Here is a 55821-nt window from a genome sequence, read left to right as displayed (position 1 = left end):
CAGCTCAGGGTCCCCTGCGGGGGGCTCGTCCTCGACGAACACCGCCACGTTGTCCATGAGCCGCGTCAGCTCCGGCGGAATCCGGTCCAGGGCTTCGGCGACCAGTTCCTCGAACTCCTCGCGCGTCATCTCCAGCACACGGTCATTGTCGGCCACCGGCCCGCAGATCGGCCTGTCCGTACGGGCATACGGCACCATCCGCATGGGCATACGGGACCAATGGCCCGCGCCCTCGCTGTCGCCGCCCTGTCCGCCCTGCGGAACATCCCCTCCGCGGTCGGCCGCCGCCATCGCGCCCGCCGCCCCCGCCCCAGCGGCGATCTCACCCTCCAGCCCCACCCGTACCTCCGCGCCCTGGGCCTCGCCGCCGTCGTCCTCATGGGCGCCTGGCTCGGCCTGCTCGTGGTGGGGAACGTCCGCGTCCCGGTGGGCCCGATGGACACCCGGATGACGCTGCGCCCGTCCCTGACCGGCGGCACGAAGATCAACGTCTCGCCGCTCGGCTCCCTGGAGCTGAAGTCCCACACGGCCCCCATCCGGCTCGACGTGGACGTCGACCGCCTCGACCCGGTCCGCTCCCAGGCCCTGGTCGACCACCCCGAACGCATCTCCGGCCTCCAGGACGAGATCACCCACGACATCGAGCACGGCACCCTCGACCTCGCCCTGCGCTCCTGCGTCGCCGTCGTCTCCGGCGCCACCGCGCTCGGCCTCGCCGTCTACCGACGCCCCAGCCGCGCCCTCGGCGCCGGCGGCCTCGCGCTCGCCCTTCTGGCGGCCTCGGGAGGGGCGGCGTACGCGACCTGGAACCCCAAGTCGGTCCTGGAGCCGAAGTTCTCCGGCCTGCTCTCCTCGGCCCCCTCGGTCGTCGGCAGCGCACGCTCGATCGTGACCGAATTCGACGTCTACCAGAAGGAGTTGGCGCGCCTGGTGACCAATGTGACGAAGCTCTACGACGTGACGTCGACGCTCCCCGCGTACCGGCCGGACCCGTCCACGATCCGCGTCCTGCACGTCTCGGACATCCATCTGAACCCGGCCAGCTGGAAGATCATCTCCTCGCTCGTCAAGCAGTACGACATCTCGGTCATCGTCGACTCGGGCGACACGATGGACCACGGCTCGGCGGCCGAGAACCCGTTCCTCGACCCGATCAAGGACCTGGGCGCCCCGTACGTCTGGGTCCGCGGCAACCACGACTCGGCCACCACCCAGCGCTACCTCGCGCACATGAAGAACGTCCGCGTACTCGACAACGGCAAGGCGGTCACCGTCGCCGGGCTGCGCTTCGCCGGCACCGGCGACCCGCAGTACACGCCCGACCGGGCGGTCAAGGCGCAGGGCGACCCGGCCGAGCGCATGGCGGGCATCCGGCTCGCCTCCGCGCTGCGCGACCAGCGGGCGGCGGGCACGCCGGTCGACATCGCGATCGCCCACAACCCGGTGGCCGCCCGAGAGACGGACGGCACGGTCCCACTGGTCCTCGCGGGCCACATCCATCACGAGCGGACCGAGGTGATGAAGCTGGGCACGCGGCTGCGCATCGAGGGCTCGACCGGCGGCAGCGGTCTGCGCGCCGTCGACGACGCGTCCCCCGACCCGGTGCAGGCGTCGGTGCTCTACCTGGACCGCGACACCCGCCGCCTGCAGGCCTGGGACGAGATCGAACTGGGCGGCCTCGGCCTGACGACGGCACAGGTCAGCCGCCATCTGCCCAAGGAGAACCAGCCGGGAGCGACCCTCTCGCCGACGGCGCCCACGGGCTCGTCCGCGCCCTCTCCCTAAACCGTTTTGGCGATCCCTCCCCGCATCCCATATGCTTCTCACGTCCCCGACGCGCTGCGAAGCGCCCAGGCGGGCCAATTAGCCCTCATCGTCTAGTGGCCCAGGACGCCGCCCTTTCAAGGCGGTAGCACGGGTTCGAATCCCGTTGGGGGCACGCAACACCCTGTGCGACACTTGTCGCACAACAGCTTGGTCCTGTGGAGCAGTTTGGAGTGCTCGCCACCCTGTCAAGGTGGAGGCCGCGGGTTCAAATCCCGTCAGGACCGCTGCGATTCGTTCGCGAACCGCGTGGCTGGGTAGCTCAGTTGGTACGAGCGATCGCCTGAAAAGCGATAGGTCGCCGGTTCGATCCCGGCCCCAGCCACAAGATTCAGGCCCCGTCTTCGGACGGGGCCTGTTGCGTTTCCCGGTGGACCACGTCCGAGTCGTCTCCCGCCGCCGCAGGCCGCGCCCCGGCCACCTCCCGAAGGCCCCGTCTCCGACGGGGCCTTCGGCGTACCCAGGGTGCGGTCACCCGACAAGGTCACGCTCCCGGCGCCACCGCGTGGGCCGGTTCCGTGGTGCGGCCACCTGGATGGCGGTGGCGCCAGACCCAGAAGACCGTGCTCGACAGCAGGGCCCACGCCGTGAGGACCACGAACGGGAACGCGTGCTGGTGCCCGCCGAAGTAGACCGCCGTGTGCTGCGCGTTCACGGACGCGCCCGGCGGGAGCCACCGGCCGATGCGGCCGAGCACCGACGGCAGCAGCGGCCACGACACCGCGCCGCCCGACGACGGGTTGCCGAGGAGCACCATCAGCCCCCACGTCGGGATCATCGCCCAGCGTCCGACCAGCGTGTTGAACATCGTGAAGACCATCCCCGACGTGAACATCGTCAGCGCGAGGATCGCCCAGGACTCGGCGAACGGCAGGTCGAGCGCACCCAGCCACCAGTCCACGACCGCCGCGATCACGAAGGCCCCGAGCAGCGCGTACGCCACCGTGTACGCGATGCGCTCCAGCGGGTCGAGGGCGCGCGCGTGCACGCTCAGCTGGATCGCGCCGACGAAGCCGATGATGACCGCGGCCAGCGAGATGTAGAAGATCGCGAGGCCGCGCGGGTCACCCTTCTGGAGCGGATTGATGTCGGTGACGGTGACGGGGACCCCGAGCCCGGCCCCGACCTCCGGGGCGGCCTCGGCCAGGACCTGCGCGACCGAGGCGCCGGAGGCACTCGAGACCTGGAGCGCGACGCGGTCGCCCTGCCGCACGTCGAGGATCGCGAAGACCTTCTGCTGGTCCACGCCCTCCACGGCCGCCGCGATGCTGCCGTAGGGATGCACTTCGAGGGACGCGTTCAGCGCCTTCTCCATGCCGGCCAGGAACGCTCCGCCGTGCGTCGCGTCCGCCGCGCCCACCACCGCCGCGGGAATCCGGTGCGGCGTCGGGTTCGCCATCGTGTACGTGTACGAGCCCGCGAAGAGGCCCGCGGCGGCGGCCAGGATGAACACGAGGACGGTCGCGGGCAGGAACGGCGACTTCTTGAAGTCCTCCCAGCGCTCCCCACGCGTGGGCGCCCGTCCGTGGGCGCCGTGCTCGTGATCGTCGTCGCTCGGCTCCGGCATACGGACACGTTAAAACACCCATAACGGACCTTCAGTGCCAATCAGACTTGTCTCCGCCGAAACCGGCCCACCTCAAAACCATTCGCCACCCGTTTCTCCGAGGTGAGATCCTGGAGGACGTATGTCTACGCAGCCTGCCCCCGTCCTCGGCACCCTCGCCCAGCGCCTGTCCGAGCTTTCCCTGCGCGATGCGCACCGGCTCGGCCGCAGGCTCGAAGGCGCGCGCCGCATCCGCAAGCCCGAAGCCCGGGCCGCCGTACTCGCCGAGATCGAGGCGGAGGCCGAGAAGGCCGAGACTCGTACGGCTCAGCGCCGCGGCCGGTACGAGGCGCTCGAAGTCACGTATCCCGAGCAGCTTCCCGTCAGCCAGAAGAAGGACGAGATCGCCGACGCGATCCGCGACCACCAGGTCGTGATCGTCGCGGGCGAGACCGGCTCCGGCAAGACGACCCAGATCCCCAAGATCTGTCTCGAACTCGGCCGCGGCGTGCGCGGCATGATCGGCCACACCCAGCCCCGCCGGCTCGCGGCCCGCACGGTCGCCGAGCGGATCGCGGACGAGATGGACACCCCGCTGGGCGAGGCCGTCGGCTGGAAGGTCCGCTTCACGGACCAGGTCAACCCGGACGCGACGTTCGTGAAGCTGATGACGGACGGCATCCTGCTCGCCGAGATCCAGACGGACCGCGAGCTGCGCGCGTACGACACGATCATCATCGACGAGGCCCACGAGCGGTCCCTGAACATCGACTTCCTGCTGGGTTATCTGGCGCAGCTGCTGCCCAGGCGCCCGGACCTGAAGGTCGTCATCACCTCCGCGACGATCGATCCCGAGCGCTTCTCGCGCCACTTCGGGGACGCCCCGATCGTCGAGGTCAGCGGCCGTACGTATCCCGTCGAGGTGCGCTACAGACCCCTGCTCGAAGAGGAGTCCGACGAGGCCGACCGGGACCAGATCACCGCGATCACGGACGCCGTCGAGGAGCTCCAGGGCGAGGGCAAGGGCGACATCCTCGTCTTCCTGTCCGGGGAGCGCGAGATCCGCGACACGGCGGACGCGCTGGAGAAGAAGAAGTTCCGGTTCACCGAGGTCCTGCCGCTCTACGCGCGCCTGTCGCACGCGGAGCAGCACCGCGTCTTCCAGCGCCCCTCGGGTTCGGTCCGCCGCATCGTCCTCGCGACGAACGTCGCGGAGACGTCCCTGACCGTCCCCGGCATCAAGTACGTGATCGACCCGGGCACCGCCCGCATCTCGCGCTACTCGCACCGCACGAAGGTGCAGCGCCTGCCCATCGAGGCGATCAGCCAGGCCAGCGCCAACCAGCGCAAGGGCCGCTGCGGCCGTACGTCGGACGGCATCTGCATCCGCCTGTACTCGGAGGACGACTTCCTCGCCCGCCCCGAGTTCACGGACGCGGAGATCCTGCGGACGAATCTCGCCTCCGTCATCCTCCAGATGACCGCGGCCGGGCTCGGCGACATCGAGAAGTTCCCCTTCATCGACCCGCCGGACCACCGCAACATCCGCGACGGCGTGCAGCTCCTCCAGGAGCTGGGCGCGCTGAACCCGGCGGAGAAGGACGTCCGCAAGCGCCTCACCGAGCAGGGCCGCAAGCTCGCCCAGCTGCCGGTGGACCCGCGCCTGGCCCGGATGGTCCTGGAGGCCGACAGGAACGGCTGTGTGCGCGAGGTCATGGTGATCGCGGCCGCGCTGTCCATCCAGGACCCGCGCGAGCGCCCCGGTGAGAAGCAGGCGCAGGCGGACCAGCAGCACGCCCGCTTCAAGGACGAGACGTCCGACTTCCTGGCGTTCCTCAACCTCTGGCGCTATGTGCGCGAGCAGCAGAAGACGCTCGGCTCGTCCGCGTTCCGCCGCATGTGCAAGTCGGAGTACCTGAACTTCCTGCGCATCCGCGAGTGGCAGGACATCTACACGCAGCTGCGCACGGTCGCCAAACAGATGGGGATCCATCTGAACGAGGACGACGCCCCGGAGCAGCAGGTCCACATCTCGCTGCTCGCCGGCCTGCTGTCCCACATCGGGATGAAGGACGTGAAGGAGTCCACGGACAAGGACCCCAAGCAGCGCGGCGGTCGGAACGAGTACCTGGGCGCGCGGAACGCCAAGTTCGCGGTCTTCCCCGGCTCCGCCCTCTTCAAGAAGCCCCCGCGCTTCATCATGTCCGCCGAGCTCGTCGAGACGTCGCGGCTGTGGGCCCGCGTCAACGCGAGGATCGAGCCGGAGTGGGTCGAGCCCCTCGCCGAGCACCTCCTGAAGCGCACGTACAGCGAGCCGCACTGGGAGAAGGACCAGGCGGCCGTGATGGCGTACGAGAAGGTGACGCTGTACGGCGTCCCGCTCGTCGCCCAGCGCAAGGTGAACTACGGGCGCATCGACCCCGAGGTGAGCCGCGAGCTGTTCATCAGGAACGCGCTCGTCGAGGGCGACTGGCGTACCCACCACAAGTTCTTCTCGGACAACCGCAAGCTGCTCACCGAGGTCGAGGAGCTGGAGCACCGCGCCCGCCGCCGCGACATCGTCGTCGACGACGAGACGCTCTTCGACTTCTACGACCAGCGGGTCCCGGAGCATGTCGTCTCGGGCGCCCACTTCGACAGCTGGTGGAAGCACAAGAAGCGGGACGAGCCCGAACTCCTGGACTTCGAGCGCTCGATGCTCATCCGCGAGTCCGCGGAGGCCATCACCAAGGACGACTATCCGGACTCCTGGCGCCAGGGCCCGCTGAAGTTCCGGGTGACGTACCAGTTCGAGCCGGGCGCGGACGCGGACGGCGTGACCGTCCACATCCCGCTCCAGGTCCTCAACCAGGTCACCGACGAGGGCTTCGACTGGCAGATCCCCGGCCTGCGCGAGGAGGTCGTGATCGAGCTGATCCGCTCCCTGCCGAAGCCGGTCCGCCGGCACTACGTCCCGGCGCCGAACTACGCGAAGGCGTTCCTGGAGCGGGCCGTACCCCTCCAGGAGCCGCTGCCCACCACGCTCGCCCGTGAGCTCCAGCGCATGGTCGGCGTCCCCGTCACGGCGGACGACTTCGACCTGTCCCGCGTACCCGACCACCTGAAGATCACGTTCAGGATCGTCGACGAGCGACGCAGGACCCTTGCCGAGGACAAGGACCTGGAGGCGCTCAAGCTGCGCCTCAAGCCCAAGGCCCGCAAGGCGATCTCGAAGGCGGCCGCGGCCACGGCCGAGCGCTCGGGCGGCGAGTCCGTGGAGCGCTCGGGCCTCACGGACTGGACGATCGGCACGCTGAGCCGCGTCTTCGAGACCCGCCGCGCCGGCCAGCCCGTCAAGGCGTATCCGGCGCTGGTCGACGACGGAAACACGGTCTCGGTCCGGCTCTTCGACACGGAGGCCGAACAGCAGCAGGCCATGTGGAGGGGCACGCGTCGGCTCATCCTGCGCAACATCCCGGTCAACCCGGGCAAGTTCGCCTCGGACAAGCTGACCAACCCCCAGAAGCTCGCCCTGTCCGCGAACCCGCACGGCTCGGTCCAGGCGCTCTTCGACGACTGCGCCATGGCCTCCTGCGACCGGCTCATCGCGGACTTCGGCGGCCCCGCGTGGGACGAGGAGTCGTACCGCAAGCTCTACGACAAGGTGCGCGCCGAGATCGTCGACACGACCGTACGGACGGTGGGGCAGGTACAGCAGGTGCTCGCCGCCTGGCAGGCCTGCGAGCGCCGCCTGAAGTCGACGAAGAGCCCGACGCTGCTCGCCAACCTCACGGACGTACGAGCGCAGTTGACGGCCCTGATCCGCCCCGGCTTCGTCACGGACACGGGTCTGCGGCGGCTGCCCGACCTGGTGCGCTACCTGGTCGCCGCCGACCGGCGCCTGACCCAGATGCCGACGAACGTCCAGCGGGACACGTCGCGCATGGAGAAGGTCCACGAGATGCAGGACGAGTACGCGTGGCTGCTCGAACAGATGCCGCAGGGGCGGCCCGTGCCGCAGGAAGTCCTGGACATCCGCTGGATGCTGGAGGAGCTGCGGGTCAGCTATTTCGCCCACGCGCTCGGCACCGCGTACCCGGTCTCGGACAAGCGGATCGTGAAGGCGATCGACGCGGCAGCGCCGTGACGGACCCGGCACGTTAAGTGAGTTCGACCGCCGGGCCTGCGCTGCTGTACAGTCTCATCTCGCAGCACAGAGCAACACCAAGTGCCGCGAGCAAGGTCCTGTGGAGCAGTTTGGAGTGCTCGCCACCCTGTCAAGGTGGAGGCCGCGGGTTCAAATCCCGTCAGGACCGCACGTAAGACTGAGGCCCGCATCCCGCAAGGGGTGCGGGCCTCAGTCGTGTGCCCCCGACCCGCGGGCCACGCCCGCGTGGCCACGCCCGCGTCGCCGCCGCCGGCGAACACAGCGCATCCCGTCAGGACCTCACGGAGAACCGAGGCCCCGCACCCCGCCGAGGGGGCGGGGCCTCAGCCGTGTGCGCACGAACAGGGCCCCCGCCCCGCGCGTCCGTGCCTCCACGCCCCGTTCCACGCCGTCTTGACGGCATCCCGCTCCCCCGGTACTCAGACAGGAAGGGATCCCCGACCCGGAGGTGGCGCATGGCGGCATCCACCCGGCACGCGACGCGCGCCCTGCTGCGCGCCCACCTCTCCGCCGCCTCCGGCTACCGCCATCTGACCCGGCACTGCCCCGTCTGCCATCAACTCCTGCGCCTCGCCCTGGAGCCCGGCAGGGAGCCCGCAGGAGGCCCCGAGAAGGACTACGGAGCCCCGGAGGGCGAAAGTCCCCCCACCCCCTGACCGAAGGCGCCCAACGGCGGCCCCAACTGGCGGGAACCTGAAGGGAACACGGCGGACACCGCGACGCGAATCCCCTCTAACCCAAGGGTCGCGCCGACAACAAGTGCACAAGCGTGTGACGGGTGTCACGGGACCAGTTTTGGAAACAGCGTTTCTTACACCCGCCCTACAACGCCTCAATTTAATATGTGCAATTGCACTACCCCCAGGGCCTTCCCGGGCACTCCCGAAGACCCGCCCCGGGGCCCCTCGGACGAACCTCCTCGGCGAGCCGTCGAACACCCGCCCGCGCCCCCGGCAGGACTCCCGCCGGCACTCGATCAGGGACCCACAGGGCCGCCCACAAAGCCACGTACCGGCCCCGGCGGACCGCCCCACCCGCACGCGTCCGCGCATAAAAAAATCGCGCTGGACCCGGCGGAGTCCAGCGCGATCGACGACGCACCCTTGAAGCATGAGCAGGCGTGGGCCTGTTGGGGCAGGACCCGCGTCGTATGGAGCTATAGGTTGGGCGCGAAAAGGGCTGGGGGGCCCGGAACGCCCGATTTATTCAGTTGTTCAGGCCTCGCTGCGCTGCTGCGGAATGCCCGCGAGCAGAGCACGGACCTCCGCCTCGCGGTAGCGGCGGTGCCCGCCGAGCGTGCGAATCGACGTGAGCTTGCCAGCCTTTGCCCAGCGCGTCACCGTCTTCGGGTCGACGCGGAACATCGTGGCGACCTCAGCCGGGGTCAGCAGCGGCTCGGCATCAGGGGTGCGAGCGGTCATGAGCGGCCTCCTCGGGAGAACCGAACCTTCTCGGTTCATTCCTCTAAATTCTGCACCTTGACCCGCGTTGCCCGAAATGGCGGACGCGGGTCGAGTCGGTTATAGGACGAACGGCTTGTCCTCGGCACTACAACTACACCATCCGTCCAGCCGCGTCGGCCAAACCGATGGAATTGCCCTCCCAGGCGTTCATCAGCGACGGAAGCCGATGGACCATGCCATAGCGGACAGTCACGCCACTGTGACGATCAGTCACAGTGGCGCCAGGAGTCACGAGACCCCCCATAGCGTGCAATGCTGAGATTCCGGCTGAACGCGGACGAAAGCAGCCGGGCGGAGTCCTCCCCGGACTCCTTGTCCTATTTTGGCATGGGGAGGGGTGATGGACGCAAGGGCCCAGTAAGTGCGGTCCATCACGCTTGGGGCAAACGCCCGGATCGGGACCTACGTCCCCGCAGAGCCCGTACGGTCAGTTCGCGAACTGCCGGTCCCGCACGGCACGCCAGCGTTCCGTCAGCCGCACGTACGCCGCCTCGGCCCCGTCACCGTCACCGCGCCGCAGCGCCGCGATCCCCTCCGCCACGTCCGCAGCGGAATGATCACCGTCGAGATCCTCCGCCGACAAGGCGTGCACCAGGCCGCCGTAGTCGAGTTCGACGAATGAACGCGGATGGAACTCTTCGAGCCAGCGCCCCACATCCACCAGACCGTCGATCAGCGGACCCTCGTCCATCGTGTCCCGCAGCGTGCGGAGCCCTCGCGCCACCCGGCGCCGCGCCTGCACCATCGGCGTCCGGTAGCGCAGCACCGGTGCCGCGCCGTCATCGCGGTCCTCGGCCCCTTTGTCGTACTCGCGCTCCTCGTCCGAGACGAGCACGAACCAGTTCAGCGGGATCTGCCACGTGGACGTGCGGATCCAGGGGCGGGCGTCCGGGTTGCGGGCGAGCCAGCGCTCGTAGTCCGCGGCGGACTGCCGGCGCACCACCGGCGGGAGCACCGCGTCCAGCACCTGGGTCGGCAGGCGGCCCGGCAGCTCGTCCAGCGCCTGCCAGCCGCGCAGCCGCGTGCGCCACGGACACACGCACACCACCCCGTCGGCTTCGATGACGAACGCGTCGTCGCTCTCGTGCACCGGCACGGGGACCGGCGGCGTCGGCAGCAAGTCGGCCAGTGAGCGGCGCAGTTCGTCCTGGTAGGAAGGGCGTTCGCGGCGCTGCGCGTAGCGCTCCCAGTGGCTCCGCTCGGGCTCGGGGAACGCCGCGAGGGGTTCGTACACGCGTAGATACGACGCGTAGGGCACGGTCACCGAAGACACCTTGGGCACGGCTGCTCCCTCCCCCGGACTGCGCCTGGAAAACACTGCAAATCGTCCCATGACCGAAGGTGAACGCACCTGGCCGGACACGCGCGTACTCCAGGAGAGGGTGATCCTCGGCACTGCGCGTCTGGCGGCTCGGCGCAGGCTCTAGTCTCTTGCCCAACGGGACCCGCCACCCGTACGGGCACCGTCTCCAACCGCCGCTACTTACCCGGGAGTCACCACAGTGACCGACGTAACCGGCGCCCCTGCCGATGTTCTGCACACCCTGTTCCACTCCGAACAGGGCGGCCACGAGCAAGTCGTGCTCTGCCAGGACCGCGCCAGTGGCCTCAAGGCCGTCATCGCCCTCCACAGCACCGCCCTGGGCCCCGCCCTCGGCGGCACCCGCTTCTACCCGTACGCGAACGAGGCGGAGGCCGTCGCCGACGCCCTGAACCTCGCACGCGGGATGTCGTACAAGAACGCCATGGCCGGCCTCGACCACGGCGGCGGCAAGGCCGTGATCATCGGTGACCCCGAGACGATCAAGAGCGAGGAACTGCTGCTCGCCTACGGCCGCTTCGTCGCCTCGCTCGGCGGGCGCTACGTGACGGCGTGCGACGTCGGCACCTACGTCGCCGACATGGACGTCGTCGCGCGCGAGTGCCGCTGGACGACCGGGCGCTCCCCGGAGAACGGCGGCGCCGGCGACTCGTCCGTGCTCACCGCCTTCGGTGTCTTCCAGGGCATGCGGGCCTCCGCCCAGCACCTGTGGGGCGACCCGACGCTGCGCGGCCGCAAGGTCGGCATCGCGGGCGTGGGCAAGGTCGGCCACCACCTCGTGGAGCACCTCCTCAAGGACGGCGCCGAGGTCGTGATCACGGATGTGCGCGAGGAGTCCGTACAGCGGATTCAGGACAAGCACCCGTCCGTGCAGGCGGTGGCGGACACCGAGGCGCTCATCAGGACCGAGGGCCTCGACATCTACGCACCGTGCGCTCTGGGCGGCGCGCTCGACGACGACTCCGTCCCGGTCCTCACGGCGAAGATCGTCTGCGGCGCGGCCAACAACCAGCTCGCCCACCCGGGTGTGGAGAAGGACCTCGCCGACCGCGGGATCCTCTACGCGCCCGACTACGTCGTGAACGCCGGCGGAGTGATCCAGGTCGCCGACGAGTTGCACGGCTTCGACTTCGACCGCTGCAAGGCCAAGGCGTCGAAGATCTTCGACACGACGCTGGCCATATTCGCGCGTGCGAAGACGGACGGGATTCCGCCGGCCGCCGCGGCCGACCGGATCGCCGAGCAGCGCATGGCGGAGGCCCGCCGCCGCTGACGTTCGGGGTGCCCGGGAGCGGCCCGTGGGGGGATGCGGGAGACAAGACTCACGCCCGTCGGCGGGTCGCTCGCCAAGAAGAGGTTAAAATCGCAGCTGACCAGCGAGGACAGGGCACCTTGCTGGTCCTGCGCCCAGGCGCGTCCTGCGGGCGACGTACCGTATGGCCGCGGGAGCAGGTACCGTGGAAGCCCTAAGGACGGGTCTCTCTGCGGAGAGCCCGTTCGAGATCATGAACGCGTGTCAAGACTCTGGGGCCGTCGAGCCCCGTCACCGAGGGGGTCGAGCCATGGGGCGCGGCCGGGCAAAGGCCAAGCAGACGAAGGTCGCCCGCCAGCTGAAGTACAGCAGCGGCGGGACTGACCTCTCGCGTCTGGCCAATGAGCTGGGCGCTTCGACCTCGAATCAGCCGCCGAATGGCGAGCCGTTCGAGGACGACGACGAGGAAGACGACCCGTACGCCCAGTACGCGGATCTGTATAACGACGACGAGGATGACGAGGACTCTGACGAGTCCGGTCCCTCGTCGCAGCGCCGCGGCGCTTGACCTCGCAGTCCTGCAGTCTGCAGTCCAGCAGTAGTTTTTCGCAGTTCTCGTTTTCGTAGCAACTGCACTTCACCCGGTCCGGGGTGGTCACACCGCCGGACCGGGTTTTGTGCTGCCCTGCGGGCCTTACTTGCTGTAGTCACCCGTGAGCGCCGCACCCGTGGTGTGCTCGCCGCGCTCGGTGATCTCACCGGCGACCCACGAGTCCACACCGCGGTCGGCGAGCGTCGCGAGCGCGGAGTCCACCGCGTCCTGGGGGACGATCGCCATCATGCCGACGCCCATGTTCAGCGTCTTCTCGAGCTCCAGGCGCTCCACCGCGCCGGCCTTGCCGACCAGGTCGAAGATCGCGCCGGGCGCCCACGTGGAGCGGTCCACGGTGGCGTGCAGGCCGTCCGGGATGACCCGGGCCAGGTTGGCCGCGAGGCCGCCGCCCGTGATGTGGCTGTACGCGTGGACGTCCGTGGTGCGGGTCAGCGCCAGGCAGTCCAGCGAGTAAATCTTGGTGGGCTCCAGAAGCTCTTCGCCGAGCGTGCGGCCGAGCTCCTCGATGTGCTGGTCGAGCGTGAGGTTCGCGCGGTCGAAGAGGACGTGGCGGACCAGCGAGTACCCGTTCGAGTGAAGGCCGGAGGACGCCATGGCGATCACCGCGTCACCCGTACGGATACGATCCGGGCCGAGCAGCCGGTCGGCCTCCACGACGCCGGTGCCGGCGCCCGCGACGTCGAAGTCGTCCGGGCCGAGCAGGCCCGGGTGCTCCGCCGTCTCGCCGCCGACGAGGGAGCAGCCGGCGAGGACACAGCCCTCGGCGATGCCCTTCACGATGGCCGCGACACGCTCGGGGTGCACCTTGCCGACGCAGATGTAGTCGGTCATGAACAGCGGCTCGGCGCCACACACGACGATGTCGTCCATGACCATCGCGACGAGGTCGTGACCGATGGTGTCGTACACACCGAGGCGGCGGGCGATGTCGACCTTCGTGCCGACTCCGTCCGTGGCGGAGGCGAGCAGCGGACGCTCGTAACGCTTGAAGGCGGAGGCGTCGAAGAGGCCGGCGAATCCGCCGAGACCGCCGAGGCCGGCGACCTCGGGGCGCTGCGTCTTCTTCACCCACTCCTTCATCAGTTCGACGGCGCGGTCGCCCGCTTCGATGTCGACGCCCGCGGACGCATAGCTGGCACCAGGTGTCTCAGACATGGCTTGAGAACTTTCGTGTCGTACGACGGGGGTCTTACGGGCGACGGAGGGCGTCGGCGGCGGCGGTGTTCGCCGGTCCTGCCGCGAGCTCGGTCTCCAGGAGCTGCTTGCCGAGCAGCTCGGGGTCGGGAAGATCCATCGGGTACTCGCCGTCGAAGCAGGCGCGGCAGAGGTTCGGCTTGTCGATGGTCGTGGCCTCGATCATGCCGTCGATGGAGATGTAGGAGAGGGAGTCGGCGCCCAGGGACTTGCCGATCTCGTCGATCGACATGCCGTTGGCGATCAGCTCGGCGCGCGTCGCGAAGTCGATGCCGAAGAAGCAGGGCCACTTCACGGGGGGAGAGGAGATCCGGATGTGGATCTCGGCCGCGCCCGCTTCGCGGAGCATGCGGACCAGGGCGCGCTGGGTGTTGCCGCGCACGATCGAGTCGTCGACGACGACCAGCCGCTTGCCCTTGATGACTTCCTTGAGCGGGTTGAGCTTCAGCCGGATACCGAGCTGCCGGATGGTCTGCGAGGGCTGGATGAAGGTCCGGCCGACGTACGCGTTCTTGACCAGACCCGCGCCGAACGGAATGCCGGAGGCCTCCGCGTAACCGATCGCGGCGGGGGTGCCCGATTCCGGCGTCGCTATGACCAGGTCGGCCTCGACCGGTGCTTCCTCGGCGAGTTTGCGACCCATCTCCACGCGGGAGAGGTACACGTTCCGCCCGGCGATGTCGGTGTCGGGGCGGGCCAGGTACACGTACTCGAAGACACAGCCCTTGGGCTTCGCTTCTGCGAATCGGGAGGTGCGCAGGCCGTTCTCGTCGATGGCGACGAACTCGCCCGGCTCGATCTCGCGCACGTAGCTGGCGCCACAGATGTCGAGGGCGGCGGACTCGGAGGCGACGACCCAGCCGCGCTCGAGCCGGCCGAGGACCAGCGGGCGGATGCCCTGCGGGTCACGGGCCGCGTAGAGGGTGTGCTCGTCCATGAAGACGAGGGAGAAGGCGCCCCGCACATCCGGAAGGATCTTGGCGGCGGCGTCCTCGATGGTCAGCGGCTTGCCGTCGTCGTCGACCTGGCCCGCGAGGAGCGCGGTGACGAGGTCGGTGTCGTTGGTCGCGGCGAGCTGGGTGTTGCGGCCGTTCTCCTTGGGGAGGGCGGCGACCATCTCGGCGAGCTGCGCCGTGTTGACCAGGTTGCCGTTGTGGCCGAGCGCGATCGAGCCGTGCGCGGTGGCACGGAACGTCGGCTGGGCGTTCTCCCACACAGAGGCGCCGGTGGTCGAGTAGCGGGCGTGACCGACCGCGATATGACCTTGGAGCGAACTGAGGGAGGTCTCGTCGAAGACCTGGGACACGAGGCCCATGTCCTTGAAGACGAGAATCTGGGAGCCGTTGCTCACCGCGATTCCCGCGGATTCCTGACCTCGATGCTGGAGGGCGTAGAGCCCGAAGTAAGTGAGCTTGGCGACCTCTTCACCGGGAGCCCAGACACCGAAGACGCCGCAAGCGTCCTGGGGGCCTTTCTCGCCGGGGAGCAGATCATGATTGAGTCGACCGTCACCACGTGGCACGCCTCCGAGTGTAGGCGAGATCGACCACTGGTCCGAATTGGCTAACGTGATCCCGCGCCTGGTCGAGCCGGTGGCGCCCGCCCCTGAGGCCGTGTCCCGGGGGCGCTTCGCCGCTCACCGACCCCTTTGCGCCCGCCCCGCTCCTTCGGCGCGATCATGCCGTTGACCTGGCTCTTCGTGTGCTACGGGCGCGGCTGGGCGGCCTCGGGGGCCGCGTCGGCGACGGGTGCGGGGCGGTGAGCGCCGCAGGGGGCGGCGCCGGGCGCGACGGCGGGTGCGAGTGTGACGGAATTCGCTGCGGGGACGGCGGGCGGAGGCCGGGGACGGGGCCGGGGGAGCCAGAGGTCGGGGCCGGGGGCAGGGACAGGGGAGCGAGAGGCCGGGGGCCGGGGGTGCCCGTCCGGTCAGCCGCGGTCTGCCCGCGCCACGGCGCCGGTTCCGTCGGGGGCCGTCAGCGTGAGGGTGCGGCCGTGGATCTCGTACGACAGCTTCTGGGCGAAGAGCTTCAGGAGGGCGCGCTCGGTGGCCATGGGCGGGCCCTGGCAGAGCACGCGGGTCGTGACGGGCCTGCCGAGCGTGAGACGGCCGTCGCGGAACTCGGCATTCGCCCGGAAGCGGTTGCAGCCGAGGCTGCCGGTGGCGATGTCGCCCTTGCCCGCCCCGCCCGCCTTTTCGAAGGTCATCCTGGCCCGGCCCGCCACCTCCTTCGGCAGCGAGGTCGCGACGTCGTCGGAGAGCAGACTCGTGACGGTCCACTCGGTGCCGGTCAGCGGGGCCGGACGGTCCCTGACCAGGGCGATCGTGTCGCCGTCGTCGGTGGTGAGGGTGAGGTGGTCACCGTCGGTCCTGGCCTTGTTGCTGCCGCCGATGGCACGGCTGAAGGTCTTCTCGAAGTCCCGCTGCTTCTTGTCCATGCACATCGACATCGTCACGGTGCTCGTGCCGATACGGATCGTGTCGCCGTCGATCTCGGCCTGGGCGTCGAAGCTGTTGCAGCCGTTGTTGCCGCGCGCCCGGTCGGCCGAGGGGAACTCCACGTACGCGCTCTCGGGGGCCTGCGCCGTGGCGCCGTCGACGGTGACGCTCTCGACCTTCCAGCGGACGCCGGTGACGGGCGTGTCTGCGACGGACACGGTCTGTGATCCGCACGCTGCGACGGCCGCGAGGGGCAGGAGCGCGGCCAGGACGGTGAGGTTCCGGGATTGCGTGTGCATGGCGCTTGGACGGGTCGGACGGGCGGATCGGTTCCACCCGCTCACGAGGCCCTCGGGCCTTTCGTCCGGGTCAGGCCGGACCAGGGAGCCGGTGCTGGTGCCGGTGCTGGTGCTGGTGCTGGTGCTGGTGCCGGTGCCGGTGCCGGCGCCCGCGAGCCCGGCGTGATCCACACGACAGGCCCTAGCCCATGAGCGGCAGCAGGCTGCCGAGATCGGCCCGTTCGCCGCTCGCGCTGACCTTCGCGTCGTCCAGGGCGGCGCGCCACCCGACGCGTCCGGTGGCGAGGCGGATCCAGGTGAGCGGGTCCGTCTCGACGACGTTCGGCGGGGTGCCGCGGGTGTGGCGGGGGCCCTCGACGCACTGGACGACGGCGAACGGCGGGATCCGCACCTCGGTCGACGCGCCGGGCGCCTTCACCGCGAGGGCGTCGGCGAGCAACCGGGTGCAGGCGGCGAGCGCCTGACGGTCGTACGGGACATCGAGGCCGGGCAGCGCGTCGTTCAGGTCGTCGGTGTGGACGACGAGTTCGACGGTGCGGGTGACGAGGAAGTCGGCGAGGGTCATGGCGCCGAAGCGGGTGGGGATCAGGCGGGTGTCGGGGGCCTCGGCCAGGGCCCGCTCGATACGGGCCGTGGCGCGCGCGAAGAGCTCCGACGGTTGTGCGCCCGCGGCGAGTTCACGGGTGCCGTCGGCGATGGCGTCGGACTCGGTCGCGGTCCCCGACGGCCAGTCCAGAAGCGGGAGTTCGCGCTTGGCCGGCTCCGGCATCTCCAGCCCCCTGGCCACCGCGCCGACCGCCATCGTGAAGTGCGCCGCCAACTCCCGCACGGTCCAGTCACCGAGCCGGGTCGGGGCGCCGAGCTGCTCCGGGGTGAGCGCGAGCACCGCGTCCCGCACCTGCCCGAACTGCGCGAGAACGGCCGCCCGCGTCTTGGCGGAGTCATAGGAACGCGCGCGCTTCTTGGCCGGAGGCATGGGGCGAGCCTATGCCTTGACCGCGCGACCGGGGTGCCCCTTTGCGACCGGGGTGACCCTTTGCGACCGGCGTCGCCCGCGGAAGGGCCGACGAGCGCGGGTCGCCGCGGCGATCAGCCGTGGTGCGGCAGACCGGACTCCTCTGTCCCGCTGGATCGACGCGAAGGCCCCGCCCGGCAGTTCACAGCCGGGCGGGGCCTCGCGTTCGTACGGGAACGACCGTCAGGCGAGCAGTGCCGGGATCGTCGCCTCGTGGGCCTCACGGAGGTCCGTGAGGGGGAGGGTGAACTCGCCCTGCAGTTCCACCGCGTCGCCGTCGACCACGCCGATGCGGGTGGCCGGGAGGCCGCGTGCGCCGCACATGTCGGTGAAACGCAGCTCCTCGCTCCGCGGGACGGCGACGACCGCGCGGCCCGCCGACTCGGAGAACAGGAACGTGAACGCGTCCAGGCCGTCGGGCACGATGAGCCGCGCGCCCTTGTCGCCGAGCATCGCCGACTCGACCACGGCCTGGATCAGGCCGCCGTCGGACAGGTCGTGCGCGGCGTCGACCATGCCGTCGCGGGACGCCGAGATCAGGATGTCGGCGAGCAGCCGCTCCCGCTCCAGGTCGACCTGCGGGGGCAGACCGCCGAGGTGGTCGTGGACGACCTGGGACCAGGCCGAGCCGCCGAACTCCTCGCGGGTGTCGCCGAGCAGGTAGAGGAGCTGGCCCTCTTCCCCGAAGCCGACCGGCGTGCGGCGGGCGACATCGTCGATGACGCCGAGCACGGCCACGACGGGCGTCGGGTGGATCGCCGCCTCACCCGTCTGGTTGTACAGCGAGACGTTGCCGCCGGTCACCGGGGTGCCGAGGATCTGGCAGGCGTCGGCGAGACCACGGATGGCCTCGACGAACTGCCACATGACGTCCGGGTCCTCGGGCGAACCGAAGTTCAGGCAGTCGGAGATCGCGAGCGGCTTGGCGCCGGTCGTCGCGACGTTCCGGTACGCCTCGGCGAGGGCGAGCTGCGCGCCGTGGTACGGGTCGAGCTTCGCGTAACGGCCGTTGCCGTCGGTCGCGATGGCGACGCCGAGCCCCGACTCCTCGTCGATGCGGATCATGCCCGAGTCCTCGGGCTGCGCGAGGACGGTGTTGCCCTGCACGAAGTGGTCGTACTGCGAGGTGATCCACTTCTTCGACGCCTGGTTCGGCGACGCGACCAGCTTCAGGACCTGGGCCTTCAGCTCCTCCTTGGAGGTGGGCCGCGGCAGCTTGTTCGCGTCGTCGGCCTGGAGCGCGTCCTGCCACGCGGGGCGGGCGTACGGGCGCTCGTAGGTCGGGCCCTCGTGGGCGACCGTGCGCGGGTCGACGTCGACGATCTTCTCGCCGTGCCAGAAGATCTCCAGGCGGTCGCCGTCGGTGACCTCACCGATGACGGTGGCGATGACGTCCCACTTCTCGCAGATCTCGAGGAAGCGGGCGACCTTCTCCGGCTCGACGACCGCGCACATGCGCTCCTGCGACTCGCTCATGAGGATTTCCTCGGGCGAGAGCGTGGAGTCGCGCAGCGGTACGTCGTCCAGCTCGACGCGCATGCCGCCCGAGCCGTTGGACGCCAGCTCGCTGGTGGCGCAGGAGATTCCGGCGGCTCCGAGGTCCTGGATGCCGACGACGAGCTTCTCGGCGAACGCCTCCAGGGTGCACTCGATGAGGAGCTTCTCCTGGAAGGGGTCACCGACCTGGACGGCGGGACGCTTCGAGGGCTTTGCATCGTCGAAGGTCTCGGAGGCCAGGATCGAGGCGCCGCCGATGCCGTCACCGCCCGTCCGGGCGCCGTACATGATGACCTTGTTGCCCGGGCCCGACGCCTTCGCGAGGTGGATGTCCTCGTGCCGCATGACACCGATGGCGCCCGCGTTGACCAGCGGGTTGCCCTGGTAGCACGCGTCGAAGACGACCTCGCCGCCGATGTTCGGCAGGCCCAGGCAGTTGCCGTAGCCGCCGATGCCGGCGACGACGCCCGGCAGGACACGCTTGGTGTCGGGGTGGTCGGCCGCGCCGAAGCGCAGCGGGTCGACGACCGCGACCGGGCGGGCGCCCATCGCGATGATGTCGCGCACGATGCCGCCGACGCCGGTGGCCGCGCCCTGGTAGGGCTCGACGTACGACGGGTGGTTGTGCGACTCGACCTTGAAGGTGACGGCGTAGCCCTGGCCGACGTCCACGACACCGGCGTTCTCGCCGATGCCGACGAGCAGGGCGTCGGACTGCGGCGCCTTCTCGCCGAACTGGCGCAGGTGGATCTTGGACGACTTGTACGAGCAGTGCTCGGACCACATCACGGAGTACATGGCGAGCTCGGCGCCGGTCGGGCGGCGGCCGAGGATCTCCACGACGCGCTCGTACTCGTCCTTCTTCAGACCGAGCTCGGCCCAGGGGAGTTCGACGTCGGGGGTCTTTGCGGCGTTCTCAACGGTGTCGAGGCTCATGAGGCGGCGACCAGCTTCTTGAGGATCGAGGTGAAGAAGGGGAGGCCGTCGGTGCGACCGGAGCCGACGAGCGGCTCGACGGCGTGCTCCGGGTGCGGCATCAGACCGACGACGTTGCCCGCCTCGTTCGTGATGCCGGCGATGTCGCGGAGCGAACCGTTCGGGTTGAAGCCGACGTAACGGAAGGCGACGCGGCCCTCCGCCTCCAGCATGTCCAGCGTGCGCTCGTCGGCGACGTAGCGGCCGTCCATGTTCTTCAGCGGGATGTGGATCTCCTGGCCCGCCGTGTAGTCGGCGGTCCAGTCGGTGTCCGTGTTCTCCACGCGCAGCTTCTGGTCACGGCAGATGAAGTGCAGATGGTCATTGCCGAGCATCGCGCCGGGGAGCAGGTGCGCCTCGGTGAGGACCTGGAAGCCATTGCAGATACCGAGAACGGGAAGACCCGCCTTGGCCTGGTCGACGACGCTCTCCATCACCGGCGAGAACCGGGAGATGGCACCCGCCCGCAGATAGTCGCCGTAGGAGAATCCACCGGGCAGGACGACGGCGTCGACCTGCTTCAGATCCTTGTCCTTGTGCCAGAGGGCTACGGGTTCCGCGCCGGCGAGTCGGATCGCGCGCTGCGTGTCCCGGTCGTCGAGGGATCCAGGAAAGGTGACGACTCCAATACGAGCGGTCACTTTTCTGCCCCCACCGCAGGTTCTTCCACCTTCACGGTGAAGTTCTCGATCACGGTGTTGGCGAGGAACGTGTCGGCCAACTCGTGGATACGGGCGAGGACGGCATCGTCGACCGGCCCGTCAACCTCGAGTTCGAATCGCTTTCCCTGACGTACGTCGGAGATGCCCTCGAAACCGAGGCGCGGCAGTGCACGCTGCACCGCCTGGCCCTGGGGGTCGAGGATCTCCGGCTTGAGCATGACGTCGACTACGACGCGTGCCACTGGCACTCCCGGTGTGTGGTGCTGAGCAGGTTCCTTCAGACTACCCGGACAAAATTTCTACTCGCGTAGACCGTAGGAAGCTACGAGAGCCGGATCACGTTACTGCAACGGCACGGTGACCCCGCGGAAAATCAAGGGAAAGATTTCGGAGACCCATTGCCTCCGGACACGCGGGGGGATTTAGTCGGTCTTCACAATGCAATGCCAGGCAAGGTAAAAAGGAAATGGCGAAAGTGGGCAGTTCGCCTCTGCTTTGCCCCATAACAGCCGGACAGTCGACATCGGCGCACGTCAAGGTGCGGATGTCGCACGAAGGGACCGATATTCGTGGCGCAGCGTGTCGTGGTCACTCTCTCCGACGACATCGACGGCGGAGATGCCGCAGAAACGGTCGTGTTCGGTCTCGACGGCAAGTCGTACGAGATCGACCTCAATCCAGCCAATGCCAAGAAACTGCGCACGGCCCTGGCCCCCTTCCTCCAGGCCGGCCGCAAGCAGACCGGCTCGGGCAAGGGCGCCTCGGGGAAGACCGTGAGGAGCTTCAAGCACACCGCGGTGTCCGCCGACCCGGCGGCCGTCCGCGCCTGGGCGCGCTCGCACAAGATGGACGTCCCGCCGCGCGGCCGCATCCCCAAGCGGGTCTACGAGGCGTTCGAGGCGGCCAACTGACCCCCTCCGACAGCCCGCAGAGCAGCCGACTTGCGCTCCACCCCTGTTGATCAGCTAAAGTCTGGAGCACGCCGAGGGGCGAGGCCGAAAGGCCGGACCTCACGGAGTCTTGCGGGTGTAGTTCAGTAGTAGAACATCCCCCTTCCAGGGGGAAGGCGCAGTGTGCGATTCCTGTCACCCGCTCTGCATGGCGTACCAATCACTCTTCGGAGTGCGGTAAGCTGGTGCTCGCGCCGATCGATGAGAGTCGATCGGAGGCAGTGCGAACGTAGCTCAGTTGGTAGAGCGCAACCTTGCCAAGGTTGAGGTCGCGAGTTCGAACCTCGTCGTTCGCTCCAGTTGAAGGCCCCGGTCCATCGGACCGGGGCCTTCTGCATGTCCGTGGGCCTCTCGTCTCCGTGTCCCTCCGAGGATCATGTCCTCGACCCGCTCTGACATTTGTCATGCGGTCCGGTGACAGCGCGCACTGCTCCCCGCCCCGGAGCCGGGAGAGGCTCGGGACATGGAAACGAACGAGCGCGTGATCGACGTCACCGATCTGCGACGCGTGTACGGGGGCTCGTACGAGGCGGTGCGCGGAGTGACCTTCTCCGTCGCCCGCGGAGAACTCTTCGCCCTCCTCGGCACCAACGGCGCGGGCAAGACCTCCACCGTCGAACTCCTCGAAGGACTCGCCGCCCCGGCCGGCGGCCGTGTACGGGTCCTCGGGCACGACCCGTACACGGAACGCGACCTGGTCAGGCCGCGCGTCGGGGTCATGCTCCAAGAAGGCGGCTTTCCGTCCGAGCTGACCGTCGCCGAGGCCGTCCGGATGTGGGGCGGATGCACGAGCGGCGCCCGGCCCTCCGGTGAGGCCCTCGAGCTCGTCGGGCTCGAACGGCGGTCCCGGGTCCGTGTGAAGCAGCTGTCCGGCGGCGAGAAGCGGCGCCTCGACCTGGCGCTCGCGCTGCTCGGCCGGCCCGAGGTCCTCTTCCTCGACGAACCGACCACCGGCCTCGACGCCGAAGGGCGCCGCGCGACCTGGAACCTGGTGCGCGAGCTGCGCGCCGAGGGCACCACCGTGCTGCTGACCACCCACTACCTCGAAGAGGCCGAGGAGCTCGCCGACCGGCTCGCCATCCTCCACGAGGGGCGGATCGCCGCCGAGGGCCGCGTCGACGAGGTCGTCGCCGCCCAGCCCTCGCGCATCTCCTTCGAACTGCCCGACGGCTACTTCCCCGGCGACCTCCCGCCGCTCGCCGAGCTCGGCGTGAGCGGCCACGAAACGGACGGTCGCACCGTCCTGCTGCGGACGGACGAGCTCCAACGGGCCGCCACCGGGCTCCTGTTGTGGGCCAGGGACGCCCGGGTCGAGCTGCGGGGGCTCGACGTGCGCAGCGCGTCCCTCGAGGAGGCGTTCCTGCGGATCGCACAGGACGCACGGACGGACACCATGGCCGGCACCGAGAACAGGGACGAGGTGGCGGCGCGATGAGCGCGGTCGTGACGGACAGGACGGAGCCCGCGGCCATGGCCCGCACGACGGCCGCCGGACGGATGCGGGCGCTCGCCCGCGCGGAGCTGACGCTGATCGGCCGCAGCAAGGGCACACTGTTCACCGCGGTGTGCGTACCGCTGGTGCTGCCGTTCAGCGTGCGCTCGTCGGTCGACAGCATGGACCTGAAGGGCGCGGGGCTCACCGTCGGCTCGGTGCTGCTGCCGTCCGCGATCGGCTTCTCCCTCCTCTTCGCCGTCTACAGCGCCCTGGTCGGCATCTACGCGGCCCGGCGCGAGGAACTCGTCCTCAAGCGGCTGCGCACCGGAGAACTGCGGGACGCGGAGATCCTCGCCGGTGCCGCCGTGCCCTCCGTCGCCATCGGCCTCGCGCAGAGCCTCGTGCTCGTCGCCGCCTGCACGGCGTTCCTCGACGTGGGGGCTCCCCGGGCGTCCTATTACGCCGTACTCGGGCTGCTGCTGGGCCTGGTGATGTGGCCCGCGCTCGCCGCCGTCACCGCGAGTCTCAGCAAGAGCGTCGAGAGCGCGCAGGTCGCGGCCATGCCGCTGCTGCTTGTCTCGATGCTCGGCTCCGGCACCGTCGTGCCCCTCGAGGTCATGCCGGACCGCCTCGCGTCGGTGTGCGAACTGCTGCCCCTCACACCGGTGATCACCCTCGTACGGGGCGGCTGGACCGGGGACCTCTCCGCGTACGACGCCCTGGGCGCCGTGGCCACCGCTGTGGCCTGGACCGTCCTCGCCGTGTTTGCTGTACGCCGGTGGTTCCGCTGGGAACCACGGCGTTGATCCGACGGAGCGGGGACATGAGGCGGCCTGACGCGTGGTGGCGGGGGAAGAGCACCCCGGCGAAGGTGGAGACGTACACACGGTGGTCTCTGCATTCCTTCGGGCTCGTCGAGATCTTCTGGCTCGGCCCGCTCGCCTTCGGTGAGGTACCGGCCGCGCTCGCCTGGACCCTGCTCCTCGCGCTCTGCGCGCACGCCGCGCTCGGCGCGGTGACCACGTCCAAGGCGCTCGACTGGACGCGCGGCCGGCGCGAGCAGCCGGTCCGTCTGGTCGTCGCGTACGGGGTCGCCACCGCCGTGATCTCGGTGGGGACGCTCGGCGTGATGCTGCGGGTGCCCTCGGACGAGGAGGCCGGCACCCGCACGGCGCTCGTCCTCTTCGTCGGCATCCTCATGGTCGGCGCCGGCTGTGCCACGCCGGGGCTGCGCACCCGCAGGCGGGTGATCGGCGCGGCGCTCGGCGCGTCCCTCGGTGCCGGGGCGGCGTCCGTGCCGTCCGGGCTTCCCGCGCCGGCCGCCCTCATCACGGCGGCCACCGTGCTGTTCACCACCGCGATCTTCGCCCTGACCGCCGGATTCTCCGTCTGGCTGCTGAACGCCGTCCACGAACTCGACGAGGCCCGCGAGACCCGGGCGCGGCTCGCCGTCGCCGAGGAACGGCTGCGGTTCGGGCGTGATCTCCACGACGTGATGGGCAGGAATCTCGCCGTGATCGCGCTCAAGAGCGAGCTCGCCGTGCAGCTCGCGCGACGCGGGCGGCCCGAGGCCGTGGACCAGATGACCGAGGTCCAGCGCATCGCCCAGGAGTCGCAGAAGGAGGTACGGGAGGTCGTACGCGGCTACCGCGAGGCCGATCTGTCGGCCGAACTCGCGGGCGCACAGGGCGTGTTGACCGCGGCGGGGATCTCCTGCGACGTGGTGGGCACGGCCGCCGGGCTGCCCGGCCCCGTGCAGTCCGCCCTCGGCTGGGTCGTGCGCGAGGCCACGACGAACGTCCTGCGGCACGGGGACGCCCGGCGCTGCGACATCGGCGTGCGGGTGGGGCCGGACGCGGTGGTCCTGAGCGTGGAGAACGACGGGGCCGGGACCCCGGGGGCCCTGAGGGGCGGGTCCGGGCTCGCGGGGCTGAGGGAGCGCCTCGCCGAGGTCGACGGGACGCTCGAGGCGGGTGCGGTGACAGGTGCGGACGGTGTGTTCCGGGTGGTGGCCGAGGTGCCGCTGGCCGCGCGCGCCGTGGGACCGCGGCGCGACGCCGCGTACGAAAGGAGCGCCGGGTGACCGTGCGCGTGCTGCTCGCCGATGACGAGCACCTCATCCGCGGGGCGCTCGCCGCGCTCCTCGGGCTGGAGGACGATCTGGTCGTCGTCGCCGAGGCCGCCACCGGGCCCGAGGCACTCGCCATGGCGCGGGCGCACCGGCCCGATGTGGCCGTGCTCGATCTGGAGATGCCGGGCGCCGACGGTGTGAAGGTCGCCACAGCGCTGCGGAGTGAACTGCCCGACTGCCGGGTCATGATCGTGACCAGCCACGGGCGCCCGGGGCATCTGAAGCGGGCCCTGTCCGCCGGAGTGCGCGGGTTCGTGCCGAAGACCGTGAGCGCCCAGCGGCTCGCCGAGATCATTCGGACCGTGTACGCGGGAAACCGTTATGTGGACCCGGAGTTGGCGGCCGACGCGATCGCCACGGGCGACTCCCCGCTGACCGCCCGCGAGGCCGAGGTGCTCGAATTCGCCGCCGACGGAGCGCCCGTCGCGGAGATCGCCGAGCGCGCCGCGCTGTCGCAGGGGACCGTGCGGAACTATCTGTCGTCCGCCGTCTCGAAGCTCGGCGCCGAGAACCGGCACTCGGCAGTGCGGCTCGCACGGGAGCGAGGTTGGGTATAGTTGCTCTCGCGCCACGGCGCAGTGCGAACGTAGCTCAGTTGGTAGAGCGCAACCTTGCCAAGGTTGAGGTCGCGAGTTCGAACCTCGTCGTTCGCTCCACAGAAAGCCCCCGGCACCTCAGGTGCCGGGGGCTTTCGCGTGTCTGGCGCGCGTCGCTACCAGCTGACGCCGGTCAGACGCTCGTACGCCTCGATGTACTTGGCGCGCGTCGCGTCCACGACCTGCTGGGGCAGCGCGGGCGGCGGCTGCTCGCTCTTGCGGTCCCAGCCGGAGTCGGGGCCCGTCAGCCAGTCCCGCACGTACTGCTTGTCGAACGACGGCTGCGCGCGGCCCGGCTCCCACTCGGCCGCCGGCCAGAAGCGGGAGGAGTCCGGGGTGAGGACCTCGTCGCCGAGGATCAGCGTCTCGCCGTCGAAGCCGAACTCGAACTTGGTGTCCGCGAGGATCACGCCGCGCTCACGCGCGATGTCCCGGGCCCGGGCGTAGACGTCGAGCGTCGCACGGCGCAGCTGGGCGGCGGTCTCCGCGCCGACCTGGCGGGCCACCTCCTCGTACGACACGTTCTCGTCGTGCTCGCCGACCTCGGCCTTCGTGGCGGGCGTGAAGATCGGGGCGGGCAGCTCCGATCCGTCGGTCAGGCCCTCGGGCAGGGCGAGGCCGCAGACCGTGCGCGAGTCGTTGTACTCGACGAGGCCGGAGCCCGTGAGATAGCCGCGGGCCACGCACTCGACGGGGACCATGCGCAGCGACTTGCAGATGAGGGTGCGGCCCTGCCAGTCGGCGGGGGCGCCGGCCGGCAGCTCCGTCGACAGGACGTGGTTGGGGACCAGGTCGGAGAGCTGGTCGAACCACCACAGCGACAGCTGCGTGAGCACGCGGCCCTTGTCGGGGATGGGGGTGGGCAGCACCCAGTCATAGGCGGACATGCGGTCGGAGGCGACCATCACGAGGTCGCCCGCCTCGTTCCGGTACAGGTCCCGCACCTTGCCGGTGTGGAGGTGTACCAGGCCCGGCACCTGCTGGGGTTCGGGCTTTTCGACGAATCCGGACACGGTTCCTCCCCGTGGATATGTACGAGTGCACCTGATTCTCGCTCATACGGGGACGAGTTTTGGCCACGGGTCCGGCGGGTGCGGCAGCGGTGGGGCGGGACGGGACGGGTCAGTCGCGTTTGCAGATCCGGTCGAGGAGGTTGGCCGTCGCGCGCTGGATCCGCGGGTCGACGTGGCCGGGGCGGTCGAGTGCCGGGGACCAGGCGAACGTGCCGGACGCGAAGACCAGTGATCCGGACGGCGCCCGGTAGAGGGAAGTCTCCTGGTGGCGCGGCGCCCGCTCGCTGTCGCGGTAGGGCGAGTGGGCGAGCAGGATGCGGTCCTCGTGCTCGGGCAGCGCGGTGCGCGGGAAGTAGCGGTCGGCCTCGCCGGCGACCAGACCGTCGATCTCGTCGCCCTCGTGCGCCCCGGTGGCCTCCCACAGCCAGTGGCCCGCGTTCCGCACGACGAGAGGATGCGGCTCGGGGACCCGGCCCGCGTACTGGATGCCCATGAGTTGCTGCTCGGGGCGGTCGATCTCGCGCCACAGGGCTGCTTTCCCGGGCGCCCTGCGCTTGTGGCAGGTGAGCAGCCGGTCCGGCACTCCGGACGGGGACGGGCCCAACTCCACCTGCCAGTACATGGTGTTGGCGGAGAGGAACACGAGCGACGTGCCGTGCTCGCGGGCCATTTCGGTGGTGCGGCGCATCGGCGTCGACCAGTACTCGTCGTGGCCGGGGAAGACGAGACCCCGGTAGCGGGTCGGGTCGACGCGCCCCGCGTGCAGGTCGCGGGCGTCGGCGTACGCGAGGTCGTAGCCGTACCGCTCGGCCCAGCGGATGAAGTCGTAGGCGTGGCCGACGTGCAGGGGGAGACCCGCGCCGGCGTACGGGCGGTCGAAGGAGACCGTCGTCGCGGCGTCGCCCTCGCCGAGCAGCCGCCCCTCCTCGTCCCACGCGTGGTAGAGACTCGCCCCCGTGTGCCCGTCCTCCGGGTAGAGGTTGTACGCCTGCCAGGTCACGTCCGGCAGGAGCAGGAGCAGGTCGGCGGGGCGGCTGTCGCGGACCGTGAAGGGGACGTGCGAGCGGTAGCCGTCGACGGTGGTGAGGACGGCCACGTACGCCCCCACGTTCCAGAACGACGGGATCTGCAGGCGCCAGGACAGCCACCAGTGGTGGCAGGAGACCGTGCGGTCCGCGGCGAGCGGGGGCGGCTGGACGATGCCGGAGAGCCGCGGACTGGTGATGATCTTGCTGGCGCCGTCGCCGCCGTAGTGGCCGATGCGGTAGATGTCGACGCTGAACTGCTGGGGCGGGTCCACCGTGATGTGGAAGTCGATCGCCTCGCCGGGCGCGGCCGCTCCGGTCGACGTGAAGCCCTTGATCTGGCGGTGCACGTCGTCGGCCATGCGGGGGCCGCCGGTGCGGGGGCTCGGGATGCCGGCCGCGGCGATGGTGCTCGCGCCGGGCTGGGGGACGTGATCGACGTACCAGGGGACCACCTGGCCCGTGTCGTCGAAGTAGTGCTCACTGCCGCGCAGCCACGGCAGGGGGCCCTGGCCGAAGGGGTCGCTCACGGCGTGGGCGAGCGCGCCCGACTCCCAGCGGCGGATGGTGCGGGGTGACCGCGCGTGTTCCGGCCGTCCGGCCTTCTGCCCCTCCCGTTCCGGCCCCATGCCCGCTTCCCTCCCTCGCTCCCCCGAGCCCTTGTGCACTCCGTCTGTCAGCGACCGGCCCCAGCACATCACATTACGCACGCACTCCGTCACCGTTCGTCGCGAATTGACGGGAACGGAACGTGGACCTCCGGAGGTTGGGGGTTGGGCGGTGCGGGTGCGAGGGGCGCGAGGTGCGGGTGTGCCGCGATCGCCGCCGCGGGCTACACCAGTCGGACCGGCTTCTCGGGGCGGATGCCGAGGCGGGCGAGCCAGGCGCGCAGCGGCTCCGGGTCTCCCTCTTCGACGAGACTCAGGACCCGCGGGGTCAGATCCTTGGCGCGCTCGCCGTCGACCAGGAGCGAGGGGCCGTCCAGCCAGTCGAGGCCGGGGGCGGCTCCGGCCGTGTCCACGGCGGCGCAGCACACCATCGCCGTGACGTGATCGGCCACCAGCTCTCGTCCCGTACGGGGTGGTTGGAGCGGGAAGAGCGGGAGCATGCCCTCGTCCCACAGCGCGCCGTCGGGCCCCTGTCCGGCGGCGGGCACGGGCGGGGCGGGGCGCTCGCTCTCCTCGCGGGCCGACTCGGCGCTCAGTCCGGCGGCGAGCAGAGCGGTGGGGGTGTCCTCGCGGTCCTCGGCGTCTTCGAGGTCCTCCAAGGCCTCCAGGTCCCCCAGTTCCCCCAGTTCCCCCAGTTCCTGCGGGGCTGTGGAGCCGTCGTCGGGGGAGACGGTGGGGTCGGTGTCGGCGGCGACGGCGACGTCCTTGGCGGGGACGGTGAGGTCCTCGGCGGGGGCGGTGGGGACTTCCGGGGCTGCGGGGGCCACGGGTCCCGCCGTTGCGAGGTGGTCCATCACCCGGGCGAGTGTCGGGCCCTCCGGGTCGGGGGACGAGGGGTCCACGGAGCCGCGTACGCCGAGTGCGTCCAGGACGCGGTGCAGGCGCGCCGCGTCCGTGCGCCACTTACGGTCCACGACCTCGTCCGGATACTCCTGCCAGTCGACCGGCGCCCAGTCGGGGCCGGGCTCGGCGGGACCTCCGTGGAACAGCCGGGCCGCGAGCAGCGACGCCGCCTCGTCCACCGTGCCCGGCTCCTCCAGCAGATCGCAGGCGGGCCGCTCCCCGAGCCGGGAGGCGAAGCCCTCGGCGAGGCGGTCGCGCCGGGACAGCTCGGTGAGGGCGGCGACGACACCCGCGTCCAGCCGGGAGGGCCAGCGCCCCATGCGCCAGGCGGGCAGCGCGACCCGGGTGAGGAGCCGGTCCCAGCCCGCGTAGGCCAGGCCCACCTGCTCCTGGGCGACGATCCGCACGCCGTAGTCCACCGTCTGGGCGCGCTCGGCGGCGGCCGCGGCGACCCCGCGCTCCATCTCGCCCGCGTGGCCCCGGCAGCTGCGAAGCAGCAGGCGCGCGACCCAGCCGACGCAGCCGAGGACCGCCCGCCCCAGCGGACCCCGGCCGGGCGCCGCAGCGACGGCGACCGCCGCGTCCAGGCCCCGCACGAAGCGGCGCGCGGCCGCTATGTCCGGATGCGCCGACGGCCCCGTGCCGGCGACGACCGGGGCGAGCACGGCGCGCAGCTCGCCCACGCGCATCCACCACAGGAAGGGGGAGCCGATGACCAGGACGGGCGCGGCGGGCACGCGGCCTCTGCCTGCGCCGCCCCGGATTCCCGGGTCGTCGGCGTCATGCGGGATCCGGCCCTCGTCGTCCTTGGCCTCGGGCGGTCCGTGCGCGGGATGCGTACGGTCCTCCAGCCAGCTGTCGCAGTCCGGGGTGAGCGCTATGGCCGAGGGGGCCGGTACGTCGAGCCGGTCGGCCAGATCGCGCACCAGCCGGTAGAGATCGGGGGCCCGCTCCTCGGCGATCGGCACCGTCGGGCTGACCGCCGGGCGGGCGCGGGCCACCACGAGGGCGATGCCGGCCGCCGCGGCCAGGACGACCAGGGCGATGACCGTGACGATCCACCGCGCCGTCGTCCAGCCGTCGCCGACCATGTGCCCGGTGGCGGCGCCCGCGGCCAGCACGACCGCGAAGGCCGCGGGCAGCAGGGCGACGGCCAGCGCCCTGCCGCGGATGCGCAGCACCGCGAGAGCCCGGGAGCGCGCGGCCTGCGCGCCCACCTCCGCACCCATACCGGACACGACCGACGTCACCCCCTGCTGCCTATGTTGCCTGCACCCATGGCGTTGTCCACTCCCCCACTGTGGCACCCGTCACTGACATCGCAATGCCGGTGGGCCAAGTGCCGGAACGCTTGCGCCGCACCCTAGTTGGGGCACAAGGCATCGTCAGCCGGATGGGCGAGCGGTCACTCGATGGAATGGCTTTGGGTAGAGGTGGATGACACTCAGGCCCCTGATCCGCTTCGGATCAGGGGCCTGAGGTTGAACGGGTGAGGCTTCCGGTCAGGCCTCCGCGGCCGCCTTCGCCGCGATGTCGGTGCGGTGCTGCGAGCCGTCGAGGCCGATGCGCGACAGCGCCGCGTAGGCGCGTTCGCGGGCCTGTGTGAGGTCCGAGCCGGTCGCGGTCACCGAGAGCACCCGGCCGCCGGCACTGACGACGGCGTCCCCGTCCCGCTTCGTCCCGGCGTGCAGGACGTACGCGTGGGGCGCATCCTGCGCGGCCACGTCGGCGAGCCCCGTGATGGGGTCCCCGGTGCGCGGCGTCTCCGGGTAGTTGTGGGAGGCCACGACCACGGTCACGGCCGCCTCGTCGCTCCAGCGCAGGGGCGGCAGGTCCGCGAGCGTGCCGTCTGCCGAGGCGAGGAGGACGCCCGCGAGCGGGGTCTTGAGGCGGGCCAGGACGACCTGGGTCTCCGGGTCGCCGAACCGGGCGTTGAACTCGATGACCCGTACGCCGCGCGAGGTGATCGCGAGCCCCGCGTACAGCAGGCCCGAGAAGGCCGTGCCGCGGCGGCGCAGTTCGTCGACGGTCGGCTGGAGCACCGTCTCCATGACCTCGTCGACGAGCTTCGGGTCGGCCCACGGCAGCGGCGAATAGGCGCCCATGCCGCCGGTGTTGGGGCCCGCGTCGCCGTCGAGCGCGCGCTTGAAGTCCTGCGCGGGCTGGAGGGGGACGACGGTCACGCCGTCGGTGATCGCGAAGAGCGAGACCTCGGGGCCGTCGAGGAACTCCTCGATGACGACGCGGTCACAGGCGTTGGCGTGCGCGCGGGCGGCCTCGAGGTCGTCGGTCACGACGACGCCCTTGCCGGCCGCGAGGCCGTCGTCCTTGACCACGTACGGGGCGCCGAAGGCGTCGAGCGCCTCGTCGACCTCCTGGGGGGTGGTGCAGACGTACGAGCGGGCGGTCGGCACACCGGCCCCCGCCATCACGTCCTTGGCGAACGCCTTGGAACCCTCCAGCTGTGCGGCTTCCCCGGAGGGGCCGAAGCAGGGGATGCCCGCGGCGCGTACGGCGTCGGCGACCCCTGCGACAAGGGGTGCCTCCGGGCCGACCACGACGAGGTCCGCGGCCAGCTCACCGGCCAGCCGGGCCACGGCGGTGCCGTCGAGGGCGTCGACCGGGTGCAGCTCGGCGACCTCGGCGATTCCTGCGTTGCCGGGCGCGCAGTGCAGCGCGGTGACGTCGGGGTCGAGGGACAGTGAGCGGCACAGGGCGTGTTCGCGGGCGCCGCTGCCGATGACGAGGACCTTCACGCCAGCCAGCATAGGCGGCGGGCCGGTGTGCTCTTGTACGGGCCGCCGAGCGCGCGGGCGGCGGGGGTTCGTGCGTTTCTCCATGCGGTGGGGTGCCGGGCCCCGGTCCGACGGCTTTCCGGGGCGGGAGGGTGCGGCTCGATGGGCGCGGTCGCCCACGTGCGCGTGGCCGCCCGGCCCCTGCTGCCGCCGTCTACTCGTTCGTGAACTCCTCGACGACCGTCGCGCCGAGCTCGCGGACGATCAGGTCATGGCCGGAGAGGACCGACTCGTCGAGATCGGGGTCGTCGTCCGCCGGGATGTCGTCCTCGATGGACACCGGGGGCGGCTCCGGGGCGGCCGGTCTCGGCGCGGGCGCCGGGGCGGGGGCCGACGCCTGCGGCGCGGACCGGTCCGGGGGTCTCGGCGCGGCCGGGGCCTGGGCCTGCGGGGCCGGCGGGCGCGGCGAGGCCGGGGCCGCGGGAGCGCCACCGCCACCGTGGCCCGGGTAGCCGCCGCCAGGGGCGGGAGGCGGCGCCTGGCCGCCGCCACCGCCGCCCGAGGGGTCGACGACCGCCTCGACCTTCCAGTGGACGCCGAACTGCTCGGCCAGCGCCGCCCGCAGCACGTCTTCGCTGCCGCTGCTCGCGAAGTTGTCCCGCGCTCCGGCATTCAGGAAGCCGAGCTGGAGGGTCGTGCCGTCGAAGCCGGTCACCTGCGCGTTCTGGCTGAGCAGGATCCAGGTGAAGCGGCGCTTGTTCTTGACCACTTCGAGGATGTTCGGCCACAGGCTGCGCGGGTCGAGCCCTCCGGCGGCGGGCGGTGCCGCGGCCGGAGGCTGAGCGGCTGCCTGCGGCTGGGGCTGGGCGGGGGGCGGCGTGGGCGCCGCGGCGGAGGGCTGGCCTCCGCCGGTGGGTGCGGCCGTGGGCCACCCGCCGGGGCGCCTGCCTCCACCGGCCGGGGCGGCCGTGGGCCATGCGCCGGGTGCGGCCCCGGCGGGCGGCGCCGCGGGCGCGGGTTCGGCGGGCGCGGCCGGAGGCGCGGACACCTGCGGAGCGGGCGCGGCCTGGACAGCGGGAGCCGGGACGGGGGCGGGAGCCGGCGCCGGAGCAGCGGGCGCGGGCGCGCTCTCGCCGCCCGGTCCGGGCCCCCGCACCGCCGCCCGGGCAGCGGCAGGACCGCCGCCCGCAGGGACCTGCGCGGCCGCACCGGAGTGAGCGTCGGGCGCGGGCACGTACCCCATGGCGGGGCCGGAGCCCTGTCCCGCGGGTACGAAGTGGCCGCCGCGCTCCAATCGGTCGAGCCTGGCCATCACGGAGCGGGCGTCGTCGTACGCGGCGGGCAGCAGCACGCGCGCGCAGATCAGCTCGAGCTGGAGGCGGGGCGAGGTGGCGCCCCGCATCTCCGTGAGCCCCTCGTTGACCAGGTCGGCGGCGCGGCTGAGCTCGGCGCCGCCGAAGACTCCGGCCTGGGCCTGCATCCGCTCGACGACGTCCGCGGGAGCGTCGATGAGGCCCTTCTCGGCCGCGTCCGGGACGGCGGCCAGGATCACCAGGTCCCGCAGCCGCTCCAGGAGGTCGGCGACGAACCGGCGCGGGTCGTTGCCCCCCTCGATGACGCGGTCGACGACCTCGAAGGCCGCCGCGCCGTCACCCGAGGCGAAGGCCTCCACGACGGAGTCGAGGAGCGAACCGTCCGTGTACCCGAGGAGAGACGTCGCCATGGCATACGTCACACCGTCCTCGGCCGCGGCGGCGAGCAGCTGGTCCATGACGGACATGGAGTCACGCACGGAACCGGCGCCGGCCCGCACGACCAACGGCAGCACACCCTCGGCGACGGGGATGTCCTCCTTGCCGCAGACCTCTCCGAGGTAGTCCCGGAGCGTCCCGGGCGGCACGAGGCGGAAGGGGTAGTGGTGCGTACGCGACCGGATCGTCCCGATGACCTTCTCGGGCTCGGTGGTGGCGAAGATGAACTTGAGGTGCTCCGGGGGCTCCTCGACGACCTTCAGAAGGGCGTTGAACCCCGCCGACGTGACCATGTGGGCCTCGTCGATGATGTAGATCTTGTAGCGGCTGCTCGCGGGCCCGAAGAAGGCCTTTTCGCGCAGGTCACGGGCGTCGTCGACACCACCGTGGGAAGCGGCGTCGATCTCGATGACGTCGATCGAACCCGGACCGTTCCTCGCCAGGTCGCGGCAGGACTGGCACTCTCCGCACGGCGTCGGCGTGGGCCCCTGCTCGCAGTTCAGACACCGCGCGAGGATGCGCGCGCTCGTCGTCTTGCCGCAGCCGCGCGGACCACTGAACAGGTACGCGTGATTGACCCGGTTGTTCCGCAGCGCCTGCTGCAGCGGGTCGGTCACATGTTCCTGCCCGATGACCTCGGCGAACGACTCCGGGCGATAGCGGCGGTAGAGCGCGAGAGACGACACGTATACGAGGTTATAGGCGCCCGCTGACAACCACGGCCGTCGAGTGGGAACGTCCCGGCCCCGGAACGCAAAGGGCCCCTCACGCACCCGCCAGAGCCGACCTACCCTTGCTGCCTTCCGGCCCTGGGGGAGTTCAGTCAGATAGCGCCACGTGAGGGGCTGGGCTCCACAGTAGCGGATGCCCGGCCCGAATCACGAGCCCGGTCCCCGGACCGATCCCCGGCTCGGACCCCGCCCCGGATCATGTTCGCGAGCACCCCCCAACGTCTTGTATTGTTTGCGGCGGAGGATTCGCCTAGTGGCCTAGGGCGCACGCTTGGAAAGCGTGTTGGGGGCAACCCCTCACGAGTTCGAATCTCGTATCCTCCGCCATTGCTCTCACCGGGCAATACGTCGAAGGGCCCTACCGCTTGCGGTGGGGCCCTTCGACGTTCTGTGGTTGCGTGGCCGGACACCTGACTGGGAGGTCCTGACATGACCAGTAAGTTCACCGAGCTTGCGATCGACTGTGCCGACCCCGACTCTCTCGCCCGGTTCTGGTGCTCCGTCCTCGGCTACGAGGTGCAGGAGGAGGAGGACGGGGTCGTCATCATCGGCTCGCCGGCGGTGCCCGAGGGCAAGGACCGCACCGGCCCGGTGCCACCGGCGCTGACCTTCGCGCGGGTGCCCGAGGGCAAGACCGTCAAGAACAGGCTCCACATCGACGTCAATCCCACCGACAGGGAGCAGGACGAAGAGGTCCGCCGCCTGCTCGACCTGGGTGCCCGGCACATCGACGTCGGACAGGGCGATGTGAGCTGGATCCCACTCGCCGACCCGGAGGGGAACGAGTTCTGCGTCCTGGCGACCCGTCACCCCTGACCGGGGCAGGCACGGCGTTCGCCGGCTCAGGCCTCGTCGGGTTCGGCGACGAGGAGTTGCGCGGCTTCGGTGATGTCGGTGTCGCGGACCGCGCGGGCCATCACGGCGCGGGCCGCCGCGGGCTCCGACTCGGGAGGCACGACCAGCAGGACGAAGTAGTCCCCGTCGCCGCGGGTGAGGAGGGCGGTGCCGTCGCCGACCTCGTGGGCGTCGAGATGCACGACTCGGTCGTCGATGATCAGTCGGGTCGGGAGTTCCTCCCAGGCGGCGGAGTCGAGTCCGACCCGTGCGATGGGGCCGAGATGTGAGGTCAACTCCGTGATCAGGGCGGGCAGCTCGGCCTCGATGTGGTGGGACCGGGGCCACCACGCGCCGTCGAGGAGCCCTTCGCGGGACTGGGTGGTCTCCAGCCTCAGCGGGGCCGTTCCGGGTTTCGCCTCTTCTCGGGCCGCGTCCGGCAGAAGCAGTGGGGGCTGGTGGGGGGTGTCGGATTCAGCCATGGTGGTTCGCCCGCCTCGGTCGTACGGCCGACACCCACCGCGTGGCCGTACCGATGACGGGGCGGGGCGTCGACCGGCGCGATGCCGTCGTAGCTTCACGGTAACCCCGGGGGCCGCGCCCACGCGCGTCGCAGCGGGCCGCGAGCGGCGGCGGCCGGAGTTACGGTTAAAGCAGTGGAAAGCGGGAGGTGACGGCCATGGAGGCGATCATCCTCATCGGCGCCATCGTTCTCGTGACCCTCATGGGCATGCGCCTGATCCACCGGATCAACGCCCGGCACGACGCACGCATCGCCTCGCACACCTTCAGCGATCCCATGCCGGGGGTCGGCAGACGGAGTCGCAAGCGCCACCGGCCGGTGCCCGAGGACCCCTCCCGCCCGGTCGACCGCGGCTGACCTCGGCCACGTCATTCCTCTCGCCGTGGCGCCGCCAGGTGTTCCACCACTTCCGTCAGGTCGCTGACCGCCTGCTCGATCTTCTGACGGACACTCAGCTGTTCGGTGACCATCGCCGCGAGCAGGAGGCCGGTGAGTGCGGCCGAGCCGTTGAGCGCCTGGAGGTTGACCATGACCTCGAAGAGGGTGTGGCGGGCGAACGGGCCGACGTGGTCGGTGGCCGCCGAGATCCCCAGTACGGACACGAACAGCACGCACGGCGCCGCTCCCGCGAGCTGGAAGCGCAGCGCCGCCCACGTGAGCAGCGGAAAGACGAGGAAGAGCAGGGCGAGCGGGCTTCTCGTGGCCAAGGGCGCGACGACGACGGCGGTGACCACCAGGGCAGCGGCCTCCGGCCACCGACGGGTGTTCCAGGCGAGCCGGACCCTGCTCAGCGCGATCAGCAGCGGGGTGCCGACGAGGACGCCCATCGCGTCTCCGGCCCACCACGCCGCCCACACCGGCCAGAACACGCTCCACGCCAGCTTGCCGCTGAGCACCAGCACACACGTGCCGACGGTGGCGCTGAGCAGTATCGGCAGCAGTCCGCCCAGGAAGACCAGGGCGACCCCGTCCCGCAGCCGGTCCAGCGCGATACGGAAACCGACCTTGCGCAGCAGCAGGTAGGCACAGACCGGGGCGAGCGTGTTCGCGGCGACGATCCCGAGGTCGGACAGGCTGAAGTGGCCGATCGACTCGATGAGCAGGAAGGCGCCGAGCGCGATGCCCGGCCAGATCCGCAGGCCCATCCACAGCAGGCAGGTGACGGCGACGCCGGTCGGGAGCCAGAGCGGGGTGACGACCGCGCCTTCGAGGACGATCCGCTGCCACAGGCCGAGCCGTCCGGTCGCGTAGTAGGCGGCGGCGACGGCGAGGACCCTCAGCAGGGCCCCGGACAGGCGTCGGAGTTCCTCGGTGCGCACCACTGGATCACATAATCACTCCCGTGCGGTGGCGGAGTGTGACACGCGCCGCCGCTGGCCCGCTGTCACCCGGGCAGGACCGCCGGTGGCGGGTCGTGGCGCAGGACGAGTACCGCGGAGTCGTCCTGGTGGCCGGTGCAGTCGGCGACCTCCATCACCGCGGCGGCCAGTTCCGCGGGTTCGGCGCCCGCCCCGGCAGCGACGACCCGGGCCACCCGCTCCAGGCCCGCCTCGATCGGGAACGAGGGACCCTCGACCACGCCGTCGGTGACCAGGACGTACGCGCCCGCCGTCGAGAAGCGGTGCCGGGTGACCGGGTAGCCGGACCCGGGCAGCATGCCCAGCGGCAGCCCGCCCTCGTCCACCGAGATGCCGTACCGGCCGTCGACGGTGGCCCAGATGGCGGGGACGTGGCCGGCGCGGGCCGACTCCAGTACCCAGGTCGTCGGATCGAAGCGGAGAAAGCTGCAGGTCGCGAAGAGATCGCGGTGCATGGACAGCAGCAGGTCGTTGGCCTGGGCGAGCGCCTCGCCGGGGTCCGGGGCGAAGGCGGCCACCGCACGCAGGGCGATGCGGATCTGCCCCATGAAGGCGGCGGCCTCGACGTCGTGGCCCTGGACGTCCCCGATGGAGAACCCGAGGGCGCCGTCGGGGGTGGCGAAGGCGTCGTACCAGTCCCCGCCGATGTCCAGTCCGTGGCGGGCCGGCGAGTATCCGGCGGCGGTCCGCAGACCTGGCAGGGCCGGCAGGGAGACGGGGAGCATCTCGCGCTGGAGGGCTTCCGCCAGTTCGACCCGCGCGTGCTGGAGTTCCGCCCCGGCGCGTGCCTGTGCGGCAAGGCGGCCGAGCCTGGTCAGCAGGTCGTCGGCGCTCTCGGGCTGGCTGGGACGACGCTGCGTCATGGACCGCTCCGGTATACGGAAAACCCCGGGTTCATCATATTTCCGCGGCGTCCCCACCGCCGCTCAGCTGCTGGACCTCGGCGTACGTCGGCGGCGCGGGGACCGCGACGTACCGGCCCGCCCGTACGTCGAGCGCCGCCGTGACCGCGGCGCCGAGTGCCGCGCGGAACAGGAGCGAGCCGAGGCTGACCCGGCGCACGCCCAGGGCGGCGAGCTCGGGGACGGTGGGGCCCGTGGGGGAGTAGAGGATGTTGAGGGGGATGCCGGAGGGGCGCAGGTACGCCACGAGTTCCCGGATCGCGGCCGGGTCGGTCAGGCCCGGTACGAAGACGCCGTCGGCGCCCGCCTGCCGGTAGGCGTCGAGCCGGTGCCGGGTCTCGGGCTCCGGCGCGGTCCGCGGGTCCGGAAGCCAGTACGTGTCCGTGCGGGCGTTGACGAACAGGTCCGGTACGGCGGCCTTGACCGCGGCGATCTTCGCCGCGTGGACGGGGGCCGGGGTGAGGGTGCCGTCGGCCCTGCCGTCCTCCAGGTTGATCCCCACCGCGCCCGCCCGCGCCAGCTCACGGGCGAGGCCGGCGACCTCGGCCGGGTCGTCGCTGAAGCCGCCCTCCGCGTCCACGGACAGCAGGAACGCTCCCCCGCCCAGGCGGCGGGCCAGGCGCAGGGTCTCCTCGCGGGTGGCGGCGTGGCCGTCGGGGAGCCCGGCCGCGGCGGCCACACCGAGGCTCGTCGTACCGATCGCGGCGAACCCCTGCCCGGCGAGCGCGGCGGCGGAGGCGTGGTCCCAGGCGTTCGGGAGGAGCAGGGGGCCGTCGGGGTCGTGGTGCAGGGCTTTGAAGACCATGCGGCCCACGCTAGGCGCGGAACGGTTCGGCGTCCGCCGAAGTGCCCGGGAGCGGCGGGCGCCCCTCAGTCGTTGACCGCCGTCAGCAGCACCGCCGTGTCCGTGACCGCGCGCAGGCCGTGCCGTTCCTGCGGGAGCGCGTGGAGCCGGCCCTCCGTGAGCGTCACGTCGCCCGAGACCGCCGTCAGCACGACCTCGCCCCGCAGGATCTGGAGCGTCGCGGCGGGCGGCGCGTTGTGCTCCTCCAGGACCTCGCCCGCCGTCAGCGCGATCACGCTCTGGCGGAGGGTCTCCTCGCGGAGCAGGAGATGCGCGCTGCGGCCGTGGGGGGAGGTCCGGGCTGCGGCGACGTGCTTGTCGGCGAGAGCGTTCAGGTCGTACGTCGTGGTCATGCTTCCAGCGTCCCCCCGGGACCGGTCCCCCGCCACAGGCGCGTGCGGCCGCTACCTCCCGCAGTGGTCCGCCACCAGGTCGGCGAAGGCCTTCGCCAGCGGGGTGAGCGTGGCCCAGCGCCGGACCGCCCAGCCGACGGCGAGGGGCGGCAGGTCCGGCACGGGGACGAGGACCGCCCCTCCGGCGCGGTCCGGGTCCCGCCGGCCGGGCAGTTCGGGGACGAGGGCGTGGCCGAGGCCGAGTTCGGCGAGGTGCACGGCGGTGGCCCAGTCGGCGACGCCCGCGTCGGACCCGGCCGTCCCGGTGAACCCCAGCGCGGCGAGGTGCCGGTCGAGATGGGAGCGCGACGTGGACTGTTCGGGCGGCCTGATGAGGTGGGCGGCGGCCAGGTCGTCGGGGCCGATCCGGGTCCGGCCGGCCAGCGGATCGTCGGGGCGCACCGCGAGGACCCAGGGGAGTTCGACGACGGGGCGCTGCTCGACGCCGCGTTCCGGCGCGCCGATGGTGACCCACGCGAGGTCGAGGTCGTGCGCGGCGAGCGCCTCGTAGGCGCTGTGGCTGGAGCTGACGGTCTGGAATTCGAGGCTCGCCCGGGGGTGGCGGCGCCGGAAGCCGACGATGGCCTCGGACATGAAGTGGCGCACGGTCGTCGCGCCCGTGGTGATGCGCACCGCGCCGCTCTCGCCGCGGGCCAGGTCCCCCAGACGGCGCAGCGCCACGTCGATGCCTCCGATGCCCTCGGCGGCCGCGGTCTGCAGGATGCGCCCCGCGGGGGTCGGCAGGACGCCGCGTGCGTGCCGTTCGAGGAGGCTGACACCGACCTCCCGTTCGAGACGGCGGATGTGCTGGCTCACCGCCGACTGCGTGCAGGAGAGGTCGCGGGCGACGGCGCTGAGGCTGCCCGCCGCGCACACGGCGACGTAGACACGGAGATCGTCGAGGGTCACGGCGCCAACGTAGCCATGTGGAGCCTTCCAAGCCAGAGCTTGGCGTCTGCCAAGAAATCCCGAGGATTGACTTGGGTCTTGGGCTCCGAAACGATCTCGGATGTGGATGCACTTGAAGCAGTGGCCGTCGGGGCGGCCGGTGTCGCCGCCGGCGCGATCAACGCGGTGGTCGGCTCCGGAACGCTCATCACCTTCCCTACGCTCCTCGCGTTCGGTTACCCGCCGGTGCTCGCCAACGTGTCGAACAACATCGGCCTCGTACCGGGCGTGCTCAGCGCCGCGTACGGCTACCGGCGCGAGCTGAAGGGCCAGCGAAGGCGGCTGCTCCGTTTCGGTACGGCCTCGCTGATCGGCGGGCTCACGGGGGCGCTGCTGCTGCTGAAGCTGCCGGCCGACGCGTTCACCTCGGTGGTGCCCGTCCTCATCCTGGTCGCCTGTGTCCTCGTCGTGCTCCAGCCTCGGCTCAGCCGCTGGTCGAAGGAGCGCCAGGCCACGGCGACGCGCACCGACGGCGGCGTGCCCATGTGGCTCGGGGTGCTGGGGACCGGCGTCTACGGCGGCTACTTCGGCGCCGCGCAGGGCGTGCTGCTCATGGGCATGTTCGGCAGCTTCCTCCAGGACGACCTCCAGCGCCTCAACGGGGCGAAGAACGTCCTGGCCTCGATCGTGAACGGGGTCGCGGCGATCGTCTTCATCGCCGTCGCCCACGTCGACTGGGTGGCGGCCGCGGTGATCGCCGTCGGCTCCACGCTGGGCGGCCTGACCGGCGCGAAGTTCGGCCGCAGGCTGCCCCCGGCGGCCCTTCGCGCGGTGATCGTCGTGGTCGGCGTCACCGCCTCGGTGACCCTGCTCGTACGGGGCTGAGCCCGCGGGCCGTCAGCGCTTGAGGAACGCGATCCGGGCCCGCTTCTCCGGGAGGAACACCTCCGGCAGGTCGATCTCCGGGAGCACGATCTCGGGGCCGAGTTCGAAGCCCGCGCGCTCCAGGAGCGCGATGGCCTTCGTGTTGCGCGCGTCGGGCTCGACCACGATCCGCCGCTTGCCGTGCCCTTCGAGCGCGTACGCGACGAGGACGGTCATGAGCGCTCCGGTGAAGCCGCGGACGGCTCCGCCGGTGGCCGGGGCGATCAGGAAGTGCACGCCGATGTCGCCGTCCTCGACCTCGTAGCACTCGCTGACCCGGTCGGCCTCGGGCTCGTACGTCTGGAAGAGCGCGACGGGTTCGCCGTCGAGGCGGACGAGGTGGGCGTGGTGCGTGGTGAGCGAGTCGAGGTGTTCGTACGTCTCGCGCACCTGCTCGCGGCTCGCGCCCTCCATGCCCCAGAACCGGGCGCGCTCCTCGCGCACCCAGCCGTGGATCACGTCGAGGTCGGCGGCGGGGTCGACCGGGCCGACGCGGACCGTGCCGAACCCTTCGACGGTCTGCTCGTACACGGCGCTCTCGCGCATGGGTGTCTCCTTGGTGAGGCGGTTCCAGTCGGTGATCACGGGGGCCAGGCCGCCCCGCAGCCACAGGGGGAGCTGATCGCGGCGGTGCGGGGAGCCGGGGATTCCGGAGGCGCCGAGCGGAACGACCCACAGGCTGTTCGCACGATCCGCGACGTCCCACACGTAGCGGGCGGCAGGGCCGCGGGCGCTGAGGTCGGTGACGCCGGGGACGCTCGACGTGGACAGGACGCAGTCGTGGTCGCCGGGCAGGCCCGGACCGGTCTCGTCGCCGTCGGGAAGTGCCCGCCAGGCGGCGAGCCGGTGCCGGTCGCCCCAGGTCTCCCCGGTCGCCGTGGCCCCGGCGGCTTCCTCGACCGCTTCGCGCACGACCATCTCCCGGTCGACATCCGGGAATTGATCGGACGTCAGCACGGTCTCCAGCGCGTACGCGATGCGCGGCGCGAGGGCCAGCCACGGCCGGAAGACCTCCGGATAGGCCTCCCCCATCCCCCTGAGCGGTGCGAACGCCGCGTGCGCGGCCAGCTTCCGTACGACCGCCGCCCGCACCCGCGCGTACGCGGCGGCGTCCGCGCTGTCCGCGTCCATGTGCCGGTCCCAGGCGAGCAGTCTCTTCCTCAGCGCCCCGGCATCGGGGCCGAGGCCGTCGAGGCGGGCCACGAGGTCGAGCAGCGGACGGGCGGAGGCGAGGCGGGTGTCGGTGTGGACGGCGGCCATGCCGGTCGCCGTCCACACCTCCCGCGCGTCGAGCAGCTCCCGTATGCGGTCCGCCCGGTGCGGCGGCGCGAACTCGATGCCGAGGGGCGCGGCCAGGCCCCGCTGGTTCGCCATGACCGCGACGGTGCCGACCCGCTCGCGGGGCAGCTCGCGCAGCCCGCGCCAGGCGTGCCGGGGCTCGTGGGCGGGGACGACCCGCAGCAGGTTCTCCGGGTCGCGCTCGGGCACGGCGCCCGCGACGCGGTGCAGGAGACCGCCCTCGGTGTCGGCGGCCTGGACGACGTTGACGGGTTCGGCCCAGCGGTCGAAGGCCCGGTCCACGTCGGCGACGGTGCGGGCGCGGAGCAGGGCGGGCAGCGCGCCGAACCCCAGGTCCTCGCGGACGCGCGGTGGCTGGCGCAGGGCGATGCCCTCGCCCTCGTCGGGGCCGCCGATGACGACGGTCCCGCGCTCGGTCTCGACGACCTCGACCTCCTGCGGCCGCGCCCCCGCCACCTCGAAGGTCTCCACGCGGCGGAACGCGGGCCGCCACCCGTCGGGCCCGAGCGCCTCCACGCCGCCGTCCGGGAGCCGCCGCAGCCGCTCCCGGTACAGATCCTGGTAGTCGGCCATCGCGTTGGTGATCGCCCAGGCGACGGTGCCGGTGTGGCCGAAGTGGCCGATGCCGGGGACGCCGGGGACGGCGAGGCCCACGACGTCGTACTCCGGGCAGGCGAGCCGTATCTGCTGGTAGACGCCCGGGTCCTCGATGTAGCGGTGCGGGTCGCCCGCGATCAGGGGGCCTCCGGTGGCGGTGCGGTCGCCGGTGACGAGCCAGCCGTTGCTGCCGCAGGTGCCGGGGCCGTCCGTGGCGAAGAGGCCGACGGCTCCGGGCCCGACGCGGCGTACGACCTCGTCGCGCCAGAGCTTGCCGGGGAAGCCGGTGAACAGGATGTGAGTGGAGAGCCAGATGCCGAGGGGCGTCCAGGGCCGCCACCGGCCAGGTTCGAGACCGGCGCGGGCGAACTCCGGCGCGGCGCCGTCGAGTTCACGCAGTCCGGCGTCGACCCCGGCCACGTACGCGTCGAGCCAGCCGCGCGTCTCCTCGTCGAGCGCGCGGTAGCAGCGCCGGGCCGTGTCGTCGATACGGGCCTGCCGGGCGAACCGGTCCCAGCCGGCGGCCTCCCGGCCGAGGAAGGCGGCGGACGTGCCCTGCGAGCGGTGCCGCTCGACCTCGATCTGCCAGGCCCGGTCGGCGGCGGCGTTGCGCCCCTGAGCATGGGCCAGCTCCCGCACACTGTCGGCACGGAGGTGAGGTATGCCCCACTCGTCCCGGTAGACCTCGACGCCCACGCTTTCCCCGCCTCGCCTTCACCCGCTTACAGATTAGGGCAGCCTAACCTAAGCAGGAAAGGGGTGCGCCGGGGCCCACGCCGCGCGATCATCGACACATGGACGTCACCCTTCACCTCGCCCAGGAGCCCGACGCCGACGCGCTCCTCGGCCGGAGCCCGCTGGCCGCGCTCGTCGGCATGCTGCTCGACCAGCAGGTCCCCATGGAGTGGGCGTTCGCGGGCCCGCACACGATCGCCCAGCGCCTCGGCGCCGACGATCTCGACGCGCACGAGATCGCCTCGTACGACCCCGAGGCCTTCGCCGAGCTGCTGTCCGCGAAGCCGGCCGTGCACCGCTACCCCGGCTCCATGGCCAAGCGGATCCAGCAGCTGTGCCAGTACCTCGTCGAGCACTACGACGGGGACGCGAGCGCCGTCTGGGAAGGCGTCAAGGACGGCAGGGAACTGCTCAAGCGCCTCAACGACCTGCCCGGCTTCGGCACGCAGAAGGCCCAGATCTTCCTGGCCCTGCTCGGCAAGCAGCTCGGGGTGCGTCCCAAGGGCTGGCGCGAGGCCGCGGGCGCGTACGGCGAGGCGAAGTCCTTCCGTTCGGTCGCGGACATCACGGGACCCGACTCGCTCACGAAGGTGCGGGCGCACAAGCAGGAGATGAAGGCGGCGGCGAAGGCGGCCAAGGCCGCGGGGAAGTAAGACCCGCGACGCGTCAGCACAGGCCGCGCCCCGTAGCCCATGAGGGCGGATCTCACCTTCGTTGATCATCTCGGGGGCGGCACCGGGGGACATTGACGTCCATGAGCACGCACGCCTCCCCCACGGGCGCGGGCCGCCGCACAGCGCGCCGGCCCGCGTGGGCCCGGGCGCTGCTCATCCTCATCGCGCTCCTCGGCATGGGGTTCGCGTCCGCCGCCCCGTGCGCCGAGGCCGCGGCCGCGCACGCCGCGTCCTCCTCCGCCGAACCCGGCGAGCTCCACCAGGACGCCCCCGACACCGCGCTGCGCCTGCCGGCGGCGCACGCGGCGCGCCTCCCCTCCGAACGCGCCACCCACGTGCCCCGCGCGCGCCCCTCCGCGCCACCCACGCGCCCTCGTGCGCCCCGCGCCACCCTCAACTCGCTGAGCGTCCTGCGCTGCGTCGTCCTGCGCTGCTGACAGCACGGCTCCGCCCTCCCGACGGACCGAGTCCGCTCACCCCCCACGCACGACAAGGACGACACCCTCATGCCCATCGACCCTTACGCGGTCCTGCGCGCTCTCCTGCTCGCCGAAGCGGCACGCGACGAACGCGCCGTACTCCCCGCACACGAGACCCCGGACGCCGAGCGACCGACCGACGACAAGGCCCAGGACCCGGACCCCCGGGACCGCGCCTGATCTCTCACGGTGATGGTCCCGGCCCCGCGCCCGCGGGACCGGGACCACCCCCGAGGCGCAAGGGCCTACCTCCGCCGCGTCCCGAAGAGCGACCGCGAGATCTCCCGCCCCAGCTGCGTACCGACCGACCGGGCGAGCGACTTGAAGATCCCGCTGCCCACCACCTGCTCCACGACCGACGCGTCCTCCTTGGACTTCCCGCGCCCCCCGGACGCCCGCGCCGCCGCCTTCTCGGCCTTCTCCTCCTGAGCCGCCCGCGCCCCGGCGTCCTTGCGCGCCCGCGCCTCGGCCTCCTGGGCCGTCAGCTTCTCGTACGCGGACTCACGGTCGACGGCGTTCGCGTAGCGCGGGTAGAGGACCGACTCCTTCACGGCGCGGTCGAGCGCGGCCGCGTCGATGGGTCCCATCAGCGACTCGGGCGCCCGCAGCCGGGTCGCGGCGACCGGCGTCGGCGCGCCCTTCTCGCTCAGCACGGTGACCACGGCCTCGCCCGTACCGAGCGAGGTCAGCAACTCCTCCAGGTCGTACGCGGAGTGGGGGAACGTCCTGACCGTCGACTTCAGCGCCTTCTGGTCGTCGGGCGTGAAGGCGCGCAGCGCGTGCTGGACGCGGTTGCCGAGCTGGGCGAGGACGTCGGACGGCACGTCCTTCGGCGTCTGCGTCACGAAGAACACGCCCACGCCCTTGGACCGGATCAGCCGCACGGTCTGCGTGATCGCCTCCAGGAACGCCTTGGACGCGCCGCTGAAGAGCAGATGCGCCTCGTCGAAGAAGAAGACCAGCTTCGGCTTCTCCACATCGCCGACCTCGGGAAGGTCCTGGAAGAGATCCGCGAGCAGCCACATCAGGAACGTCGAGAAGAGGTGCGGCTTGTCCTGCACGGCGGGCAGTTCGAGTACGGAGACCAGGCCGCGGCCGTCCGGGGCCGTGCGCAGCAGCTCGCTGCTGTCGAACTCGGGCTCACCGAAGAAGTCGCCCATGCCCTGCTGCTCGAACGCGGTCAGCGCGCGCAGGATCACCCCCGCCGTCGTGGTGGAGAGCCCGCCGATGGTCTTCAGCTCCTGCTTGCCCTCGTCGGAGGTGAGGAACGTGACGACCGCGCGCAGGTCCTTGAGGTCGACGAGTTCGAGGCCCTTCTGGTCCGCGTAGTGGAAGATCAGGCCGAGCGACTGCTCCTGCGTCTGGTTGAGCTGGAGGCACTTGGAGAGCAGGACCGGGCCGAAGCCGGTGATGGTGGCCCGCAGGGGAATGCCGGGGCCGATGCCGCCGAGTGCGTAGAACTCGCTCGGACAGCCCTTCGCCCGCCACTCCTGACCGACCTCGGCCGACCGCTGCGTCACCCTGTGGCCCGGCTCGCCCGGGGCCGAGATGCCGGAGACGTCGCCCTTGATGTCGGCGAGGAAGACGGGAACGCCCTGCGCGGCCAGTTGCTCGGCGATGAGCTGGAGCGTCTTGGTCTTGCCGGTGCCGGTGGCGCCCGCGACGAGGCCGTGCCGGTTGAGCATCCCCAGCGGAATCCGGATCTGCGCGTCCGGCAGGCACTGCCCGTCCCACACGAGCGCGCCGAGATCGAGCGCGGGCCCGGTGAACGCGTACCCGGAGGCGATCTCCAGGGCGGGGGCGGGGAGGGCGGCCGCGGTCGTGACGGCTTCGGGGACGGTGGTTCCGGGCGTCAACCCGCCGTCCGCGTCTACCCCCGAAGAGGGGTCCGTATTCGCCGGCGCAGCCGGGATCGGCTCACTGTCACTCATTTCTGGCCCCTGTCCCCGGATTGAGTGTTCCCGGTTTGTCCCTGTTTAGGACATCATTTCCCAGCCTCGCACTCCGTCTCCATGGCTGCGCCCGGAGAGCCGGGCCCGGTAGGCTTTCCGTGTGATCTTCAAGCGCATCGGAAACGGCCGGCCGTACCCCGACCACGGCCGGGAAAGCACCCGGCAGTGGGCGGACGTCGCGCCGCGCCCGGTCCGCCTCGATCAGCTCGTGACGACCAAGGGCCAGCTCGACCTCGAGACGCTCCTCGCCGAGGACTCGACGTTCTACGGCGACCTCTTCGCGCACGTCGTGAAGTGGCAGGGCGATCTCTACCTCGAGGACGGCCTGCACCGCGCCGTGCGCGCCGCGCTCCAGCAGCGCCAGGTGCTGCACGCCCGCGTCCTGGAGCTGGGCTGAGCGGCGGGCCACAGGCCCTCGTTGACCCTTTCGGGTAGTCCCTGGCACCGGCCAATGATCATTTAGTAGGAATCACTGCCGGGGCGCACTACGCTGCGCCCATGAGCATGCTCACTCCCCCCGGCATGGGCGGCAAGTACCGCATCACGGGAGACAAATATCCGCGTATGCGCCGGAGCCGCGGGCGCAGCAGGATCGTGCTCGCCGTCGTCGCCTCCTTCGTGGCGGTCGGCCTGATCGGCTGGGGCACCCTGCAGCTGATCGACGTCTTCACCGGCGGCGGTGACAGGGCCTCGGCCGCGGGCGCCACCGGCGACTGCCGGACGAAGACCTCCGCATCGCCCTCCGGGAGCCCGAAGATCCTGCCGAAGCCCGGCCAGGTCACGGTCAACGTCTTCAACGCCACGCCCCGCAGCGGCCTCGCCAAACAGACGGCTGACGAACTGAAGAAACGTGGCTTCACCATCGGCGACGTGGGCAACGCGACGAAGGCGTACGACAAGAAGGTCAAGGGCCCCGGGCTGCTGCTCGGCGCCAAGGGCGCCACCGATGCCGCGCTGCCGGTCCTCGGCACCCAGCTCTCCGGCGCCGAGCTGAAGACCGACACCCGCGCCGCGCCGACCGAGGTCGACCTGATCATCGGCACCGCGTTCAAGCAGCTCACGACGAAGGCGGACGCCGACAAGGCCCTGGCCGCGCTGGCCAAGCCCTCACCGACGCCCGCCACGTCGAAGAAGCACTGCTGAACTGATGAACCGACCTGCTGAAACGGACTGCTGAACCGGACGACCGGGATCCCGTGAGGGGGTCCCGTACGGGGTGGCTACTCGGCCGCCCCGTACATCCGGTCGCCCGCGTCGCCGAGGCCCGGGACGATGTACCCGTTCTCGTTGAGCCGCTCGTCGACCGAGGCCGTCACGACCGTCACCGGCGTGCCGGCGAGCTCGCGCTCCATGATCTCCACGCCCTCGGGGGCGGCGAGCAGCACCACGGCCGTCACGTCGTCCGCGCCGCGCTTGATCAGCTCCTGGATCGCCGCGACGAGCGTGCCGCCGGTGGCCAGCATCGGGTCGAGGACGTAGACCTGGCGCCCGGACAGGTCGTCGGGCATGCGCGTCGCGTACGTGGACGCCTGGAGCGTCTCCTCGTCGCGCACCATGCCGAGGAAGCCCACCTCGGCGGTCGGCAGCAGCCGCACCATGCCGTCGAGCATGCCGAGACCGGCCCGCAGGATCGGCACGACCAGGGGCCGCGGGTAGGAGAGCTTCACGCCGGTCGTGCCCGAGACCGGGGTCTCGATGTCGACCTGCTCGGTGCGCACGTCCCTGGTGGCCTCGTACGCGAGCAGGGTGACCAGCTCGTCGGCGAGGCGCCGGAAGGTCGGGGAGTCGGTGCGCTTGTCGCGCAGCGTGGTGAGTTTGTGCGCCACCAGCGGGTGGTCGACGACGTGGATCCGCATGTCCTCAACAGTAACCGGGTCCGGACCGCACCCGTGCTGGCATCAAACCCGCCATCGGAGGGAACGTGGAAATCGCGGACTGGGGGATGTGCCTATGCCGGATCAGGGACAGCACGACCGGGGACAGGACCCGGAGCGGGAGGGGACCGAGGACGAGCGTCTGCGGCGCCGTGCCCAGTTCCTGCGGGAACTCAGGGAGGCACGCGAGCTGCGCGACCGGGTCCGCCCACGCCGTGCCAGGGCGGCCCGAATGCGGCAGCAGATGCGCATGCGCACCTTCCGCTGGTGACGCCGCGCGAACACAGCGGGCGGAAGACCTCTCCTGAAGCGATGGTTTCTGCCACGATTCCGATTGGGCGGGGCTCGGAACTGCACACCCCGCCTTCCGAGTCCGCCGGGGGGAACTCCAACCGGCACACCTGAGACCAGTGGGAGAGTCACGGTGTACTTCGCCGCACTGCTCGCGCGCACCGAAGACGGGTGGGAAGCGAGCGATACAGAGCTCGACGACGTGGAGGCCCTGTCGGATCTGACCGACCTGGCCCGTGAAGCCTCGGCCGGCGGTGCCGAGGACGACACAGTGCTCGTCTTCATCGAACAGGAGGACGCCTGGTTCGGCGTCGTCCGTGTGGACGGCGAGGAGGATCCTCGTATCTACGTCTCCGACGCGGCAGCGGCCGCCCGGAGTTCGTACGGCGAGATCCTGCTCACCGACGAACTGCTCGGCAAGGATCCCGACCAGGACGAGCTGGACGCCCTGGATCTCGACGGGACCGAGGACGGCGAGCCCGACCCGGCCGACGAGGACGAGGCCGGGGACGACGACGCGGCGGGCGCCGCCGCCGAGGCCGTGCCCCCGGGCCCGATCGGGGACCGGCTGATCCTCGCCGACCTCGGAGTCTCCGAGAAGGAGCTCCTCGCCCTCGACACCAACGACGCCCTCAGCGAGATCGCCGAGGTCCTGGGAGCGGCGGAGGTCCTCGAAACGGTCCGATAGGTCCTTCCCGTCCATCATCTGTCCATTTCTCCACGACGATGCCGGTGCCTGCCACGGTCGGCTAGATTCCGCCCGTGAGCACCGCAGAACAGGCACCGGACCCCGTACGCGACCCCTGGCGGCAGGCCATGCGCCTCGCCGTCCGGGAGGCGCGGCTCGCCGCCGAGGGCGGTGACGTGCCCGTGGGGGCCGTCGTGCTCGCCCCGGACGGCACGTCCGTGCTCGCCTCGGGGCACAACGAGCGCGAGGCGGCCGGGGACCCGACCGCGCACGCGGAGGTGCTCGCGATCCGGCGGGCGGCCGCGGCGCTCGGCGAGTGGCGGCTCACGGGGTGCACGCTCGTCGTGACCCTGGAGCCGTGCACGATGTGCGCGGGCGCCCTCGTGCAGTCCCGGGTCGACCGGGTCGTCTACGGGGCGCGCGACGAGAAGGCCGGGGCGGCCGGGTCCCTGTGGGACGTCGTCCGCGACCGGCGCCTCAACCACCGCCCCGAAGTGATCGAGGGCGTGCTCGCGGACGAGTGCGCGCAGCAGCTCACGTCCTTCTTCCGGGACCGCTGACCGGGGCGCCGGAAGGCCCCGTGGAGGGGCCTGTGACGGGCTTCCCGGATACGGATTTCAGACCACGGCCCAACTTGGGCTAGGATCTCTCTCGGTAGCGTGTCCGAGCGGCCGAAGGAGCTCGCCTCGAAAGCGAGTGTGGGGAAACTCACCGAGGGTTCAAATCCCTCCGCTACCGCTGACAACGCCCCTCTTCCCCGGGTCACCGGGGAAGAGGGGCGTTCTGCATGTCCGGCCATGTCCAGCCGCACGCAGACCGATCGGGCAAAACGCCCCGCCCGCCGGGCCGTTGGCGGGAAAAACCGGATAACCGGCTGAACAGACGACCGGGATACACTCACGCCCGGCAACAGGGGTCACACGGGACACGGGCACGGGGAGGCCAGAGCGTGGTGCAGACGAAAAAAATAGGTCTCTTCGTCGTCGTCGTGTTCGTTCTCTACGTGATCATCACGGACCCGGCCAAGGCCGCGGACTACGTCCAGATAGGCTTCGAGGGCGTCTCGACCGCTGCTCAGAGCATCGGCGACTTCATGACCTGGGTCGTCAACGGCGGCGGGAACTGAGCCATCTCGTAAGCGTCTGCAAGGAGTGCCCGTGATCCGCCATCTGGTCCTCTTCAAGCTCAACGAGGGCGTCGAGCGCGACGAGCCTCGCGTCGTCGAGGGCGTCAAGGCCTTCCGCGCACTCGGCGGACAGATCCCGGAGCTGACGTTCTGGGAGTGCGACTGGAACATCACCGACCGCCCCATCGCGTACGACTTCGCCATCAACTCGGCGGTCGAGGACACCGATGCGCTCAAGCGGTACATCGAGCACCCGGCGCACCAGGCGGGCGTCGCCCAGTGGCGCGAGTTCGCCACGTGGGTGATCGCGGACTACGAGTTCTGAGCGAATCGCACGGCAAAGCGGCCCTTCACCAGGAACGGTGAAGGGCCTTTCTGTGTTGTATGCCCCAACTTGCCCTTCAACACGTACTTATGCGGTGCTTGCACACAGTGCACCTGTCTTGTGATGCTATGACCGCTTTTGACGGATGAGTTGACGGACGAGCTGACGGAGACAGAGGTGGCGTTGACCGTGCCGGCCAGTACAGCGCCTCAAGCACCGCCCGCGAAGAGCCGGGGCGCCGACACCCGCGCGCTCACCCAGGTCCTCTTCGCCCAGCTCAAAGACCTGCTGCCGGGGACTTCCGAGCACACCAGGGTGCGCGCCGCCCTCATCGAGGCCAACCTCCCGCTCGTGCGGTACGCGGCGGCCCGCTTCCGCAGCCGCAACGAGCCGATGGAGGACGTCGTCCAGGTCGGCACGATCGGGCTCATCAACGCGATCGACCGCTTCGACCCCGAGCGGGGCGTGCAGTTCCCGACGTTCGCGATGCCGACCGTCGTCGGCGAGATCAAGCGCTACTTCCGCGACAACGTGCGCACGGTCCACGTACCGCGCCGGCTCCACGAGTTGTGGGTGCAGGTGACCGGCGCGACCGAGGACCTCACCACGGCGTTCGGGCGCACCCCCACCACCGCGGAGATCGCCGAGCGCCTGCGCATCGCCGAGGACGAGGTCCTGGCATGCATCGAGGCCGGGCGCTCGTACCACGCGACCTCGCTGGAGGCGGCCCAGGAGGGCGACGGGATGCCCGGCCTGCTCGACCGGCTCGGCTACGAGGACCCGGAGCTCGACGGCGTCGAACACCGCGATCTCGTGCGGCATCTGCTCGTTCAGCTGCCCGAGCGTGAACAGCGGATCCTGCTGCTGCGCTATTACAGCAATCTGACCCAGTCGCAGATCAGCGCGGAATTGGGCGTTTCCCAGATGCATGTCTCAAGGCTGCTGGCCAGAAGCTTCGCGCGGCTCAGGTCCGCAAACAGGATCGAAGCGTAACCGGAACGGGTGGAGTGCCTTTCCCGGCACTTCCCCGCCGAAATACGTCAGTTCCCCGCCACACCCCCCTTTTCCTGCACCGATTCACCCCATCCATGTCGACATGTCACTACAGCGTGTTGCCGACATGTGACATTCTGCTGGAACCGCGTTTGCCGCAGCTCCGCCTCCGGTATTCAGGTGGAGGCTGCGTTCCTTCCAGACGGGAGCGCCCGCCGCGTCCGTCCGCGACCTCAAGGGGGTGGCATGTCCGCAGACCAGGGCAGCTCGAAGGTGCTCACGCTCAGCAAGAGCGCGTCCGCGCCCGACGTGCTTCACAGCTCGCCTGTATCCGGGGCTTCCGAAGCCATCGACACCCGCACCCTGTCCCGCTCCCTCTTCCTGCGGCTCGCCGCACTCGACGAGAACAGCCCCGAGCGTGCCTACGTGCGGGACACCCTCATCGAGCTGAACCTCCCGCTGGTCCGGTACGCGGCGGCGCGCTTTCGCAGCCGCAACGAACCGATGGAGGACATCGTCCAGGTCGGCACGATCGGCCTGATCAAGGCGATCGACCGCTTCGACTGCGAACGCGGCGTGGAATTCCCGACGTTCGCGATGCCGACCGTCGTCGGCGAGATCAAGCGCTTCTTCCGCGACACGTCCTGGTCGGTGCGGGTGCCGCGCCGCCTCCAGGAGCTGCGGCTCGCGCTGACCAAGGCGAGCGACGAGCTGGCCCAGAAGCTGGACCGCTCGCCGACCGTGCCCGAGCTGGCCGCGGTGCTCGGCGTCTCCGAGGACGACGTGGTCGACGGGCTCGCGGTGGGCAACGCCTACACCGCCTCCTCCCTCGACTCCCCGGCGCCCGAGGACGACGGCGGCGAGGGCTCGCTCGCGGACCGTCTCGGCTACGAGGACACGGCCCTGGAGGGCGTGGAGTACCGCGAGTCGCTCAAGCCGCTGCTCGCCAAGCTTCCGCCGCGTGAACGCCGCATCATCATGCTGCGCTTCTTCGCGAACATGACGCAGTCGCAGATCGGCGAGGAGGTCGGCATCTCGCAGATGCATGTGTCGCGCCTGCTCACGCGGACCCTGTCGCAGCTCAGGGAAGGTCTGATCGCCGACTGAGGCACCGCACGCGGTGCCGGCGCCGTTGACGGGGTTCCGAATTGACGGACCGTCAGACACACTGGCGCGATGCGACGAGGATCGATACGCGGCCACCGAGGCGCCCTGACGGGCGCGACGGCGGCCGTGGTCTGCCTGGGCGGTCTCCTTGCGGCGTGCGGGAGTTCCGACGGCGGGGACGGCTATGTGGCGGTCGGCGCGGCCGGTGCCACACCCGACAGGACGCCGGGACGCACGGTGGCGCCGACCGGTGACGTGGAGCTGGTGCCGCTGGACGGGGCCGCCTCGGATCCGCCGGGCCCGCCTCGGTCCGGGACGGGCAGCGGCGAAGACGGCGGCGACAAGTCCCCCGGCGGCGGAGGCAGTTCGGGGGACGGCGACACCGGGTCCGGCGCGCAGGCGCCTGCGGGCGGTGGCTCCGGGGCGCCCGAGGTGTCGGGACCCGAAGGGTCCGGGCAACCGTCCGCCGACGCGGGCGGGTCCGGTGGCGGTGGCTCCGGCGGCAGCGGCTCCGGCGGCGGGGCGGCGAGCACGCCGTCCGCCCCCGGCACCGGCACTCCGAGCGGGCCGGCCGTCCTGAAGGTCGGGGACCCCGAGCGCAAGGCCGCGGACAAGCGGTGGTGCGAGGACGTGACCCTGGACATGGTCAACACCGGTGGGACCGCGGTGCGTTCGGGCACGGTGACGTTCGGGACGCACATCATCGGCGCCCTCGGCATCGACTGGTCCACCGTCGAGTCCACCCAGGACCTCCCCGTGCCGATCGACGCGGGGAAGCGCAAGAAGAAGACCTGGACGGTGTGTGTCGACGCCTGGCGGGTGCCGCTCGGCATGCACGTGGAGACGCGAGACGTCTCCGTCACGTGGAAGTGAGCGGCTCTGGGGTGAAGTGGGGCGAGCAGCTCACCGGCAAAGTGAGGTGAGCGACTCTCCCGCGGAGAGGAGTGAGCGGCTCTCCGGCGGAGGGAAGCGAGCGGCTCACCCATGGAGAAAAGCGAGCGGCTCACCCACAGAGGGAAGCGAGCGGCTCCCTCCGCACGGAAGCGAGCGGCTCCCCCACGGAGAAAAGTGAGCGGCTCACCCGCAGAGGGAAGCGAGCGGCTCCCCGGTGGAGGAAAGTGGGCGGCTCTCCTGCGAGAGCCGCGGCCACCTACTTGAGGGCCAGCCAGGCCACGCCCGCCACGATGACGACGGCGAGCACGATGCCGATGATCAGACCCGCGCCGGGTCCCGACTTCGCCGGGGCGGCCTGCTGGCGCGACTGCGAGGCCGGTTCGTCGACGAAGGCGCGGAACATCTGGGTGCTCCCCGCGGGGTCGTAGTTGCCTTCGGGGGTCGGGCCCTGGGGGTTGTGTGCCATGGGGAAGGACCCTAGCGAATACGTGCGGGCAATGCCATACCTATGCTGAGCTGCGACTTTACATGTGCAACCCCTCCCCTTTACTTGGTTTTTAGGCTCGAACACCCCTTTTCGTTTGCCTGCGGCAACCAACTGTCTCTATGGTTGCCCTAAGCAACGAACGTAGGAGGTGCTGTGGCGGAGCAGAGTCAGTACGAAGAGCTCGCCCGACAGTTCAGTGCCTTCGGTGCCGTCAAACGGGACCTGCAGCGGTCCCTGCCGCACGACTGTCCGGCCGGTTCGGCCGCGGTCCTCATGCTTCTCGGCCACTACGGCCAGATGCGGATGAGCCGCCTGGCGGAACTGCTCGCCGTAGACATGTCCGTCACCAGCCGACACGTGGCGCACGTCGCCGACCGCGGCTGGATCGACCGGTCACCCGACCCCGCCGACAAGCGCTCCCGCATCCTCAGCCTCACCGATCAGGGCATGAAGCAGATCGAGCTGCTCTCCGAGCGGTCGACCGAACTGCTCGCCTACCGGTTGAGCGACTGGTCCGACGACGAGGTCGGGCAGCTGATCGCGATGATGAGCCGGCTCCGCGACAGCTTCGGAGACTGCCGGTACACACCGGGGCTCGCGCAGGCGCTTCCGGACGCCACCGAAGACGAAGAGACCACCCGTACACCCGCGTAAGTAAAGGAACCCCATGGCAACAACCACACCGGCAGGTGTGCGGGGCAGCCACGCCAAGCATGGAGGCGCAGCCCCCGGCAGCGGCGCTCCGATGACACACAAGCAGATCATGGAGGCGCTGTCCGGGCTGCTGCTCGGCATGTTCGTCGCGATCCTGTCGTCGACGATCGTCACCAACGCGCTTCCCGAGATCGTCGGCGACCTGGGCGGCGGCCAGTCCGCCTACACCTGGGTCGTCACCGCCTCGCTGCTCGCGATGACCGCGACGACGCCCCTGTGGGGCAAGCTCGCCGACATCTTCAGCAAGAAGGCGCTCGTCCAGATAGCCCTGATCGTCTACGTGGGCGGCTCGGTCGTGGCGGGGCTCTCGCAGAGCCCCAGCATGCTGATCGCCTGCCGTGTGGTGCAGGGCATGGGCGTCGGCGGTCTGTCCGCCCTCGCGCAGATCGTCATGGCCGCGATGATCTCCCCGCGTGAGCGGGGCCGTTACTCCGGCTACCTCGGTGCGACCTTCGCCGTCGCCACCGTCGGCGGCCCGCTGCTCGGTGGTGTCATCACCGACACCTCGTGGCTCGGCTGGCGCTGGTGCTTCTACGTCGGTGTGCCGTTCGCGATCATCGCGCTCATCGTTCTGCAGAAGACGCTGAAGCTCCCCGTGGTCAAGCGGGACAACGTGAAGGTCGACTGGGCCGGTGCCTTCTTCATCACCGCCGCGGTCTGCACCCTGCTCCTGTGGGTGACCTTCGCCGACGACAAGTACGACTGGCTGTCCTGGCAGACCGGCGCGATGGTGGGCGGCGCCTTCGTCCTCGCGCTGATCTTCATCTTCGTGGAGACCAGGGCCGCGGAGCCGATCAT

At 71.1% G+C, this 55821-nt stretch carries 54 protein-coding genes, 9 tRNA genes and 1 other RNA gene (2 of these 64 running past the window's edge); 37 read left to right on the top strand and 27 right to left on the bottom strand.

The features are described from left to right. Positions 1 to 138, bottom strand: partial view of a metallopeptidase family protein gene (locus ACFC96_RS17425; protein WP_376612982.1) — the 5' portion only. 213 nt of this gene lie to the left of the window's left edge; the window shows 138 of its 351 coding nt (coding positions 1-138); it begins with the start codon at positions 136 to 138; its stop codon lies beyond the left edge, outside the window. 81 nt (positions 139 to 219) lie between these two features. Here ACFC96_RS17425 and ACFC96_RS17420 point away from each other — a divergent pair, with 81 nt between their 5' ends. The 4 genes from ACFC96_RS17420 to ACFC96_RS17405 all read left to right on the top strand — a co-directional run bounded on the left by ACFC96_RS17420 (position 220) and on the right by ACFC96_RS17405 (position 2149). Continuing rightward, positions 220 to 1785 carry a metallophosphoesterase gene (locus tag ACFC96_RS17420; protein ID WP_376612980.1) on the top strand — a complete coding sequence of 522 codons (1566 nt, stop codon included), beginning with the start codon at positions 220 to 222 and terminating at the stop codon, positions 1783 to 1785. Between the two features lie 81 nt (positions 1786 to 1866). Beyond that, a tRNA-Glu gene (locus ACFC96_RS17415) sits at positions 1867 to 1939 on the top strand. Positions 1940 to 1976: 37 nt separating this feature from the next. Continuing rightward, positions 1977 to 2051, top strand: a tRNA-Asp gene (locus tag ACFC96_RS17410). Between the two features lie 24 nt (positions 2052 to 2075). Continuing rightward, positions 2076 to 2149 (top strand) — tRNA-Phe (locus ACFC96_RS17405). A 159-nt stretch (positions 2150 to 2308) separates the two neighbouring features. Here ACFC96_RS17405 and ACFC96_RS17400 read toward each other — a convergent pair. Then, positions 2309 to 3391, bottom strand: a complete 1083-nt coding sequence (locus ACFC96_RS17400; RefSeq protein ID WP_376612978.1) for an ABC transporter permease — start codon at positions 3389 to 3391, stop codon at positions 2309 to 2311. Positions 3392 to 3512: 121 nt separating this feature from the next. On the opposite strand from ACFC96_RS17400, the gene hrpA reads away from it, so the two are divergent. The 3 genes from hrpA (at position 3513) to ACFC96_RS17385 (ending at position 8173) form a co-directional block, all read left to right on the top strand. Then, positions 3513 to 7496: an ATP-dependent RNA helicase HrpA gene (gene hrpA, locus ACFC96_RS17395; protein WP_376612977.1), complete on the top strand. Its 3984-nt coding sequence runs from the start codon at positions 3513 to 3515 to the stop codon at positions 7494 to 7496. A gap of 94 nt (positions 7497 to 7590) precedes the next feature. Beyond that, positions 7591 to 7665: transfer RNA gene (locus ACFC96_RS17390), tRNA-Asp, on the top strand. 307 nt (positions 7666 to 7972) lie between these two features. Next, complete coding sequence (locus tag ACFC96_RS17385) at positions 7973 to 8173, top strand: DUF6274 family protein (protein WP_376255113.1); 201 nt, start codon at positions 7973 to 7975, stop codon at positions 8171 to 8173. A gap of 558 nt (positions 8174 to 8731) precedes the next feature. On the opposite strand, the gene bldC is transcribed toward ACFC96_RS17385, so the two are convergent. Next, the gene (gene bldC, locus ACFC96_RS17380; protein ID WP_003949541.1) at positions 8732 to 8938 is read right to left on the bottom strand and encodes a developmental transcriptional regulator BldC; all 207 of its coding nucleotides are present in this window, start codon (positions 8936 to 8938) and stop codon (positions 8732 to 8734) included. 469 nt (positions 8939 to 9407) lie between these two features. Then, on the bottom strand, positions 9408 to 10262 hold the full coding sequence (locus tag ACFC96_RS17375) for a hypothetical protein (RefSeq protein WP_376612975.1): 855 nt from the start codon (positions 10260 to 10262) through the stop codon (positions 9408 to 9410). A 220-nt stretch (positions 10263 to 10482) separates the two neighbouring features. Between ACFC96_RS17375 and ACFC96_RS17370 the strand changes: the two genes are divergently transcribed. Together ACFC96_RS17370 and ACFC96_RS17365 are read left to right on the top strand one after the other, a co-directional pair. After that, complete coding sequence (locus tag ACFC96_RS17370; RefSeq protein ID WP_376255117.1) at positions 10483 to 11574, top strand: Leu/Phe/Val dehydrogenase; 1092 nt, start codon at positions 10483 to 10485, stop codon at positions 11572 to 11574. Between the two features lie 289 nt (positions 11575 to 11863). Beyond that, positions 11864 to 12121, top strand: a complete 258-nt coding sequence (locus tag ACFC96_RS17365) for a DUF3073 domain-containing protein (RefSeq protein WP_116512208.1) — start codon at positions 11864 to 11866, stop codon at positions 12119 to 12121. 126 nt (positions 12122 to 12247) lie between these two features. Here the strand turns inward: ACFC96_RS17365 and purM are convergent, their stop codons facing one another. The 7 genes from purM to purS all read right to left on the bottom strand — a co-directional run bounded on the left by purM (position 12248) and on the right by purS (position 20487). Then, on the bottom strand, positions 12248 to 13321 hold the full coding sequence (purM, locus tag ACFC96_RS17360; RefSeq protein ID WP_376255119.1) for a phosphoribosylformylglycinamidine cyclo-ligase: 1074 nt from the start codon (positions 13319 to 13321) through the stop codon (positions 12248 to 12250). 34 nt (positions 13322 to 13355) lie between these two features. Continuing rightward, complete coding sequence (gene purF, locus ACFC96_RS17355; protein WP_376255121.1) at positions 13356 to 14882, bottom strand: amidophosphoribosyltransferase; 1527 nt, start codon at positions 14880 to 14882, stop codon at positions 13356 to 13358. A gap of 404 nt (positions 14883 to 15286) precedes the next feature. Then, positions 15287 to 16096 (bottom strand): META domain-containing protein, encoded by an 810-nt coding sequence (locus ACFC96_RS17350; RefSeq protein WP_376612973.1) that lies wholly within the window; start codon positions 16094 to 16096, stop codon positions 15287 to 15289. Positions 16097 to 16277: 181 nt separating this feature from the next. Continuing rightward, positions 16278 to 17072 carry a sterol carrier family protein gene (locus ACFC96_RS17345; RefSeq protein ID WP_376255125.1) on the bottom strand — a complete coding sequence of 265 codons (795 nt, stop codon included), beginning with the start codon at positions 17070 to 17072 and terminating at the stop codon, positions 16278 to 16280. 222 nt (positions 17073 to 17294) lie between these two features. Further along, positions 17295 to 19544: a phosphoribosylformylglycinamidine synthase subunit PurL gene (purL, locus tag ACFC96_RS17340; RefSeq protein WP_376255127.1), complete on the bottom strand. Its 2250-nt coding sequence runs from the start codon at positions 19542 to 19544 to the stop codon at positions 17295 to 17297. After that, a complete protein-coding gene (purQ, locus tag ACFC96_RS17335) occupies positions 19541 to 20224 on the bottom strand; it encodes a phosphoribosylformylglycinamidine synthase subunit PurQ (protein ID WP_376255129.1) in 684 nt (227 codons plus the stop codon). Before purQ ends, purL begins: the two co-directional genes overlap by 4 nt. Beyond that, positions 20221 to 20487 (bottom strand): phosphoribosylformylglycinamidine synthase subunit PurS, encoded by a 267-nt coding sequence (gene purS / locus ACFC96_RS17330; RefSeq protein ID WP_100598945.1) that lies wholly within the window; start codon positions 20485 to 20487, stop codon positions 20221 to 20223. Before purS ends, purQ begins: the two co-directional genes overlap by 4 nt. Before the next feature lie 327 nt (positions 20488 to 20814). Between purS and ACFC96_RS17325 the strand changes: the two genes are divergently transcribed. From ACFC96_RS17325 to ACFC96_RS17290, 8 genes are all read left to right on the top strand, one after another. Further along, positions 20815 to 21156, top strand: a complete 342-nt coding sequence (locus tag ACFC96_RS17325; protein WP_116512201.1) for an Lsr2 family protein — start codon at positions 20815 to 20817, stop codon at positions 21154 to 21156. A gap of 111 nt (positions 21157 to 21267) precedes the next feature. Next, a tRNA-Gly gene (locus ACFC96_RS17320) sits at positions 21268 to 21339 on the top strand. A 79-nt stretch (positions 21340 to 21418) separates the two neighbouring features. Next, positions 21419 to 21494: transfer RNA gene (locus ACFC96_RS17315), tRNA-Gly, on the top strand. Between the two features lie 164 nt (positions 21495 to 21658). Then, positions 21659 to 22630 (top strand): ABC transporter ATP-binding protein, encoded by a 972-nt coding sequence (locus ACFC96_RS17310; RefSeq protein WP_376255131.1) that lies wholly within the window; start codon positions 21659 to 21661, stop codon positions 22628 to 22630. Then, positions 22627 to 23436 carry an ABC transporter permease gene (locus ACFC96_RS17305; protein ID WP_376612971.1) on the top strand — a complete coding sequence of 270 codons (810 nt, stop codon included), beginning with the start codon at positions 22627 to 22629 and terminating at the stop codon, positions 23434 to 23436. Before ACFC96_RS17310 ends, ACFC96_RS17305 begins: the two co-directional genes overlap by 4 nt. A gap of 17 nt (positions 23437 to 23453) precedes the next feature. After that, positions 23454 to 24713 (top strand): sensor histidine kinase, encoded by a 1260-nt coding sequence (locus ACFC96_RS17300; RefSeq protein ID WP_376612970.1) that lies wholly within the window; start codon positions 23454 to 23456, stop codon positions 24711 to 24713. Beyond that, on the top strand, positions 24710 to 25318 hold the full coding sequence (locus tag ACFC96_RS17295) for a response regulator (protein WP_376612969.1): 609 nt from the start codon (positions 24710 to 24712) through the stop codon (positions 25316 to 25318). The genes ACFC96_RS17300 and ACFC96_RS17295 overlap by 4 nt, the downstream gene beginning before the upstream one ends. A gap of 23 nt (positions 25319 to 25341) precedes the next feature. Next, positions 25342 to 25417, top strand: a tRNA-Gly gene (locus ACFC96_RS17290). Positions 25418 to 25473: 56 nt separating this feature from the next. On the opposite strand, the gene ACFC96_RS17285 is transcribed toward ACFC96_RS17290, so the two are convergent. The 6 genes from ACFC96_RS17285 to ffs all read right to left on the bottom strand — a co-directional run bounded on the left by ACFC96_RS17285 (position 25474) and on the right by ffs (position 34241). After that, a complete protein-coding gene (locus ACFC96_RS17285; RefSeq protein WP_376255139.1) occupies positions 25474 to 26370 on the bottom strand; it encodes a phosphoribosylaminoimidazolesuccinocarboxamide synthase in 897 nt (298 codons plus the stop codon). A 109-nt stretch (positions 26371 to 26479) separates the two neighbouring features. After that, on the bottom strand, positions 26480 to 28024 hold the full coding sequence (locus tag ACFC96_RS17280; RefSeq protein WP_376255141.1) for a N,N-dimethylformamidase beta subunit family domain-containing protein: 1545 nt from the start codon (positions 28022 to 28024) through the stop codon (positions 26480 to 26482). Between the two features lie 203 nt (positions 28025 to 28227). Continuing rightward, a complete protein-coding gene (locus ACFC96_RS17275) occupies positions 28228 to 30135 on the bottom strand; it encodes a hypothetical protein (protein ID WP_376613022.1) in 1908 nt (635 codons plus the stop codon). 273 nt (positions 30136 to 30408) lie between these two features. Continuing rightward, positions 30409 to 31662 (bottom strand): phosphoribosylamine--glycine ligase, encoded by a 1254-nt coding sequence (gene purD / locus ACFC96_RS17270; protein ID WP_376612967.1) that lies wholly within the window; start codon positions 31660 to 31662, stop codon positions 30409 to 30411. 193 nt (positions 31663 to 31855) lie between these two features. Continuing rightward, positions 31856 to 34078 (bottom strand): DNA polymerase III subunit gamma and tau, encoded by a 2223-nt coding sequence (locus tag ACFC96_RS17265; protein ID WP_376612965.1) that lies wholly within the window; start codon positions 34076 to 34078, stop codon positions 31856 to 31858. A 68-nt stretch (positions 34079 to 34146) separates the two neighbouring features. Next, positions 34147 to 34241, bottom strand: an RNA gene (gene ffs / locus ACFC96_RS17260) — signal recognition particle sRNA small type. A 121-nt stretch (positions 34242 to 34362) separates the two neighbouring features. Here ffs and ACFC96_RS17255 point away from each other — a divergent pair. Both ACFC96_RS17255 and ACFC96_RS17250 read left to right on the top strand, forming a co-directional pair. Then, positions 34363 to 34450, top strand: a tRNA-Ser gene (locus ACFC96_RS17255). Between the two features lie 102 nt (positions 34451 to 34552). Next, entirely contained in the window at positions 34553 to 34939 is a 387-nt protein-coding gene (locus tag ACFC96_RS17250) for a VOC family protein (RefSeq protein WP_376612964.1), read from the top strand. 26 nt (positions 34940 to 34965) lie between these two features. Here ACFC96_RS17250 and ACFC96_RS17245 read toward each other — a convergent pair whose 3' ends face one another. Then, positions 34966 to 35439, bottom strand: coding sequence for a DUF5994 family protein (locus ACFC96_RS17245; protein WP_376255148.1), 474 nt, complete (start codon positions 35437 to 35439; stop codon positions 34966 to 34968). Between the two features lie 197 nt (positions 35440 to 35636). Between ACFC96_RS17245 and ACFC96_RS17240 the strand changes: the two genes are divergently transcribed. Further along, positions 35637 to 35837: a hypothetical protein gene (locus tag ACFC96_RS17240; protein WP_376612962.1), complete on the top strand. Its 201-nt coding sequence runs from the start codon at positions 35637 to 35639 to the stop codon at positions 35835 to 35837. A gap of 11 nt (positions 35838 to 35848) precedes the next feature. Here the strand turns inward: ACFC96_RS17240 and ACFC96_RS17235 are convergent, their stop codons facing one another. The 5 genes from ACFC96_RS17235 to ACFC96_RS17215 all read right to left on the bottom strand — a co-directional run bounded on the left by ACFC96_RS17235 (position 35849) and on the right by ACFC96_RS17215 (position 39885). Further along, positions 35849 to 36802, bottom strand: coding sequence for an MASE1 domain-containing protein (locus ACFC96_RS17235; protein WP_376612960.1), 954 nt, complete (start codon positions 36800 to 36802; stop codon positions 35849 to 35851). A 62-nt stretch (positions 36803 to 36864) separates the two neighbouring features. Then, the gene (locus tag ACFC96_RS17230) at positions 36865 to 37701 is read right to left on the bottom strand and encodes a PP2C family protein-serine/threonine phosphatase (protein WP_376255154.1); all 837 of its coding nucleotides are present in this window, start codon (positions 37699 to 37701) and stop codon (positions 36865 to 36867) included. Positions 37702 to 37735: 34 nt separating this feature from the next. Next, positions 37736 to 38545 (bottom strand): isocitrate lyase/phosphoenolpyruvate mutase family protein, encoded by an 810-nt coding sequence (locus ACFC96_RS17225; RefSeq protein ID WP_376612958.1) that lies wholly within the window; start codon positions 38543 to 38545, stop codon positions 37736 to 37738. 65 nt (positions 38546 to 38610) lie between these two features. Beyond that, positions 38611 to 38937, bottom strand: a complete 327-nt coding sequence (locus ACFC96_RS17220) for a cupin (protein WP_375985449.1) — start codon at positions 38935 to 38937, stop codon at positions 38611 to 38613. Positions 38938 to 38988: 51 nt separating this feature from the next. Further along, the gene (locus ACFC96_RS17215) at positions 38989 to 39885 is read right to left on the bottom strand and encodes a LysR family transcriptional regulator (RefSeq protein WP_376612956.1); all 897 of its coding nucleotides are present in this window, start codon (positions 39883 to 39885) and stop codon (positions 38989 to 38991) included. Positions 39886 to 39987: 102 nt separating this feature from the next. Between ACFC96_RS17215 and ACFC96_RS17210 the strand changes: the two genes are divergently transcribed. Then, the gene (locus tag ACFC96_RS17210) at positions 39988 to 40749 is read left to right on the top strand and encodes a sulfite exporter TauE/SafE family protein (protein ID WP_376612954.1); all 762 of its coding nucleotides are present in this window, start codon (positions 39988 to 39990) and stop codon (positions 40747 to 40749) included. A gap of 12 nt (positions 40750 to 40761) precedes the next feature. Here ACFC96_RS17210 and ACFC96_RS17205 read toward each other — a convergent pair whose 3' ends face one another. After that, complete coding sequence (locus ACFC96_RS17205; RefSeq protein ID WP_376612952.1) at positions 40762 to 43380, bottom strand: GNAT family N-acetyltransferase; 2619 nt, start codon at positions 43378 to 43380, stop codon at positions 40762 to 40764. A 98-nt stretch (positions 43381 to 43478) separates the two neighbouring features. On the opposite strand from ACFC96_RS17205, the gene ACFC96_RS17200 reads away from it, so the two are divergent. The 3 genes from ACFC96_RS17200 (at position 43479) to ACFC96_RS17190 (ending at position 44752) form a co-directional block, all read left to right on the top strand. After that, complete coding sequence (locus ACFC96_RS17200) at positions 43479 to 44072, top strand: HhH-GPD-type base excision DNA repair protein (RefSeq protein WP_376255162.1); 594 nt, start codon at positions 43479 to 43481, stop codon at positions 44070 to 44072. 101 nt (positions 44073 to 44173) lie between these two features. Continuing rightward, entirely contained in the window at positions 44174 to 44530 is a 357-nt protein-coding gene (locus ACFC96_RS17195; RefSeq protein ID WP_376612951.1) for a hypothetical protein, read from the top strand. A gap of 69 nt (positions 44531 to 44599) precedes the next feature. Next, positions 44600 to 44752 (top strand): hypothetical protein, encoded by a 153-nt coding sequence (locus ACFC96_RS17190; RefSeq protein WP_376255166.1) that lies wholly within the window; start codon positions 44600 to 44602, stop codon positions 44750 to 44752. Between the two features lie 65 nt (positions 44753 to 44817). Here ACFC96_RS17190 and ACFC96_RS17185 read toward each other — a convergent pair whose 3' ends face one another. Continuing rightward, complete coding sequence (locus tag ACFC96_RS17185; RefSeq protein ID WP_376612949.1) at positions 44818 to 46503, bottom strand: helicase HerA-like domain-containing protein; 1686 nt, start codon at positions 46501 to 46503, stop codon at positions 44818 to 44820. A gap of 121 nt (positions 46504 to 46624) precedes the next feature. Between ACFC96_RS17185 and ACFC96_RS17180 the strand changes: the two genes are divergently transcribed. Both ACFC96_RS17180 and ACFC96_RS17175 read left to right on the top strand, forming a co-directional pair. Further along, positions 46625 to 46921 (top strand): type II toxin-antitoxin system VapB family antitoxin, encoded by a 297-nt coding sequence (locus ACFC96_RS17180; RefSeq protein WP_003955420.1) that lies wholly within the window; start codon positions 46625 to 46627, stop codon positions 46919 to 46921. Between the two features lie 101 nt (positions 46922 to 47022). Beyond that, on the top strand, positions 47023 to 47667 hold the full coding sequence (locus ACFC96_RS17175) for a LytR C-terminal domain-containing protein (protein ID WP_376612947.1): 645 nt from the start codon (positions 47023 to 47025) through the stop codon (positions 47665 to 47667). Positions 47668 to 47744: 77 nt separating this feature from the next. Here the strand turns inward: ACFC96_RS17175 and upp are convergent, their stop codons facing one another. Beyond that, complete coding sequence (upp, locus tag ACFC96_RS17170) at positions 47745 to 48380, bottom strand: uracil phosphoribosyltransferase (protein ID WP_266672158.1); 636 nt, start codon at positions 48378 to 48380, stop codon at positions 47745 to 47747. A gap of 94 nt (positions 48381 to 48474) precedes the next feature. Between upp and ACFC96_RS17165 the strand changes: the two genes are divergently transcribed. The 9 genes from ACFC96_RS17165 to ACFC96_RS17125 all read left to right on the top strand — a co-directional run bounded on the left by ACFC96_RS17165 (position 48475) and on the right by ACFC96_RS17125 (position 53801). Beyond that, positions 48475 to 48669 (top strand): hypothetical protein, encoded by a 195-nt coding sequence (locus tag ACFC96_RS17165; protein ID WP_266672160.1) that lies wholly within the window; start codon positions 48475 to 48477, stop codon positions 48667 to 48669. 153 nt (positions 48670 to 48822) lie between these two features. Further along, the gene (locus ACFC96_RS17160; protein WP_375985431.1) at positions 48823 to 49377 is read left to right on the top strand and encodes a hypothetical protein; all 555 of its coding nucleotides are present in this window, start codon (positions 48823 to 48825) and stop codon (positions 49375 to 49377) included. A gap of 128 nt (positions 49378 to 49505) precedes the next feature. Continuing rightward, positions 49506 to 49937 carry a tRNA adenosine(34) deaminase TadA gene (gene tadA / locus ACFC96_RS17155; RefSeq protein WP_376613020.1) on the top strand — a complete coding sequence of 144 codons (432 nt, stop codon included), beginning with the start codon at positions 49506 to 49508 and terminating at the stop codon, positions 49935 to 49937. Between the two features lie 93 nt (positions 49938 to 50030). After that, positions 50031 to 50115: transfer RNA gene (locus tag ACFC96_RS17150), tRNA-Ser, on the top strand. A 211-nt stretch (positions 50116 to 50326) separates the two neighbouring features. Further along, positions 50327 to 50503, top strand: coding sequence for a hypothetical protein (locus tag ACFC96_RS17145; protein ID WP_116512180.1), 177 nt, complete (start codon positions 50327 to 50329; stop codon positions 50501 to 50503). A 31-nt stretch (positions 50504 to 50534) separates the two neighbouring features. Next, the gene (locus ACFC96_RS17140; protein WP_116512179.1) at positions 50535 to 50828 is read left to right on the top strand and encodes a Dabb family protein; all 294 of its coding nucleotides are present in this window, start codon (positions 50535 to 50537) and stop codon (positions 50826 to 50828) included. A 177-nt stretch (positions 50829 to 51005) separates the two neighbouring features. After that, positions 51006 to 51821 carry an RNA polymerase sigma factor SigF gene (locus ACFC96_RS17135; protein ID WP_376255172.1) on the top strand — a complete coding sequence of 272 codons (816 nt, stop codon included), beginning with the start codon at positions 51006 to 51008 and terminating at the stop codon, positions 51819 to 51821. A 246-nt stretch (positions 51822 to 52067) separates the two neighbouring features. Next, on the top strand, positions 52068 to 52928 hold the full coding sequence (locus ACFC96_RS17130; protein ID WP_227295863.1) for an RNA polymerase sigma factor SigF: 861 nt from the start codon (positions 52068 to 52070) through the stop codon (positions 52926 to 52928). Between the two features lie 69 nt (positions 52929 to 52997). Beyond that, positions 52998 to 53801, top strand: a complete 804-nt coding sequence (locus ACFC96_RS17125) for a hypothetical protein (RefSeq protein ID WP_376612945.1) — start codon at positions 52998 to 53000, stop codon at positions 53799 to 53801. A 277-nt stretch (positions 53802 to 54078) separates the two neighbouring features. Here ACFC96_RS17125 and ACFC96_RS17120 read toward each other — a convergent pair whose 3' ends face one another. Beyond that, the gene (locus ACFC96_RS17120; RefSeq protein ID WP_376255178.1) at positions 54079 to 54288 is read right to left on the bottom strand and encodes a hypothetical protein; all 210 of its coding nucleotides are present in this window, start codon (positions 54286 to 54288) and stop codon (positions 54079 to 54081) included. A gap of 174 nt (positions 54289 to 54462) precedes the next feature. Here ACFC96_RS17120 and ACFC96_RS17115 point away from each other — a divergent pair, with 174 nt between their 5' ends. Further along, positions 54463 to 54963: a MarR family winged helix-turn-helix transcriptional regulator gene (locus ACFC96_RS17115; protein ID WP_376612943.1), complete on the top strand. Its 501-nt coding sequence runs from the start codon at positions 54463 to 54465 to the stop codon at positions 54961 to 54963. Between the two features lie 13 nt (positions 54964 to 54976). Continuing rightward, on the top strand, positions 54977 to 55821 hold the start of the coding sequence (locus ACFC96_RS17110) for an MFS transporter (protein ID WP_376612941.1). 1696 nt of this gene lie beyond the right edge of the window; 845 of the gene's 2541 nt are visible here — the first part of the coding sequence; the start codon lies at positions 54977 to 54979; the stop codon falls past the right edge of the window.

It is taken from the genome of Streptomyces sp. NPDC055955, from assembly GCF_042270245.1.
Lineage (GTDB): Bacteria > Actinomycetota > Actinomycetes > Streptomycetales > Streptomycetaceae > Streptomyces.
The sequence above is the reverse complement of the archived record's forward strand: the minus strand, read 5'-3'. Positions and strand labels throughout refer to the sequence as shown.

Coding starts and splice junctions, on each gene's coding strand:
- ACFC96_RS17300 (WP_376612970.1), top strand. CDS start 23,454: ATGAGGCGGCCTGACGCGTGGTGGCGGGGGAAGAGCACCCCGGCGAAG.
- ACFC96_RS17165 (WP_266672160.1), top strand. CDS start 48,475: ATGCCGGATCAGGGACAGCACGACCGGGGACAGGACCCGGAGCGGGAG.
- ACFC96_RS17275 (WP_376613022.1), bottom strand. CDS start 30,135: ATGGGTGCGGAGGTGGGCGCGCAGGCCGCGCGCTCCCGGGCTCTCGCG.
- ACFC96_RS17250 (WP_376612964.1), top strand. CDS start 34,553: ATGACCAGTAAGTTCACCGAGCTTGCGATCGACTGTGCCGACCCCGAC.
- ACFC96_RS17125 (WP_376612945.1), top strand. CDS start 52,998: ATGCGACGAGGATCGATACGCGGCCACCGAGGCGCCCTGACGGGCGCG.
- ACFC96_RS17225 (WP_376612958.1), bottom strand. CDS start 38,545: ATGGTCTTCAAAGCCCTGCACCACGACCCCGACGGCCCCCTGCTCCTC.
- purL (WP_376255127.1), bottom strand. CDS start 19,544: ATGAGCCTCGACACCGTTGAGAACGCCGCAAAGACCCCCGACGTCGAA.
- ACFC96_RS17365 (WP_116512208.1), top strand. CDS start 11,864: ATGGGGCGCGGCCGGGCAAAGGCCAAGCAGACGAAGGTCGCCCGCCAG.
- bldC (WP_003949541.1), bottom strand. CDS start 8,938: ATGACCGCTCGCACCCCTGATGCCGAGCCGCTGCTGACCCCGGCTGAG.
- ACFC96_RS17190 (WP_376255166.1), top strand. CDS start 44,600: ATGCCCATCGACCCTTACGCGGTCCTGCGCGCTCTCCTGCTCGCCGAA.
- ACFC96_RS17420 (WP_376612980.1), top strand. CDS start 220: ATGGCCCGCGCCCTCGCTGTCGCCGCCCTGTCCGCCCTGCGGAACATC.
- ACFC96_RS17245 (WP_376255148.1), bottom strand. CDS start 35,439: ATGGCTGAATCCGACACCCCCCACCAGCCCCCACTGCTTCTGCCGGAC.
- hrpA (WP_376612977.1), top strand. CDS start 3,513: ATGTCTACGCAGCCTGCCCCCGTCCTCGGCACCCTCGCCCAGCGCCTG.
- purM (WP_376255119.1), bottom strand. CDS start 13,321: ATGTCTGAGACACCTGGTGCCAGCTATGCGTCCGCGGGCGTCGACATC.
- ACFC96_RS17195 (WP_376612951.1), top strand. CDS start 44,174: ATGAGCACGCACGCCTCCCCCACGGGCGCGGGCCGCCGCACAGCGCGC.
- ACFC96_RS17310 (WP_376255131.1), top strand. CDS start 21,659: ATGGAAACGAACGAGCGCGTGATCGACGTCACCGATCTGCGACGCGTG.
- ACFC96_RS17280 (WP_376255141.1), bottom strand. CDS start 28,024: ATGGGGCCGGAACGGGAGGGGCAGAAGGCCGGACGGCCGGAACACGCG.
- upp (WP_266672158.1), bottom strand. CDS start 48,380: ATGCGGATCCACGTCGTCGACCACCCGCTGGTGGCGCACAAACTCACC.
- ACFC96_RS17240 (WP_376612962.1), top strand. CDS start 35,637: ATGGAGGCGATCATCCTCATCGGCGCCATCGTTCTCGTGACCCTCATG.
- ACFC96_RS17120 (WP_376255178.1), bottom strand. CDS start 54,288: ATGGCACACAACCCCCAGGGCCCGACCCCCGAAGGCAACTACGACCCC.
- ACFC96_RS17350 (WP_376612973.1), bottom strand. CDS start 16,096: ATGCACACGCAATCCCGGAACCTCACCGTCCTGGCCGCGCTCCTGCCC.
- ACFC96_RS17385 (WP_376255113.1), top strand. CDS start 7,973: ATGGCGGCATCCACCCGGCACGCGACGCGCGCCCTGCTGCGCGCCCAC.
- ACFC96_RS17305 (WP_376612971.1), top strand. CDS start 22,627: ATGAGCGCGGTCGTGACGGACAGGACGGAGCCCGCGGCCATGGCCCGC.
- ACFC96_RS17130 (WP_227295863.1), top strand. CDS start 52,068: ATGTCCGCAGACCAGGGCAGCTCGAAGGTGCTCACGCTCAGCAAGAGC.
- ACFC96_RS17175 (WP_376612947.1), top strand. CDS start 47,023: ATGAGCATGCTCACTCCCCCCGGCATGGGCGGCAAGTACCGCATCACG.
- ACFC96_RS17185 (WP_376612949.1), bottom strand. CDS start 46,503: ATGAGTGACAGTGAGCCGATCCCGGCTGCGCCGGCGAATACGGACCCC.
- ACFC96_RS17400 (WP_376612978.1), bottom strand. CDS start 3,391: ATGCCGGAGCCGAGCGACGACGATCACGAGCACGGCGCCCACGGACGG.
- ACFC96_RS17345 (WP_376255125.1), bottom strand. CDS start 17,072: ATGCCTCCGGCCAAGAAGCGCGCGCGTTCCTATGACTCCGCCAAGACG.
- tadA (WP_376613020.1), top strand. CDS start 49,506: ATGCGCCTCGCCGTCCGGGAGGCGCGGCTCGCCGCCGAGGGCGGTGAC.
- ACFC96_RS17200 (WP_376255162.1), top strand. CDS start 43,479: ATGGACGTCACCCTTCACCTCGCCCAGGAGCCCGACGCCGACGCGCTC.
- ACFC96_RS17230 (WP_376255154.1), bottom strand. CDS start 37,701: ATGACGCAGCGTCGTCCCAGCCAGCCCGAGAGCGCCGACGACCTGCTG.
- ACFC96_RS17220 (WP_375985449.1), bottom strand. CDS start 38,937: ATGACCACGACGTACGACCTGAACGCTCTCGCCGACAAGCACGTCGCC.